Consider the following 46,080-nt stretch of genomic DNA (forward strand, 5'->3'; position numbering starts at 1 on the left):
TGGTAGGTGGAGACGACCAGCGCGGTCAGCCCGGCCTCCTCGTGCAGGGGCCGCAGCACCGGCATCGCCGCCATGGTGGTGCAGTTGGGGTTGGCGATGATCCCCTTGGGGCGGTTCGCCGCCGCGTGCGGGTTGACCTCGGAGACGACGAGCGGCACGTCCGGGTCCATCCGCCAGGCCGAGGAGTTGTCGACGACGACCGCGCCGGCCGCCGCCACCCGCGGCGCCAGCTCCTTGGAGGTGTGCTTGCCGGCGGAGAACAGGACGATGTCGAGCCCGGAGTAGTCGGCCGCGGCGGCGTCCTCGACCGTCACCTCGGTGCCCTGCCAGGTGATCGTGCGCCCGGCCGAACGGGCGGAGGCGAACAGCCGCAGCTGGCCCACCGGGAACCCGCGCTCGGCCAGGATCCTGAGCATGACGCCCCCGACCTGCCCGGTGGCACCGACGATCCCGATTCTCATGCCGCTCCCTCTGAAATAATCGCTTGACCTGCGGCAACGAGTCTGCCGACGAGGTCGTTCCAACGTCCAGTGAAAAACCCTTCGCGGTTCCCTTTAGCAGGGCTTCACCGACCCCGGTGTCGGCGGCGCGGGCACAATCGACCTTAACGCCCCCGCACGCGTGCCTCCTTCCCGCGCGGCCGCTCACGGGGAGACGGCCTGCGCCGCGCGGGCCGGGCGGAGCCGCAGCGGCAGCAGGGCCGCGAGCACCGCGAGGCATCCGGTCAGGACGAACGTGACGACCAGCGCGGTGTGCGTCCGCCCGCCGTGCGCGTGCGCGATCGCTATCGTCGCGCCGCCGATGCCGCTGACCACGGCGGTGGCGAGGGTCTGGGCGAGCTGCAGGGCGGCGCCGACCTCGCCCTGCCGGGAGGCGGGCGCGAGCTCGGTCGTCTCGGTGGTGGCCGCGTTGAACGCCACGCCCATGCCGAGCCCGCCGATCGCCCATCCCGCCACGGCCGTCAGCGGCGGGACGGCCTCGGCGAGCACGCCGAGCGCCATGACCGCCAGCCCGGCCAGCAGCAGCAGCGAGCCCAGCACCATGCTCGCCGTGCGGCCGCCGCGCCGGGCGCCGTCGCGTCCGGCCTGCAGCGCCGAGCCCGCCACCCAGGTGAGCGCCCCGGCCGACAGCCCGAGCCCGGCCTCGGCGGCGCCGACGCCGCGCAGTTCGGTGAGGCCGAGCGGCAGGAACGCCTCGCTGCCGAAGTACACCCCGCACAGCAGGAACCGCAGCGCGACGCCCGCGCCGACGCCGCGCCGCGCGGTGAGCGTCCCCGCCGGGGTGACCCGCACCAGCGCCGCCGCGGCGACGCCCAGGCCGAGGGCGGCCAGCACGACGAGCGGCACGATCCGGTCGAGCAGCAGCGCCTGGATGAACAGGCCCGTCCCGGCGGTGAGCAGGACGCTGGCGGCGACGGGCCCCTTCCACCACGGCCGGTCGGCCCCGCCCGCCGGGGGCTCGTCCGCCGGATCCGCTGAAGACGCGGCGGCGGGCCGCAGCGCGCGGGCGCCCGGCAGCGCCAGCACGGCGGCGGCGGCGACCAGCGGCGGCAGCAGCATGAACACGCCGCGCCAGCCGACGCCGCCGGCCACCACCGCGGCCAGCGTCGGCCCGATGAGCGACGGGACGGTCCAGGCCGAGGAGAGCAGGGCGAACATGCGGGCGCGCAGCCGCTCGGGGTACGCCAGCCCGATCATCGCGTAGGCCATGCCCATGACGGCGCCCACGCCGAGCCCCTGGGCGAACCTGCCCAGCAGGAACACCGGCCACGATGCGGCGGCCCCGGCCAGCGCGCATCCGGCCGCGAACACCAGCAGTCCGAGCGCCAGGGGCCGTCCGGGCCCGCGCCGGTCGGCGTCCTGCCCCGCGGCGACCGCGCCGAGGATCTGCGCGAGCATCAGCGCCGACAGCCCCCAGCCGTAGGCGTCGAGCCCGCCGAGCCTGCGCGCGATCTCGGGCAGCACCGTCGCCACGCCCAGGGACTCGAACGCCACAAGCCCCACCGAGAGCACGACGCCCGAGGTCAGCGCCCGGTAACGCGCCGAGAAGACGCCGTCGTCGGCCTGCCGGGCCATTCCGACCACCTCCAAAATACATTCCGTTCCGGATCGGAATGAAATATCCCTCTAGACTGGCGGCATGGTCAAGGGCTCGGGACACGGCACCGCCGCCGTCGCGGCGGCGGGCGCGGCGGACGGAGAGCGCACGCGGCGCGCGGGACGGCCGCGCGACACCCGCATCGACGATGCCGTCCGCCGGGCCACCCTGGACATGCTGCGCGAGTCGGGCTACAGCGGGCTCACCCTCGAAGGCGTCGCCGCCCGCGCCGGGACCACCAAGCCCGCCATCCGGCGCCGCTGGCCCACCCGCCGGCACCTGATCGTGGACGCCCTCGCCACGACGATGGGCACCGCGCCCACCCCCGACACCGGGTGCACGCACTGCGACCTGGTCGCGGGCATCGGCACGCTGACCGAGGCGTTCACCGGCGACCCCGTGGTCCGCCGCACCCTGCCCGGCCTGATCGCCGACCTCGGGGACGACCCCGAGCTGGCCGAGTCGTTCTTCGACCGGCTGTTCCATCCGCGCCGCGCCAGCACGGCCGCCGCCCTGCGGCGCGGCGTCGAACGCGGCGACATCCGCCCCGACGCCGACATCGACCTGCTGCTCGACATGCTGGCGTCCACCGCCTACTACCGGGCGCTGTTCGGCCACCTGCCGATCACGCCGCGGCTCGCCGAGGACGTCGTGGCGGTCGTCATGTCCGGGGTCGCCACCGAGCGGTGGCGCGGCGGCCACCGCTGACGCCCCGGGGAGGATTCAGGGACCAATCAGGGCAAATCCCTATGTAAGGGTCGCGGTGTGCTGGGCATGATCGAGGCATGGACACGGACAAGAAGCGGCTGCAGCGCACTCGCGACGGCCGGATGATCGCCGGAGTCTGCTCCGGCGCCGGCCGCTACCTGGGCGTCGATCCCAACATCCTCCGCCTGGGACTGGCGGTGTTCACCGTCTTCGGCGGCGCGGGGGTGCTCCTGTACGCGATCGCCTGGCTGCTCATCCCCGAGGAGGGCGAGTCCGCCTCCCTCGCCGAGGACCTCATCAAGAAGGGCCAGGAGTCCCCCGTCGTCCAGGACGCCGTCCAGAAGGCCAAGGACACCCTCACCAAGAAGACCCGCCCCGGCTCCTGAAACGCCCCGCCGCGGCGGTCAGGGGGCCCGGCGGGCGGCAGCGGCGCGGCCGCCCCCGGCGGCGTCCGGGCCGGGCGCCGCACGGCCGTTGGACGCCGCGCGCACGGGCACGGGGCGCTCCGCGTCGTCCCGCGAACCGGGGGACGGCTCGGCGCCCGCGGCGGACCCCTGCATCGACGCGATCACCTCGTGCCGCACCTGGTTCCACACCAGCGTCAGCATCGTGGCCGCCGACAGGCCGAGCGCGCCCGCCAGCGCGACCACCGTCTGCGGCCCCAGGAACTGCGCCGCCGCCCCGCCGATCAGGATCGCCAGGCCCTGCCCGGCCAGGATGCCCGACTGGGCGAGCCCGAACGCCTGGCCGCGCCCCGACGGCGGCACCGCCGCGACGAACGCCGCGTTGGCCGCCAGCTGGTAGGCGCTGCCCGCCCCCGCCAGCGCCCACAGCGCCACCACCGCCCACAGCGGCGGATGCAGGGCCGCCCCGATGAGCGGCGCGCACGCCAGCATCGACATCCAGCCCATGGCGCGGATGCGGTTGGACGGCCGCACGCACCGGCTGAACACGAACGCCCCCGCGACCATCCCCGTCGGCATGGCCGACATCAGCAGCCCCACCGTCACCGCACCGCCGCCGAACGTCGCCGCGTACGGGGCGGCCAGCCCCTCGGGGACGACGTAGAACGCGCACAGCCACGCGAACGACACCAGCGAACGCAGCGTCGTGTCGCCGAACACCAGCCGCGCCCCGTCCCGCGTCCCGCGCCACAGCGCCAGCGACTCGCTCTCGCGGCGGCGCGGCGCCGGACGCCGCCGCATCCCCGCCACCAGGATCACCGCGGACGCCCCGAACGTCACCGCGTTGATCATCAGCGCCTGGTAGGTCCCCACGGCCGCGACGATCGCGCCGCCCGCCAGGAACCCCAGCATCTGCGTGGCCTGGTGGGTCATGTTGTTGATCGCCGACCCGGCGACGTACCGGTCGCCGGACAGCACGTCCGGCAGCAGCGCCGCCCGCGCCGCGGTGAACGGCGCGCCCAGCAGCACCACCAGGCACACCAGCCCGCACAGCGACCAGAACGGCATCGACTGCAGCGCCATCAGCGCCACCAGCCCGGCGCGCAGCAGGTCGCACACCACCATGACGGTGCGACGCGGGAACAGGTCGGCCAGCCCCGACAGGACCGGCCCGCCCACGATGGGCGGCAGGTACGTCAACGCGTAGGTGACCGCCGTCAGCAACGCCGAGCCGGTGCGGTCGAACACGAGCACCGCCAGGGCCACCTGCGCCAGCTGGTCGCCGATGAACGACAACGCCTGCGCGAGCCACAGGGCGCGGAACTCGCCCACCGCGAAGACCTCACGATAGGTGGCCTGCACCTCCGGCGGACGCCGATGCCGGCCGCTCTGCCTTTCCGCCACACACGCTCCAGCAAGGTTCGAAGAACCCCCCTATTAACTCACGCTGCGTGGCAGTCGGGTGACCTTCCGTGCGCGATTGGGGAAAGAGTTCGCCCCGCGGACCCCTCCGGCCGCCTCAGTAGCCGAGCTCGTGCAGCCGCTCGTCGTCGATCCCGAAATGGTGGGCGATCTCGTGCACCACCGTGATGCGCACCTCGTCGACCACCTCGTCGGGCGTCTCGCAGATCGCCAGGATCTCGTTGCGGTAGATCGAAATGTGATCAGGCAGCACGCCGGCGTACCAGTCGCCCCGCTCCGTCAGGGGTACCCCCTGATACAGGCCGAGCAGGCCGGGTTCGGGCGCGTCGTCCTCGACGATGATGACGACGTTGCGCATGACCTCGGTGAGCTCGGCCGGGATGCTGTCGAGGGCCTCGGCCACCAGGTCCTCGAACGCCTCCCGCGACATCTCGATCACAGCCCCCATTGTGCTCGACGGAAGGGAGCCCCCGGTGCCGGACCGCCTCCGCGCCGTCGCGTCGGTATTCCGCTCCTGCCGGTCCCGCATCCGCTCGTCCCGCGCGCCGGCGGCGATCGCCGCGTCCCGCTGGACCCGCCTCCTCGCGGTGCTGCTGGTCGGGCTGGCCGGCGGCCTCATCGGCCTGCTGCTCGGCGGCCGGATCCAGACCGCCGTCGGCCCGACCGACGTGTCGCTGGCCCTGCGCCCCGCCTGGAGCGGCGGCACGATCGTCCGGATCCCGCCGCTGGGCGCGCTGCACCTGGACACCCACTGGGGCCCGATCGCGCTGGAGGCCCGCGTCACCGCCCTGCGCCCCGAGTCGGCCCGGTCGCTGATCGAGGGGAAGGGCGACCTGTCCGCCCTCACCGACCGGATCACCGAGCAGCTCCGGCACGGCGTCACCGTCCTGCTGCTGCGCGCCGCCGCCGGCGCCGTGGCCGCCGCCCTGTTCGCCGGCCTGCTGGTCTTCCGGTCCTGGCGGCGCGCCCTGCTCGGCACCGGCGCGGCCGCCGCCGGCCTGGTCTCCCTCGCCCTGCTGTTCTGGACGACGTTCAACCCGCAGGCCATCGCCGAACCCCGCTACACCGGCCTGCTGGCCAACGCCCCCCAGGTCGTCGGCGACGCCCGCAGCATCGTCGAACGCTTCTCGGCCTACCGCGCCCAGCTCGCCCGCCTGGTCGGCAACGTCTCCAAGCTCTACAGCGTCACCTCGACGCTGCCCACCTACGAGCCCGACCCGTCGACGATCCGCGTCCTGCACGTCTCCGACATCCACCTCAACCCCGCGGCCTGGTCGGTGATCCGCTCGGTCGGCACCCAGTTCAAGGTCAACATGATCATCGACAGCGGCGACCTGACCGACCACGGCAGCCGCCCCGAGGACCGCTTCGCCGAGGAGATCGAGTCGCTCAAGGTGCCGTACGTGTTCGTCCGCGGCAACCACGACTCGCGCGGCACCCAGCGCGCCGTCGGCCGCCAGAAGAACGCCGTCGTCCTGGACGACACCGTCAAGGAGATCGAGGGCCTGCGCGTCTACGGCGTCGGCGACCCCCGCTTCACCCCCGACAAGACCACCCGCGACGACGACGTGGGCGCCGAACAGCTGCGTGCCCGCGGCGCCCAGCTCGCCGCCGAGCTCCGCGCCTCCGGCACCGTCCCCGACCTGGCGGTCGTCCACGACCCCCGCGAGGCCGAGGGCTTCTCCGGGGCCACCCCGCTCGTCCTGTCCGGCCACAACCACGAGCGCTCCACCACGCTCCTGCCCACCGGCACCCGCCTGTTCGTCCAGGGCTCCACCGGAGGCGCCGGCCTGCGCGGCCTCGAGAAGGAGCAGCCCACCCCCATCGAGCTGTCCATCCTCTACTTCAGCCGCGCCGACCGCCGCCTCCAGGGCTGGGACGACATCCGCCTGGGCGGTCTCGGCCTCACCTCCGCCCAGATCGAGCGCCACCTGGAAACCCGCCCCGACCGCACCATCTCCCCCTCGCCGCCCGCCACGACGACCGTCTCCCCGTCCTTCCCGTCCCTCCCGCCCTCCGAGTGGCCCACCACGACGCCCCTGTCCCCGCGACCGTCCCGCGAAGGGGGATAACCCTTTGTGCGTGCCGGGAGGTTGTCCCCTATGCTGGAGCCGTCCAGTGGCACGGCCACGGAGGCCCCCTTCGTCTAGCGGCCTAGGACGCCGCCCTTTCAAGGCGGTAGCGCCGGTTCGAATCCGGTAGGGGGTACATCTCATTTGTCGGTATCTGCGGCATCTAGCGCCTTCTATACGGCCTTCCCGCCATGCGTCGGCGGCTGTCGGGGCCTCGCGGGCGCGGTCAGTCGGTCACGGTGAGGACGAGCTTGCCGCGGGTGCGGCCGGTCTCGCCGCGGGCATGGGCCTCGCGGACCCGGTCGAGCGCGAAGGTCTCCTCCACCGCGACGGCGACGTCGCCGGCGTCGATCAGACCCGCGATCTCGGTCAGCGCGGCGCCGTCCGGCTCGACCAGGAACGGGGTGACCCGCACGCCGCGCGCCTCCGCCGCCTCGGCCAGCTCCGGGGAGACGCCGCCCGGGACGGCCACCAGCAGGCCGCCGGGACGCAGGGCCCCGAGCGCGCGCGTGGAGGTCCGGTCGTGCGCGTCGCCCACCAGGTCGATGACGACGTCGACGTCCTTGGCGGCGTCCTCGAAGCGGGTGGCGGTGTAGTCGATGGTCTCGTCGGCGCCGATCTCCTTGAGCCAGGGGTGGCGGGCCGCGCGGGCGGTGGCGATCACCTGGGCGCCCCGGTGCCGGGCGAACTGGACCGCGAAGTGGCCCACCCCGCCGGCGGCGGCCGTGACCAGGACGCGCTGTCCGGCCTGGACGTCGGCGGTGTCCACCACGATCTGCCAGGCGGTCAGCGCCGCCAGCGGCACGGCGGCCGCGTGGACGTGGTCGAGGGCGGCCGGCTTGCGGGCCCACTGGCGGGCCGGTGCGGTCGCGTACTCGGCGTAGCCCCCGGCGGCGCGCGGGAACCAGGGCATGCCGTACACCTCGTCGCCGGGCGCGAGCGTGGTGACGCCGAAGCCGACCTCCTCCACGACCCCGGACACGTCCCAGCCCAGGATCAGCGGAAGCGTCTGCAGCCCCGCCATGCCCCGGCCCTCGCGGGTCTTCCAGTCCACCGGGTTGACGCCGGCGGCGTGCACGCGCACCAGCACCTCCGTCGGCAGCGGCTCGGGACGCGCGACCTCCTCGACGTTCAGCACGTCCGGCCCGCCGAACTCCTTGATGGTCACGGCCCGCATGGTGTTCTCGCTCATCCGTCTCACTCCTCCTGCGGCCGGGCTCTCGTCCCCGGCCGAGGAAAGAATCGCGCGGGCCGCGGAAGAGGAGTGAGTGGCCCGATGGCCATCTGTCGTACCATTCCGGCCATGCCGCATCGCGTCGCCGTCCTGGCCCTCGACGGAGTCCTGCCGCTGGACCTCGGCATTCCCGCCAGGGTGTTCAACGAGGCATGCGAACCGGACGGGACGCGCCTGTACTCCGTCACCACCTGCTCCCTCGGCGGCCGCCCCGTGCGCACCCACGAGGACTTCCGCATCGTCGTCGACCACGACGAGTCGGCGCTGGAGACGGCGGACACCGTCGTGATCGCCACCCAGGAGCCCAGCCGGGAGCTGCTCGCGACCGGGGAGCTGCCCGACGACGTGGCCGCGGCGCTGCACCGCATAGGACCGCAGGCCCGCATCGTCAGCCTGTGCACCTCGGCGTTCCTCCTCGCGGCGGCCGGTCTGCTGGACGGCCGCCGCGCCACCACGCACTGGGCGCTGTGCGACGCGATGGCGCGGCTGTTCCCCAAGGTCGAGGTGGATCCGAACGTGCTGTTCGTCGACAACGGACGCATCCTGACGTCGGCCGGCGGCGCCGCCGGGATCGACCTGTGCCTGCACCTGGTCCGGCGGGACCACGGGGCGGCGGTGGCCTCGGCCGCCGCGCGGCGCTGCGTGGTGGCGCCGTGGCGCGAGGGCGGGCAGGCGCAGTTCATCGAGCACCCCGTCCCGCCGGACACCGACCGCTCCACGTCGGCGACCCGCCAGTGGGCGCTGGACCGGCTGGCCGAGCCGCTCACGCTGGAGGACCTGGCCCGGCACGCGAACATGAGCGTGCGCACCTTCACCCGGCGGTTCCGCAACGAGGTGGGCACCAGCCCGCTGAAATGGCTGGCGCAGCGGCGTTTGGAGCACGCGCGCCTGCTGCTGGAGACCACCGACCTGCCCGTCTCCCGGATCGCCACCGCCTGCGGCTTCGGCGACCCCGTCGCCCTGCGCAAGCACTTCTCCGCCTACCTGGGCATGTCACCGCTGGCCTACCGCCGCGCCCACAACGCACCGGCGGCCACCCGGGGGTGACGACGCCTCATTCTCGGGAGGACGGTAGCCCGCGCGCTGATACCGTCCTTCCGGGCTTCGGCGGCTCCATGCCCCGGTATGACGAGTCCACGCAGCTCGGCGGCGAGAGAGAGGCGTGACCACCGCCGTCACACCCGCCGAGCCGCCCCAGACATCCGCAGTCGATCTTGAGCGCGGGTTGGGCGGAGCCGGGTCATCCGCCACGGTCTACAGGCCCGCGGCATCGCCACCGCCATGGGCGGACGTGCCGCTCAGCAGCCCAGGACGCCCACCCGCCTTCGATGCTCCGGCCCCGCCGACACCGCAACGCGCCCGAACCATGAGCGCGTAGACCTCCGGACGACGCTAGTTGCTCAGTTTGAGCAACTAGGGCGGGGTATTGACATCAACCATCCGCGCATCGGATGCTGACAGCACGTTAGTCGGAAGTTTCGAGCAGGTTGATTCTGCTCGGTTCATGCAACTAGGTGGGATTGGTGGCGGAGGTCCTGGTCGTCGCCGACGACCTCACCGGAAGCAATGCGACGGGCGCGCTGTTCGCGCGGCAGGGCATGCGCGCCGTCACGGTCAGCGACATCCGCCATGCGCGGCGGCACAGGGATGCGGCCGACGTGGTGGTGGTCAACACCGCAAGCAGGCACTGCCCGGCCGCACAGGCCCGCGCCCTGGTCGCCGAGGTCGCCGGGGCGCTCGGCAGCGACATGCGGCTCCTGGTCAAACGGGTCGACACCACCCTGCGCGGCAATGTCGGCGCCGAGCTGGCCGGGATGCTGGAGGGGTTGCGCGCCAGGATGCCGCACGCGCGGGCGCTGTGCGTGCCCGCCTTCCCCAGCGCGGGCCGCACCACGGTCGGCGGCGTCCACCTGGTGGACGGCGTTCCGCTCACCGAGACCGACGCCGCCCGCGACCCGCTCAGCCCGATCACCGCGTCGCGTGTCGCCACGCTGCTGCGCGCCCAGACCGAGCTCAGCGTGGGGGAGATCGTCCTCGATGTCGTCCAGGCCGGGCAGGAGGCCCTGGTGCGCGCGATGCGGGCCGACCGGTCCGACGTCCTGGTGTGCGACGCGGTCACCCCCGGGCACGTGTCCGTGCTGGCGCGCGCGGCGGCGGCCACCGGCGAGACCTGGCTGTCGGTCGACTCCGGGCCGTTCGGCGCCGCGCTCGCCGCCGAACTGGGCATCGGCGGCACGCCCAAGCCGATCCTGGTGGTCGCGGGCAGCGTCACCGCCCGCACCACCGAGCAGCTGCGGGAGGCCGGTCACATCCTCGGCGCCCGCCTGTGCGAGGTGACCGCGCTCGATGAGGACGCCCTGACCGCCGACGTCATCGGGCTGCTGGACGACGGCGCCACCGTGGCCGGGCTGCGCATGGTCCCCGCCGAGTTCGACCCGGCGCTGGCCGGACGCATCCCGCACGTGCTGGCCGCCGTCGCCCGCAACGTGGTGGAGTCCGGGCGCGTGGGCGGGGTGTACGCGACCGGCGGCGACGTGTCGGTCGCCGTGGTCGACGCCCTGGGCGCCGAGGGCTTCGAGGTGGACGCCGAGGTGCAGCCCCTGGCCGTCGCCGGACGGCTGGTCGGCGGCCCGCACGCCGGGTTCCCGTTCGCCGCCAAGGGCGGTCTCATCGGCGACCGGCAGGCGGCCGTCGACTGCGTCGAGCACCTCCGAATGATCACGATTCGCGACGAAAGGACGATGCATAGATGAGTGCGGACACCCGACCGCTGCTCGCCGTCACCCTCGGCGACCCGGCCGGCATCGGCCCCGAGATCACCGCGCGCACCCTGGCCGACCCCGCGTCGGTGCGCGCCGCCCGGGGGCTGGCCGTCGGCGACGCCGCCGTGCTGGAGCGCGCCGCCCGCATCTGCGGCCTGGACGTGGAGATCAACGCGGTCTCCGACCCCGGCCAGGCGCGCTTCACCGAGGGCGTGATCGACGTGCTCGACCTCGGCATCGCCGGCGCGGACCTGGAGTGGGGCAAGGTCGACCCGGTCGCGGGCCGCGCGGCGGTCGCCGCGATCGAGACGGCCACCCGGCTGGCCCTCGACGGCGTCGCCGACGCGGTCGTCACCGCCCCCATCAACAAGGAGGCGATCTGGGCCGCCGGGTCCAAGCACCTCGGCCACACCGAGATGCTCGGGGAGCTGACCGGCTCCACCCGGCACAACACGATGTTCGTCGTCCGCGGCCTGAAGATCTTCTTCACCACCCGGCACATGTCCCTGCGCGACGCGCTGGACAGGCTGAGCGAGCAGGTCGTCGAGGAGGCGATCCGCGAGGCCTACGCCGCGCTGCGCGTGTTCGGCGCGGACGGCCGGACGCCGCGGCTGGCGGTCGCGGCCGTCAACCCGCACGGCGGCGAGAACGGCAACTTCGGCGACGAGGAGATCGTGTCGATCGCCCCCGCGGTGGCGGCCGCCCGCGCCGCGGGCCTGGACGTCACCGGCCCCGTCCCCGCCGACTCGGTCTTCCACCAGGGCCTGGAGGGACGCTACGACGGCGTCCTGTCGCACTTCCACGACCAGGGCCACATCCCCGCCAAGACCGTCGACTTCCACGGCACCGTCTCGGTCACCGTCGGCCTGCCGATCCTGCGCACCTCCGTGGACCACGGCACCGCCTTCGACATCGCCGGCACCGGCACGGCCTCCCCCGGGACCATGGCCGCCGCGTTCCGCACCGCCGTCGAGTTCGCCCCCTACGCCGACCGCATCCGCGCCGAGTACGCCACCCGCTGACCGTCCGACCCCGCGAGCGGAAGGAACCCACCCCCGATGACCACCGCCGCCACCGCACCCGCACGCCGCTGGACGTACGTGATCCCCGTCGCCGCGATCATGTACATGCTGGCCTACCTGGACCGCAACAACGTCGCGATCATCCTGCCGTACATGGACGACGACTTCCCGCTGTCCGGCAGCGCCAAGGGCATGGCCAGCGGGATCTTCTTCGTCGGCTACATGGTCCTGCAGATCCCCGCCGCGGTCCTGGCGGCGCGGTGGAGCGCCCGCAAGACGGTGCTCCTCCTCATGATCGCGTGGGGTCTGGCCGCCATGGCCTGCGGCCTGGTGCGCAGCGAGGCGCAGCTGTACGCGGCCCGGCTCGTCCTCGGCCTGTTCGAGGGCGGGGTGTGGCCCGCGGTGCTCATCCTGCTGGCGTCCTGGTTCCCGCTGCGGGAACGGGCGCGGGCCAACGCGCTGTGGATGGCCTGCCTGCCGATCTCGTCCATCCTCATGGCGCCCCTGTCCGGCTGGATGCTCGACCACATGGACTGGCGCACGGTGTTCGTCGTGCAGGGGCTGCCGCCGCTGGTGTGGGCGGCGGTGTGGTGGTTCGCCATCGCCGACCGGCCGTCGCAGGCACGGTGGATCTCGCCCGAGGAGCGTGCCTACGTCGAGCGGGCGCTGGCCGAGGACGAGGCGGCCAAGCCGTCGACGGGGCAGGCCGGCTACGGGCAGACGCTGCGCGACCGCCGCGTCCAGCTGCTGGTGCTGGTGTACTTCTGCTGGATCACCGGGTTCTACGGTTTCAGCCTGTGGCTGCCCAGCGTGATCAAGACGATGACCGGGGACGCGTCCGCCACCGCCGTCGGGTGGCTGACGGCCGTCCCCTACACCGTCGCGCTGGCGGCCATGATCTACAACGCGGCCCGCTCGGACCGCACCGGCAACCGGCGCGCCGCCGTCGCGATCCCCCAGGTCGTGGCGATCGCCGGGCTGCTGGCCGGGCAGCTCGTGCACGGCGGCGTCGCGCAGATGGTGCTGCTGTGCGTGGTCGCCGCGGGCGTCTACGCGCCCTACGGGCCGTTCTGGGCGATGCCCGCGCAGGTGCTGCGGTTCGAGGTCATCGCCGTGGCCATGGGGCTGATCAACGCGCTGGGCAACCTGGGCGGCTTCATGGGGCCGTACCTGGTCGGCTGGCTGACCGACCTGACCGGCTCGCAGAACGCCGGGTTCGTCGCGCTGGCCGGATTCCTGGCCGCCGGGGCGGCGGTCTCCTGGTTCGGCCTGCGCCCGGTGCCCGCCGTCGGGGATCATGCGGTTGCCGCACAACGGACCGCCTGATGGGGGAGTGTTGACCGTACGACGCGGGCCGAGGGCCCAGACCGCCGAACGCCGGGCCCTGCTGGTGCGGGAGGTCCGGGCGGGCAACGGCAACATCCACGAGCTGGCCCGCCGGTTCGGGGTGTCCACCTCCACCGTCCGCCGCGACCTGCGCGAACTGGAACTGTCCGGCGAGATCACCCGCACCTACGGCGGCGCGGTGGGCGGTCCGCACCCGCACGAGCTGCCGCTGCGCGAGAAGGAGCACGGCCACCGGCGCGAGAAGGACGCCATCGCCGCCGTCGCCGCCGACCTGGTGGAGACCGGCGACGTGGTGCTGCTGGACGCCGGGTCGACCACCGCGCGGCTGGCCCGGCGGCTGCGCGACCGCACCGGCATCACCGTGATCGCCGCCGGGCTCAACGCCATCGCCCTGCTGGCCGAGGCCCCCGGCGTCGAACTGATCCTGCTCGGCGGGCGGGTCCGCCACCCCGGCGAGGGGGTGGTCGGCCCGTTCGCCGAGGAGCAGCTGCGCTGGCTTGGCCCCGACAAGGTCTTCCTGGGCGCGGACGGCGTGACCGCCCGCGGTTTGTGCTGCCCGTCGCCCGAGCAGGCCCGGATCAAGCATCTGATGCTGCACGCCGGACGCGCCACCTATGTGCTCGCCGACCACAGCAAGATCGGCGCGGAGCCGTTCGCGTACTGGGCTCCGCTCGACCGCCCGCACACCGTGATCGTCGACGCGGCCGTCCGGCCCGCCGACCTGGAGCCGCTGCCCGGCGACACCCTGATCGCCGCGGAGCCGGACCAGCCCGGCGCCCCGCGGCATCCCGGCTGAGCGCGTCCCGTCACCGCGACCGCGGTGGCGCACCTCTCAGCAGTGAGGCGGAGGCGGCCCGGCGGACGACGCACAGCGCGTGCGATGCGTCACCGGGCCGCCGCCCCGGTCGGTGTCGGGATGAGCCCGGCGCCCTCCTGGTGGTCTTGGTGACGACGGGGCGGACGAGGCGTGGGGTCGTCCCGGTGCCGATGGATTGCGGCAGGTCCCCGGAGAGCCGACTCGCCGTCAGGTGCGTTGGCCGCCCACGCACGGACAAACCGGTTCGCGCCGCCGCCCCTCGGGCGTGCCCGTCTCGCCCTCGATCTGCAACAGAGCATGCGCCACGCCCGAGCAGCCGAAAGGGGCGCGGCGTCCTACAGCGTCTCGCTCACCCAGTGCCAGCCGCGGTCGTCCTTGTGCGCGTAGACGAGGTGGGCGCCGCTGGAAGCCGCGAGTTCGGAGATCGTCCGAATCAGCTGACGGTGGAAGTCCCCGGGCGGCCGACCGGAAGCCGCCCCCTCCAGCAGAGTCACGGTGACCCGCGCCTCGTCCCGGAGCTGCGCGGTCAGCCGACCGGTGTCGTCAAAGCGAAACAAGACGATCGCATCGGCGCGGACCAGGTCGCGACCATCATTGGCCGCGATCCACACATCGGCCGCCATTCCACTCATGACCGTCATCTCCTAGGGTTCGGGGACCGCAATCCGCCAGGTCACGCGTCCGCGGCGACGCCGACGCCGCTACCGGCGGGCCGCTCGTCCAAAGGGCAGGGCCACCGGGTCGGCTGCGAAGCATCGCCAGGGCGGCGTGCCGCGGCGGCCGGCACCACCCGGCGGCGGCGCGCCGGGCCGAGCAGTCGCCGGCCGCCGCCAGTAGCGGGCCGCGCCAACCGGCCGCCGCCGGAAGGGTGCGGCCTACCGACCGCGCAGCCGCATACGACGGCCGCGCCGTTGCGGCGGCCGCGCCGTTCAGGTGGCCGACCCGCACCGCCGCCGCGTGGCCGTGGCCGACCTGCAGCAGGGGGTGTGCTGACCACGCGGCGCCCGGCACCGGGAGAGGGCCGTCGCGGTGGCGAGTGGCCGCGACGCGGTCGGTGTGCATGTGCAGAGGCGCGCAGTTCACCGCGTTCAGTCGAGGCGATCCGCACGCTGTGCGTGTTCAGGGCCAGGACCAGTCGGTTGCCTCCTCCCACCCGATCACTTGCCGCGGAAAGCATGGAGTGCCGTCGAGCCAAGTGCCGGGCTCCTGGCCGGTTCAGGCGGTGGAGATGTCACAGGTGGCCAGGATCTGCTCGGGCCAGGTGCCGGCCGCTCCGGCGGCCGATCCGCTCAGCGCGGCGTACGCGCGCGCCTGGGCCGCCTCGGGCGGAACCACCAGCAGCAGGAAGGTGTCCATCCGGCCCCGGATCACGACGACCACATGGCCGAGCCCCGGAAGGCCGCCCACCTTCACCTTCCGCCCGGCGACGGTGATGTCGCCCGGTACGTGCTCCCAGTGGTCGGTGTCGACGGCGAGATGGGTGACCCTGCCCAAGTGCCCGGCCAGCCCGGCGACCAGTTCCGGCAGTTCGGTACGGGCGTCATGTGAACGCGGCCACCAGCCGCCGTCCAGGGCTCCGCGATGCGCGGTGCCCGCCGCCAGACTCAGCCTCGCCCCACGGGGGTCGGACTGAGGATCCGTGGTGGATTCGTTGGTGTCGTGGGCCATGACGTCGGCCCCGTCCTCGGCTTCGCCAGCCGGATAGCCAATCACCGTGGGCGACGCCGGCATCGGTCACCAGCGTGCGAAGAACCCTTGGCACACCAACCCTACGTCGCACGACATCGGCAAGCGAACGCTGGGAGGTCTGCCTTGCTCCGGCCGGCGTCGGTGGGGGGCGTCGCCCCGTCTCGGCAGGTCCGGCGCGTGTTTCCAGGCGTAATGTCGGAGGTGAAGATGGATCTGCGCCGGCGCTGATCGCTGTTCGTCGCCTGGTGCGGGCCGGTATCAGCCGGCGCGGTCAGCTGACTGGGGGAACGGCATGGCGGAGCGTCCGGCCGGTGGACACGGTGACAGCCTGTTGTGGGCCGCGGAGCCCGAATTCTGGCGTGAGGTGTTCGACCACCTGGGCGCCGGGCTGGCGGTGGTGGACTCGACCGGCCGGATCGCGGCGGTCAACCCCGCCGCGGAGGAGCTGCTGGGGCGCACCGCGGCGGCGATGCTGGGCAGGGACTTCCACGACCTGCTGCACCAGGGCGCCGACGGAGCGACGCCGCACCGGGCGCCATGTCGCCTCCTGACGGCCCTGACCCACGGCACCGCCGCCCACGCCGAGACCGACAGCTTCACCCGCGGCGACGGGCGGCCGGTCCGGGTGACCTGGTCCGGAACTCCCGTGATCAAGGACGGCGCCGTGGTGGGCATGACCGTCCTGTTCGCCGACATCACCGCCACCGAGGCGGCGCACGCCGACCGGGCGGCGCATATGATCGCCCTGGAGAACCGCACCGGCCGACTGGCTCTGGTCGCGGAGATCAACGCGGTGCTGGCCCAGCCCCTGGACACCGAGGTGGCCCTGAGTCGGCTGGCCCGCCTGCTGGTGCCTCGCCTTGCCGACTGGGCCGCCGTGGACCTGTGCGTCGAATCCGGGCAGGTCCGCAGGGTGACGGTCACCGGTCCCGAAGGCCGGAACTTCGCCCAGGAGGCGTTGCGGTGCCCCCTGCCGCCGCTCGCCGCCCACTCCCGCTCCTCCCTGGTGCGGGTTCTGCACGGCGGCGAGCCCGCCGTGCTGGGGCCGCAGGAGATCGCCGCCCCGCCCGACTCCTCCCTGGCCGCCGTGCAGGCCGCGTTCCTGCAGGCGACGGGCGCCGTCTCCGCCGTCGTCGTACCCCTGGGCGCCGCCCGGCAGATCACCGGCGCCCTCACCCTGGTCCGCACCGATCCGTCCCGCCCCTTCGACACCGCGGAACTGGCGCTGGCCCGCGACATCGGCCGCCAGGTCGGCCTCGCCATCGACAACGCGCGCGCCTTCGGCCGCCAACGCGAGATCGCCGAGGCCATGCAGCGCAACCTGCTCGCGCGGCTGCCGCAGCCCGGCCCGTTGCGCCTGTCCGCCCGCTACCAGCCCGCCCCCGCCGGCTCCCAGGTCGGCGGCGACTGGTACGACGCCTTCCCGCTGCGCGACGGCGCCACCGCGCTGGTCATCGGCGACGTCGTCGGCCACGACCTGAACGCCGCCGCCGGCATGGCGCAACTGCACGGGACGCTGCGCTCGCTGGCCTGGGACCGCACCGGCCCGCCGAGCGCCATCATCGACCGCCTCGACGAAGCCATTCCCCGCATCACCGACGTCTCCATGGCCACCGCGATCCTCGCCCGCGTCGAAGGCCCTGAGGACGGCCCCTGGCGCCTGCACTGGACCAATGCGGGCCATCCCCCGCCCCTACTGGTCACCCGAGACGGACGCGCCGAGTACCTCGACCGGGGGCGGGGCCTGCTCCTGGGGACCGGTCTCAGCAGCGACGCCCGTCCGGACGCCGCCACCCCGCTGCCGCCCGGCTCCACGCTCCTGCTCTACACCGACGGCCTGATCGAAGTGCCCGGTACCGATCTGGACACCGGCCTGGAAGACCTGCGCCGCCACGCCGCCGCCTTCGCCCGCCACCCCCTGGAGGACTTCTGCGACCAGATCTTGAAGCGCGTCCCCGTCAGCAACACCGACGACATCGCCCTGCTGGCTCTGCGGATTCCCCGGTCCGCCTCATGACGGCGGATCGCCGGGAAAACCGCTTCGGGCGGTCGAGCACAGGGGCGTCGGCAACGCGGATCCGCAAGCGCTCCCCGGCGAAGTCACAGGGCGGGCGGCGCGGCATGGGCCGCGGTGTGTCACAGGATCTGCCGACCGGCTGCGCCGTTCTTCTCGGACACGCGGGCCGCGATCACGTTGGCCAGGTTGATGACGACCGCGCTGGTGTCGGGCTCGCGGCTGGACCGCGCCTGGGTCAGGACCAGGCTGCGGCGCTCGTTCAGCGCACGGGTGATGACCTCGACCGCCTGTCCCAGTCCCGCGAAGTCGGCGGTGACGAAGGAGACGTCGTCGCCTCCCACCGGATGGATGCGGATGATCAGTTCCGGATGACCTGATGTCTCGTCCGGCATGGTCGTCCTCCTCGGTAGACGCCGGGTCAGCGCTCGCACCCGGCGAACGCTTTACGGAGGGGCCTGGGCAAGCCGGTATCCGGCCGGTCTGGACCTCGCCGCACGGTGCCCCCTCTCTTAGAGCCTTGCCCCTTAAAGGACGTCGAAATCAGAGGCAGCACCCGCCCACCGGCTGTCGGCGCGGCTCAGCCGGCCCACCGGTGGCGCTGCGGGCCCGGCTCCGAAACGGCATGCACGTGACGGAGGCGTCCAAGTCGAAGGCGGCAAGGCCCCCTCCCACGCCCGGCGCCAACGGCGTTGTACGCGACCTGCGCCGCGAGCGCCCCCTGGCCCGCAGACGCAGCCTCACAAGCCGCCCCAAACCGGTCTGACCCCCCTCAAGGACGACCGCGGACCGTCCACTAACCGGCCCAACGCGCACCGCACGCTTCGGCCGCGCGGGAGGCACCGCCCTGTCCGCCACCGGATCGAGACGGCGCCCTATCGGTCGTGTGACCACAGGGTTAGAAGAGAGTTTTGATGATGAGTTTGCGTGAGCGAGTCATTACGCTTAGTTGCCTTCCGAGTGCGGGGTGCGTCGGTTAGGGGGTCTGCGGTGATCACTGCGGATCTGGCGGGACTGCTTGACGGGCATCTGCGCCGTCGACCGGAGGCGGTGGCCTGCCGAACGGCGGTGGCACTGACCTATGAGGAACTGGCGCGGCTGGTGGACGACACGGCGGCGGCCCTGAGACGAACCGGGGTGCGGGCGGGCACGCGCACGGTCGTGCTCGTACCGCCCGGCCCCGACCTGCTCGCCGTGGTGTTCGCCCTGCTGCGGCTGCGCGCGGTGCCCGTCATGGTCGATCCTGGGCTGCCGCCGGGGCAGCTGCGCTCGTGCCTGGCCGAGGCGGCGCCCGAGGTGTTCATCGGCATCCCCCTCGCCCAGTTCGCCCGGCTGGTGTTCGGCTGGGGGCGCGGCAGCGTGCGCACCAGCATCACCGTCGGGCCGCGGCGGCTGTGGCTGGGCACCAGGCCGCACCGCCCGCGCCCGCCGGGCCGCACCCCCGTGTACGAGGCCGGGCGGGGCGACGACATGGCGCTGCTCGCCTACACCTCGGGCTCCACCGGCCCGCCCAAAGGGGTGCCGCTGCGCCGTCGGCACCTGCTGCCGCTGCTGCGCATGCTCAGGGACAGCGCGGCGATCGGTCCGGGCACGCGGATGCTGTCGACGTTTCCGCCGTTCGCGATGGCGGCGCCCCTGCTGGGCGCGACGGTCGTGTGCCCCGACATCGATCCGCGGCGGCTCGACCGGGCCAGCCCGGCGGCCCTGGTCGACGACATCCGCCGGTACGGGGTGGGAGCACTGTTCACCGCTCCGGATCTGCTCGACCGGCTGGCACGGTACTGCCTGACCCGGGGGCTGATCCTGGATTCGCTGAACGTGGTGCTGGCATCGGGGGCGCCCCTGTCACCGACCGTGCTCGGCCGCGTGCGCGGCTTCCTGAAACCGCAGGCCGTCGCCTACTCGGTGTACGGGGCCACGGAATGCATGCCGGTCAGCGCCATCGCCTGCGGCGAACTGGCGGCCACCGCCGCCGCCACCAACGGCGGCGCCGGGACCTGCCTGGGCACCCCCCTGGCGGACGCCCAGGTCCGTGTCATCGCCATCTCCGACGAGCCGATCGGCCGGTGGAGCGACGACCTGCTCGTCGCCCCGGGCACCGTCGGCGAGATCACCGTGACATCGCCCGCGGTCAGCGACCCCTACCTGCACCGTCCGGACGCCACCGCGCTGGCCCGCATCGCCGACGGCGACCAGGTCGTGCACCGCATGGGCGACCTCGGAACCATCGACGCGCACGGGCGGCTGTGGTTCGCCGGCCGCAAGTCCGAACGCGTCCGCACCGAACACGGCGACTGGTACACCGACCATGTCGAGCCGATCTTCAACACGGTGCGCGGCGTGCACCGCACGGCCCTCGTCGGCGTCGGAGCGGCCCCCGCGCAGCGCCCCGTGCTCGTGGTCGAGCCCGAACACGGCACGTCCCGCCGCGAGCGCGCCCGCATCCGCGCCGACCTGCTGAGCCTGGCCCAGCGGCAACCGCACACCGCCGGGCTCGCCGACGTGCTGTTCCACCGGCACTTCCCGATGGACGTCCGCCACCACAGCAAGATCCGCAGGCACGTCCTGGCCGCCTGGGCCGCCCACCGCCTCAAATGCGGCGACCGCACCGGGGACGGCGGAGACTGGTGACCGGGTCAGCGTTCTCCTCTGGCAGGCCGTCCGCCCGGCCACCCGGGTGAGGCGGGACGGTCCAGGTGTCCTCCGGCGCGGGCTCGGCCCACACCCGCGGCGGCGCCGCCCCCGGGGCGGCCGCATCCTGCTCCCACCCCCGCGAAGGCGGCGGCTCACGCCGCTCCCGCCCGATAAGGAGTCGCCCCGGGCCCAGCACCTGGCCGAACGCAGCGCACCGTCCAAACAACACCACTCACCGCCCCTGAGACGGCGCGCTGAAAAGCCGGATTCCAAGGGGCTTCTGCTGCACGGCCATGCCGATGACCGTGAGAAGAGATCGACGCGAGGTCGACACGACCGTGCAGACGTCGGCAACGGGCAGCGGCTCTCCCCAGCAGAGACGGCACGCCGAACGGCCGGATTTCAGGGATTCTGCTGTACAGCCGCGTCTGTGGCAGTGGGGAAAGGATGGCGCGGCCTCTCAGGCATCGGCGACGGGGGGCACATCGGCAATGGGCGACGCCTCCGTGGTCGATGCGGCGGCGCGTTCAGGCGGCGTGCTGGAGGTTCTGTTTTCGAGGGGTTCCGGCCGAGTGGGCACGTCAGCGACGGTGGGGAGAGGTCGACGTGCCCATTCAGACGTCGGCGTCGGGAGCGCCTCGGTGATGGGCGGCGGCTCCGCGGTGGAGGCGGCACCGCGCTGAGGCGGCATGTCGGAGGGGTGTGTTTCGAGGGGTTCGTACTGGGGGGCCGTGTCCATGGCGGGGTGGGGTCGGCGTGAGCATTCAGACGTCAGCGGCGAGGGTGCGTCGGCGGACGGTGCCGGTGGCCGGCTATCGGGCACCGGGCGTGGGGCGGTGGGCAGGCCCAGGCGGAGGAGGATGGTCCGGGTGATGCCGTTCACCGTGCCGCCGCTGCGGACGAGTTCCATGGGCGGGATGTCGATGCCGTAGCGCTGCTGCACGGAGGTCAGCAGGTCGGCGGCCATGAGGGAGTCCATGCCGTACTCGGCGAGCTGCGTGTCGGCGGAGATCTGGTCGGCGGGGAGGGCAAGGACCGCCGCGAGCTGCTCGGCGACCTGCTCTGCGACGACCGCGTGGGCCTGCTCGGGGCTCATCTCCGCAAGGGCCGCAGGGGTGTCGGGGGCCTGCTGTTCGCTGCCCGGCGGCAGCACCAGCGACAGCAGCGGGCCCCGCAGGCCCGGCAGGATGCGGCGGAGCCGTCCCCAGTCGCAGCGGCCGACCATGGTGACGTCGCTGCCCTCGGCGAGCATGTCCTCCAGGGCGTGGAGGGCCTGGCCGGGCGGCATGGGCGCGATGCCGAGCCTGGTCGGCGCCCACTCCTGGGCGCCGGTGTCGGCCAGCGCCCCCAGGCTGATCGCCGCAGCGGGGCGGCCGTCACGGCGGCGGCGCCGGGCCAGGGCCTCCAGGAACAGGTTGGCGGCCACGTAGGGGGCCTGGCGGATGTTGCCTACGGTGGTGATGGACGAGCACAGCACGAACAGGTCCAGGGGCCGGTCGCGGGTCAGTTCGTCCAGCACCATCGCTCCGGCGGCCTTGGGGTGCAGGACGGCGGCGAAGCGGGTGTCGTCGAGGTCGGCGAGCGGCGCGTCGTCCAGGTGCGTCGCCGCGTGCACGACGCCGCGGAGCGGGTGGCCGGCGGCGTCCAGCGTGTCCAGGACCGCGCGCATGGCGTCACGGTCGGCGGCGTCGGCGGTATGGGCGTGGGCGGTGGCTCCCAGGCGTTCCAGCTCGGCGAGCAGGGCGGGCGCTCCGGGGGCGGCGGCGCCGCGGCGTCCGACGAGGGCCAGGTGACGGGCACCGTGCCGGGCGAGCCAGCGGGCGATCTCGGCGCCGAAGCCGCTCAGGCCGCCGGTGACCAGGTAGGTGCCGTCCGGGTCGAGGCGGGGCGGGCGGCGCGGCGGTTCGACGGCGGCGGGGGCGTCCGCCGGATCACAGGAGATGATGATCTTGCCGATGTGCCGGGAGCGGCGCGGCAGGATGAACGCGTCCGCGATCCGCGACGCCGGATACACGGTGTGCGGCATCGACCCGCCCCCGCCGAGCAGCAGGTCCATGTAGCCGGGGTCCACGGCCGCCAGTTCGGGGTCCTTCCGCATCAGCGTGCCGACGTCCAGGACGGACAGGGAGATGTTGTCGGCCAGAGCGCGCAGCAGCAGCGGCTTGTTCTGGAAGATGTCGCGTCTGCCCAGTTCGACGAACCGGCCGCCGTGCCGCAGGCACTCCAGGCCGCGCGTGATGGCCTCCCCCGCCAGCGTGTTGAGCACGACGTCGACGCCGCGGCCCCCGGTCAGGTCGCCGACCTGCTCGGCGAAGCGCAGGCTGCGCGAGTCCAGGACGTGCTCGACGCCCATGGCGCGCAGGAGGTCGCGTTCGGCCGGCGTCCCGGCTGTGGCGATCACGTGGGCGCCGCGCAGGCGGGCGTAGTGCAGCGCGGCGATTCCGACGCCGTCGGCGCCGCCGTGGACGAGCACGGTCTCGCCCGGTTGGAGGCGGGCCGGCCGCACCAGCGCGTGGTACACGGTGCCGAAGGCCAGCGGGACGGCGGCCGCCTCGGTGAACGGCATCCGCTGCGGGATGAGGCGGGTCGCCCACGCCTCGGCCACCGCGTGGCCGGCGAATCCGAGCGCGCCCGACGCCATGACCCGGTCGCCGGGGGCGAACTCCGAGACGTCCGGCCCGACGGCGGTGACGATGCCCGCGCACTCCTGCCCCAGTTCGTGGCCGCCGAAGACGGCCTCGCCGGGCAGCAGGTCGGCCGCGCGCATCACATCGCGGTGGTTCAGACCCAGCGCCCGCGTCTCGATCAGCACCTGCCCCGGCCCGGGCTCGGGCACCGGCGCACGCTCCCACACGAGGGTGGGCGACGGACCGGGTTCGCGAACTTTCAGCCGATACGCTCCATCGGTGCGGGGGACGGGCAGACGCTGGCCGATCTTCACCAGCCGCGGCACGAACCGCCCGTTGGGGGTCAGGACGACCTCGTCGTCCTCGCCGGAATCCAGCAGTTCGGCGGCCAGCCGGGCGGCGTCGCGGGCCGGGTCGCCCGTGCGGTGCAGGCAGAGCCGCCGCACGGCCAGGTGCGGGTGTTCGTTGCCGAGGGTGCGCGCCGTCCCCCAGGTCGCCGCGTCCTCCGGGTGGGCGGACGCGTCCGGCAGGTCCGGTTCCGGCAGCGCTCCGCAGGGGCGGGTCACCAGCCACAGCTGCACGTCCCGGTCGCCCGGCAGTTGCTCGGCGGCGAGCGCGATGGCGCGCAGCACGGCGGCGCGGCGGGTGACCAGGTCCACGGTGGCGTCCGGGCACAGGTCCGCGGGGCCGCCCAGGACGAGCGTGAAGCCGATGGACGAGGCGTCGGCCGGTATGTGGGCGAACCAGTGCTGCGGATCGTCCCGCAGTTCGACCCGGCAAACCTGCGCGCCGCGTTCGTCCAGCACCGCGCCGAGCGCCTCGGTGAGGGCCTGCCCGCCTTCCTCCGCCGCGACGAGCCAGGTCGTGTCCGGTGTCTCCGCGCCGACGGGGCCGCCGCGCGAGTCCGCCGCGTTTTCGCAGGTGGTGCGCGCCGTCGCCGGGGGTGCGGCGGCGAGCAGGACGGAGAAGTCGCCGCGGGCGGGTTCGCGGTCGTCGCCGGTCAGGACGGGCTCGGTGAACCCGGCCTCGGAGAGCAGCTTCGGCCACCGCTCGCGGGGCACCAGCGGCGAGCGGGGCCGGACGTCGCGGTCGGTGGCCGCCCAGAACTCGGGGAGCAGGCCGAGGAAGGGCAGCAGCGTGGCGGGGCGGTGCGGCTCGGCGGCCAGCAGCAGCCCGCCCGGGGACAGGACGCGGGCCAGGCGGCGCAGCGCGGCGGTCAGGTCCTCGGCCAGGTGCAGCACGTCGGCGGCCACGACCAGGTCGAAGCCGCCCGGGTCGCAGCCCTGCTCGACCAGGTCGCGGTTCAGGTCGAGGCCGCGGACGTCCGCGAAGTCGTGCCCGGCGGTGCGCTGCCGCAGCCGGGCCAGGGACGCGCCGGCGACGTCGGTGGCCAGGTAGCGGGTGCGGTCGGCGGGCAGCACCGGCAGCAGCGTGGCGGTGGTGCCGCCCGTCCCGGCGCCGACCTCCAGGACGCGCAGCGGGCGGTCGGCGGGCCACCGCCGGACGATCCGCCCGACCAGCGCGCGGATGATCCGGTTGGTGAACGAGCTGACCGGGCCGCTGTCGTGGACCTGGTCGAGCAGTTCCCGTGCCCCGCCGCGGGTGAGCACGTCGGCGGCGGTGCGGCGGCCGCCGAGCAGTTCGGTGAGGTGCCGCCCCGCGCGGACGGTCAGGGCGGTCTGGGCGGCGAAGGGGCCGCTTTCGGCGATCAGCTCGCGGTGCAGGTCCGCGGCGTCGCGCCGTGGCGGGGGCAGGTGCACGCCGTCGTCGTCGTGGCGCAGCAGGCCGTGGCGTTCCAGCAGCGGCACGGCCATGCGCAGCATGTCGCGGTGGTGCGGCTCCCGGCAGGTCCGCAGCAGGTCGGCCATGCCGACGGGGCCGGTGCGGCCGCCGGTCAACGCGGTGAGCGCGTCGGCGAGGGAGTGGGCGAACGCCTCCTCCAGCTTGGAGGTGTAGGAGGGGTAGTCCACCTCGTGCCAGGCCGTGCGCAGGGCGGCGATGTCGGCGGCCGCGTCCTCGACGAGTGCGCGGGGGCCGGGCAGCGGCCACGGGGCGGCGCCGGTTCGCGGTGCGGCCCGCAGCTCCAGCCGGTAGCGCGCCACGGCGGCGGCCTGGGAGACGGGCACGCGGCGCAACCGGCAGCGTTCGACCTCCACGGTCACATCGCCTTCGGTGTCGGTGATGGTGATGTCCCAGCACACCTCGTCAGCGCCTCTTGACCGTTCGCGTACGTGCAGCAGGCCCTCGGGTGCGGGCCTGCCCCACACGCGCACCGCGCCCATCGCTGCGGGCATGTAGGCCGTCCCCGCACGCAGGTCTTCCACCAGCCACCACAGCCCGGCCTGCAACGCGCCGTCGAACAGCACCGGGTGCACGTGGTAGGTGTCGTCCCGCTGGGCCGGGCAGGAGTAGGCGCCCAGGATCTCGCCGCCGTCCCCATGCCACAGCTCCGTCAGTACCTGGAAGCGGGGGCCCCACTCCATGCGCCCCTCGGCGGCCTTCGCGTAGTAGTCGGCCACGTCGACGCGGACGCCCGTGCGTTCGCGGATCGCGGCGACATCCAACCGCGGCGGCGCGGGCCGCAGCAGCGGCCTTACGCGGGCGCGGAAGTTCTCGCGGGGCTGCCTCCCCTGCCGGTCGGCGCCGGCCACGGTGAGCACGCCGGTGTCCGTGGACAGCGACGTCTGGACGCACGGCGGCTCGGCGTCGGCCGCCATCGGCACCACCACGGCCCGGCCGATGTCGATGTGGTCGACCTCCACCGCCTCGGCCGCCTGCGGCATCACCGACCGTCCGGCGGCGATCGCCATCTCCACGTACGCGGCGGCGGGCATGACGACCGCCCCGCCGAGGCGGTGGTCGGGCACCCACGGCATGACCGACGTCTCGACCCACCCGTACCAGGTGGGTTCCAGCACCGGCTGCCGTTCGCCCAGCAGCGGATGCCGGACGATCCCGTCGCCGATCCGGCGCTCCCACGTCTGCGGCCGCCCGATCCAGTGGCGTTCCCGCTGCCAGGGGTAGGCGGGCAGGTCGCACACCGTGCCGCGCACGGGGAAATGGCGGTCCCACTCCAGGCGCGCCCCCGCCGCGATCAGTTCCGCCGTGACGTGGCGCAGCCGGGCCGGGCCGGACTCGTTTCGCCGCAGCGTGCCCAGCACGGCCGCGCGTGTCCGCGACGCTGCGAGGCGGTGCAGGTAGGTGCGGAGCACGGGGTGCGGCCCCACTTCCAGCAGCACGTCGCACCCGTCGTCCAGCACCCGTTGAACGGCGGCGGCGAACCGGACCGGGTGCCGGACGTTGCGCCACCAGTACTCCGCGTTCAGCTCCGGCCCGTCCAGCGGCCCGCCCGTCACGGTGGACACCATCGGGACGCGTGCGCGACCGGGCGCGATGCCGTCCAGCCCCTCGCGCAACGGCTCCCGGATCTTCTCCATCGCGGAGCTGTGGAACGGATAGTCGAGGTCCAACTCCCAGAAGGAGACGTCCTGCTCACCCAGATGCCCCCCTAGGCGGCGGAGGGCGTCGGACGTGCCCGCCACCGTGACGTGTCGGTCGCTGTTGACCGCCGCGACCTCCACCCCGGGGAACAGCGGCAGCATCTGCCGGATCCGCTCCTCCGGCAGCCCGACCGACGCCAGCCGCCCCATGCCCCGCGTCGCCGACTGCGCCCGCCCCCGGGCGGCGACCACCTGTGCCGCCTGCCCCAGCGTCAGGGCGCCCGCGGTGTAGGCGGCGGCGGCCTCCCCCACGCTGTGCCCGAGCACCACGTTCGGCCGGACGCCCGCCGCCTGCAGCATCTTCACCACCCCGACCTGAACGGCGAACAGCAGCGGCTGGGCGACCTCCGTCTCCGCCAACCGCCACTGCTCCGGCGGCAGTTGCAGCTCCTCCAGTACGGACCAGCCCAGCAGCGGCGTCAGCTCGACGTCCACCACCTGGACCGCCGCCCGGAACACCTCGTCGTCCAGCAGGTCGGCGCCCATCCCCGCCCACTGCGACCCGTTGCCGGTGAACACGAACGCCACGCGCCCCGTCTCCACCGCCGTCCCCACGGCCGCGGGGACGGCGCCGGGCTCGCCCTGCGGTTCGGCCAGGGCGCGCAGCCCGCGGGCCGCCGTCGCGGGTGAGGAGGCGAATACGACGGCGCGATGGCGGTGCAGGCCGCGGCGGCGGGTCGCGGTGTAGGCGACGTCGTAGAAGTCGCGTTCGTCGACCGCGTCCAGATGGGCGGCGGCCCGGTCGAGCGCCTCACGCAACGCCTCACGGGTGCGGGCGGACACCACGAACGGGAGGTCCCGTGGAGGTCGGGCAGGCTGCTGCGGAGGCTCGTCCGGCGCGGGTGGAGGCGCGAGCACCACGTGCGCGTTGGCGCCGCCGAACCCGAACGAGTTGACGCCGACCACCGAACGTTCATCCACCGCGGGAAGCCGCATCGCGCGCGAGGCGACCCGCAGGTTCAGGCCGTCGAAGTCGATGTCGGGATGGGGACGCTCGGCGTGCAGCGAGGCCGGGACCGTCCGGTGCCGCAGCACCAGCAGCGCCTTGCACAGGCCCGCCATGCCCGAGGCGGGCTCCAGGTGCCCCAGGTTGGACTTCACCGACCCGATCGGCAACGGCTCGCCCGTACGCCGCCGCCCCAGCGCACGACCGATCGCCCGGCATTCGACCAGGTCGCCGGCGGGAGTGCCCGTGCCGTGCGCCTCCACGTACACCACGTCGTCGGGATCGACGCCGGCCTCGTCGTACACCCGCCGCAGCAGCTCCTCCTGGGCCTCCGCGCTCGGCGTCGTCAGCCCCGCGGTGCGGCCGTCGCAGTTGGTGCCCGCCCCGACGATCACCGCGTGGACCCGGTCGCCGTCGGCCAGGGCGTCGGCCAGCCGCTTGAGCACCACCACCCCGCCGCCCTCGGCCCGCACGTACCCGTCGCCGTCGGCGGAGAAGGCCCGGCAGCGCCCGGTCGGCGACAGCATCGACGCCTGGCTGAACCCCACATAGCCCCTCGGGCTCAGCAGCACGTTGACGCCCCCGGCCAGCATCACCCGGCCGGTGCCGTCCACGAGCGCCCGCCAGGCCCGCTCGACCGCCACCAGCGACGAGGAGCACGCCGTGTCCACGGCGATGCTTGGGCCGCGCAGATCGAACACGTGCGACAGCCGGTTCGCCGCGATCGACAGCGCGCCCCCGCTCATCGAGTACGGCCCCATGCCGCGCGGCTCCAGAGCCTGCTGCACGCCGTACGCGGGGTCGGAGACGCCGACGAACACCCCCGTGTCCGTCCCGGCCAGCCGCTGGGGATCGATGCCCGCGTCGTCCAGCGCCTCCACCGCCATCTCCAGCAGCAACCGCTGCTGCGGGTCCATCGCCGCCGCCTCCTCGGCGGAGATGCCGAAGTAAGCCGCGTCGAAACCGCTGACGTCTTCCAGGAAGCCGCCCGCCCGGGTGTAGCTGCGGTCGGCCCGCGGCCTGCTCTCGTCGACGAACCGTTCGGCCTGGAAGCGGTCCGGCGGCAGCTCCCCCACCAGGTCCGCCTCCCGCTCCAGGGCCGTCCACAGCCCGTGCAGGTCGGTGATGCCACCCGGCAACCGGCACCCGACCCCGACCACGGCCACCGCCCGCTCGGACCGCCTCAGCCCATCACCCATGCGCCGCCCTCCCGCCGCGGACAATCGATCACCACCGACAGCCGTGCTGCCCACCCCCACCCTTGATCACACTTGGTGACCAAGAGATTACAAACCGAAGGTAAGGCACCTCTGCCGCCCCAGCAGCACGTCTGACCTCACCCATTCAGGGTCCGGTGCCTGTTCGAGGGTGTGTTGGACGGCTCGGGGACGCCGAGCATTGGGTGCAGGTGTGGCGACGCCCCTCCAAGGCGGTGTCAGTTGAAGGTGCTAGGAAGGTCTCGACGGCGGCGGCGAAGCCGTCGGGGTCGGTGGTGTGGACGAGGTGGTCGCCGTCGAGCTCGACCACTTGCGTGTTGGCGCGCCGGGTGACGATCGCCCGGCGTCCTCGGCGGCGATGACCTGGCTGTTGCGAGCGAACACGAACAGGGCGGGGCAGGTGGTGGAGGTCCAGTCGGCCCAGTGGTCACCGCGCGTTCCCCGTTCCGACGCGACGGTGTCCTGAGGGTGGAACGGCAGGCGCCAGCCGCCGTCCGGGGTGGGGCGCAGCTTGTCGCCGAGCGTCGGGGCCATCGGGCCGATGGCGTCCAGAAGCGTTTGCCGATCGGGGGCGGTGCAGGGCATCGACAGCACGAACGACAGGGCGCTGGGGCCGTCGTCAAGGTCGCAGACCGGGCCCTCCACATTGACGATGGCCGACACGCGCTCAAGGTGGCGGGCGGCGATCTGGAAGGCGGTGATGCCGCCGCCGGAGTGGCCGAGCGTCACGGCCTGCTTGATCCCCAGGTGGTCCAGAAGCGCGATCGCGTCGTTCACATAATCGTCGCGGGTGTAGGAGGCGGCCCGCTCGGAGTCGCCATGCCCGCGCTGGTCAGGCGCGATGACCCGCCGCATCGGCGCCAGTGCTGCGGCCAGGTGCGCCCACGTCTGCCACTCGTAGAGGTGGCCGTGCAGGGCGAGCAGCGGCCGACCGGGCCCACCGAAGTCAAGATGAGAAAGCCGACGGCCATCGATGTGAAGCTCGCTGCGCATTCCGTTGACGCTGGTGCTGTCCATGATCGAACCTCCACAGGTTTCTGCGATGAACAGCACCCTGTCCACCCCCGCTGACCACCGACGCGCCAACCGCTGACAATCCCCCTCCTCATCGGTGCGTGGGGTGTTCGACGGCTTTACCTGGGCAATCGGGCGATCCCGGGAGTTATTCGACGGCTGAGCATCTGGGGGTCAGGCAGCAGGCCCCGCGCAAGGAGTGGCGCGGCGGAAACCCTCACCGCAAGCCCAGGGTGGATGGTGCGGAAGACCCAGAAGAGCACACTCAGATGAAGGGGTGTTGCAATACCTCCAGGATGATGATGCGGCCGGAGGGTAAGGCCGAAGGTTAGCGGCGTCGGGCGGGCGCCGTAGGGGCTTGGTTTTTCAGCGGACCGGCGGTTGTGCAGATGCCCAGGTCAGAAGCATCTGCGGCCGACTTCCTACGGTGAGGCGGCCGGATGGTTCGGTTTCACCGGATCTACAGGGGGACGGGAGCGAGACGGCTGGGCGCTTGGGGAGTTCTTGCGTTGGTCGCTCCTTGGCGGCGATGGTTGGCCAGCTGAGGGCTTCTGCTCTGCCTGTCGGCGTCTGGTTTTTTATTAGGGGCTTTGGCGGATCGCTAGGTTCGGGGGATGAGTACGGCTGATCGGTTCGCGATCGTTGAGGAGATGATCGCTCTCCCGTTTTCGGGGGAGGGTGATGCCTCCGGCGGGGCGGGTTATGGGCTTCGGGTGCTGCTGGCCAGTCGGGATTTTTGGGACGATCGCAGCGGTGAGACCGTCGAGGCGGCCGAGGAGGAGATTGACGCCGCTCTTCGGGAGTTGGTGGCCGCGTTGACGGCGCGGTGGGGCGAGCCGGAGTCGGTTGATCTGGAGCCTTATCTGCGGGCCGAGAGTCCGGTGCCGGAGCCGATACAGACGCTGCGGGCTCAGCGGCAAGATGCTCGTCTGGCAGCGCCCGGATGCCGGGCGGTGGCTTGCGCTCGCCGTCGGCCAGGCCGATCCGGAATTCCCCATTCAGTTGCTTGCGGCGGTTGGCGAGGTTCCGATTCCCGCTGTCGCTGACCTGTGACGGCAGCTGGCTCACGCGGGCTGCCCCTGGGCGGGGTGGGGTTCGTCCTCGCGAACCCCACCCCTTCACAGGGTCAGGACAGGTGGTGTACCTCCTGCAGGCCGTACACCGGGGTGGGGATGCCCTCGTACCTGGCCTTGAGCTGCAGCGCCAGGTACAGGGAGTAGTGCCGGGACTGGTGCAGGTTGCCGCCGTGGAACCACAGGCCCTCCTGCTGGGTGGGCTTCCACATGTTGCGCTGCTCGCCCTCCCACGGTCCCGGGTCCTTGGTGGTGTCCGAGCCGAGGCCCCAGCACTTGCCGACCTTGTCGGCCATCTCCTTCCCGACGAGGTCGGCGACCCAGCCGTTCATCGAGCCGTATCCGGTGGCGTAGACGACCAGGTCGGCGGGCAGTTCGGTGCCGTCCTCCAGGACGACGGCGTCGCGCGTCAGGTGGGAGACCTGGCCGCGGGCGAGCTTGATGTCGCCGTTGATGACCAGGTCGCACGCGCCCACGTCGATGTAGTAGCCGGAGCCGCGGCGCAGGTACTTCATGAACAGGCCGGAGCCGTCGTCGCCGAAGTCGAGGGCGAAGCCGGCCTTCTCCAGGCGCGCGTAGAAGTCGGCGTCGCGTTCTTTGATCTTCTCGTACAGCGGGATCTGCCACCGGTGCATGATCCGGTACGGCATGGACGCGAAGATCATGTCGGCCTTGTCGGTGGTGATGCCGTTGCGGACGGCCTCCTCCGAGTACAGGGCGCCCAGGCCGATCTCCATGAGCGAGTCGGACTTGACGACGTGCGTCGAGGAGCGCTGCACCATGGTGACGTCGGCGCCGTGCTCCCACAGTGCCGCGCAGATGTCGTGGGCCGAGTTGTTGGAGCCGATCACCACGGCGCGTTTGCCCGCGTAGCCGTCCGGGCCGGGGTGCTGGGACGAGTGGTGCTGCTCACCCTCGAACACGTCCATGCCGGGGAAAGACGGGATGTTGGGCTTGCCGGACATGCCGGTGGCGAACACCAGGTGCCGCGGCGTGAGGACGACCGGTTCGCCATCGCGGTCGACGTTGACGGTCCACCGCTTGGCGTCGTCGTCCCAGGACGCGGAGGTGACGTTCGCCCGGGTCCAGTACGGCACCTCCATGACCCGTACGTACATCTCCAGCCAGTCGGCGATCTTGTCCTTGGGCGCGAACACCGGCCAGTTGTCGGGAAACGGCAGGTAGGGCAGGTGGTCGTACCAGACCGGGTCGTGCAGGCACAGGCTCTTGTACCGCTTGCGCCAGGAGTCGCCGGGACGGTCGTTGCGCTCCAGGACGAGCGCGGGCACGCCGAGCTGCCGCAGCCGCGCGCCGAGTGCGATGCCGCCCTGGCCGCCCCCGATGATGGCCACGTACGGCTGCTCCTCCACGCCGAGCCGCGCCGCCTCCAGCCGCCGCTCCTCCAGCCAGGTCCTGCGTCCTTTGACGACTCCGTGCCGGACGCCCTTGGGCCGCCGCTCCCGCAGGGGCTCCTCGTGGCCTTTGAGTTCGCGCAGGCTGGTGAGCAGCGTCCACGCGCCCTCGCCGGTCAGCCGCAGGTGGCCGATGCCGCGTCCGGTGGCGGTCTCGAACGCCAGCCACGCCTCCACGACGCCGTCGGTCTCCACCGGGTCCTCGGTGAGCCGGAAGCCGGACGGGTCGGTGCCGTCGAGGCAGGCGGCGAGCATGTCGGCGACGCCGTCGCGGCCCTCCACGGTCTTGATGTTCCAGGTGAAGGCCACCAGGTCGCGCCAGTAGCTCTCGGGCGCGAACATCGCGGCGGCCCGGGCCGGGTCGCGGGCGGCCAGGGCGGCCTCGAAGTCGGCCAGCCAGGACTGCACGCGCGTCCGCAACTCGGCGGCGGCCGTGGCGTCGCTCATCTGCGCCTTCCCTTCTCCGAAGGTTCTCCGGGTCTTCTCCGGGGTGGGTCCGGGTGCCTCTCCGGATCGATGGTGTAACGCCGATCACATTCGGGGGGCGGGGTGGGCGGCAAGGGTTGCATCGGATTGCACGACCTGTGGCGGGGATCACAGGCCGGATCTATGCTTCGGGGGCATCGCGGGACGTCGCCGGCCTGGGGAGGTGAGGTCGTGCGCGTGCATGCGGCGGTCCGTCCGGGGACCAGCCTGCCCGACTACGCGCGGGAGCTGGTCCGCGTCCACCACGCCGTGATCGGAGGTGAGCGGGCCGCGGTGCCGCTGCGGCCGCGGGCGCTGGTCGCCCGGTCGTGGTCGCGGGTGATGCGGCTCGGTCTGGCGCCGGACGGCGACAACGGGCGCGATCCGCTCGGCGCCGACGAGGTCGCCCGGCGGCGGCTCGACTCGCCGCTCGGCGAGGTGATCGACGAGCTGGGGCAGCTGATCGGTTCGCTGGCCGACGCCGCGCAGTTCCTGCTGGTGGTCACCGACGCCGACGGGGTGATCCTGTGGCGGCAGGGCGCCCCGGCGATCCGCCGCCGCGCCGACGACCTGGGCTTCTGCGAGGGGGCGACGTGGACCGAGGCCAAGGTCGGCACCAACGCGATCGGCACCGCGCTCGCCGAGGCGGCACCGGTGGAGCTGTTCTCGGCCGAGCATTTCGAGCAGGCGCAGCATCCGTGGTTCTGCACCGCGTCGCCCGTGCACGATCCGCGCACCGGGGAGCTGCTGGGCGTCGTGGACGTGAGCGGCCCCGCGCTGACGCTGCATCCGGCCATCGGCGCGCTGGTGGAGACCGGGACGCGGCTGGCCGAGTCGCGGCTGTGGCAGCGTCACCTGCGCCGCCTGGAGCGGCTGCGGCGGTCGGCGGCGCCGCTGGTGGGCACGTCCGGCGGGCCGCTGCTGCTGGTGGACGACGACGGATGGGTCGCGCACAGCTCGGGGGTGGCCGCCACCCAGCGCGTCGCCGCACCGGCGGAGGGGCGTGCGATGGCCGTCCCGGGTCTGGGGCTGTGCCTGCCGGAGCGGCTGCCGGAGGGCTGGCTGATCCGTCCCACGTCCCCGGCCCGGCCGATGACGCTCGTGCTCGACCTGGCGGAAGCGCCGATCTTGGAGGTGCGGTCGGGGGACGCGCGCTGGCGGTGCGCGCTGACCACCAGGCACGCCGAGATCCTGCTGCTGTTGCACGCCGCCGGGCCGGACGGGCTGTCGGCGCCGGCGTTGAGCCGGGCGCTGTTCGGCGACGCCGAGCATGTCGTCACCGTGCGGGCGGAGGTGTCGCGGCTGCGGCGCTCGCTCGGCGCGTTCGTGGAGTCCCGCCCGTACCGGCTGACGGGCGGGGTGCGGATGACCGTGCGGCCCGAGCCGACGGCGTGCGGGTTCGTCCGGGAGTCCACCACGCCCGGGATCCGCGCGCTCCTCTCCCGCGCCGCGCCGCGGTGACGATCGTGGACCGGGCGGACCACACGGTGTAACAATCGGGCCTGTCGGGCTTGTCCGGCCAGGAGGATTCCAGATGGCGGCACACGGTGCTCTGCGGGACCGGCGGACGCGGCTCGTCCGGGAGTGGTCACGGCTCGTTGCCCAGCGTGCTCCGAACGCCTCCTCCCACGACCCCGCCCTGCGCGAGGAGATCGCGGCGTCGTGGAACCGTTCGCGCACCGCGGTGGACCCGCACCGCGACAGCGCGCCGGCCGTCCCGGACGTGGCGGACCGCTGGCGCATGTCGCCGCTGGCCGGGCCGGTCGCCGAGATCGCCGGCGAGCTGCGGTCGATCGCCGACGAGGCGGGGTTCGTCGCCGCCGTCACCGACGCCGACGGCACCATCCTGTGGACCTACGGCGGACGCGTCATGCGGCACCGCGCCGAACGCGTCAACTTCGCCCCCGGCGGCCGCTGGGACGAGTCGGCGATGGGCACCAACGCCCCCGCGCTCGCCCTGCGCGAACGCCGCCCCGCCACCGTCTTCTCCGCCGAGCACCTGGTCGAGGCGCTGCACGGCTGGGTGTGCTACGCCGCGCCGCTGCGCGCCCCCGGCGGGCGGCTGCTGGGCGTCCTCGACCTGTCCAGCACCTGGGACCGCTCGCACCCGATGGTCATGCCGACCGTCCGCACCCTCGCCGCCGCCATCGAGGACCGGCTGGCCCGCCTGCCCGCCGCCGCGCTGCCGCCCGTCACCGAGCCGCGGGTCAGGCTGGACTGCCTGGGCGACGGCGCCCGGGCGCTGCGGGACGGCGTGCCTCTCTCCCTGCGCCCCCGGCAGCTGGAGATCCTCACCCTGCTGGCGCTGGAACCGGACGGCTTCACCCCCGAACGGCTGCGCGAGGCCCTGTACGGGGACCGCCCGGTCACCATGACGTCCCTGAAGGCGCAGGTGTCGCACCTGCGGGCCGCGCTCGGCGGCGCCGTCGCCCAGCGCCACTACGTGCTGACCGATCCGGTCGTTTGCGACGCGTCCGCCGTGCTGGACGCGCTGGCCTCCGGCGACACCGCCGCCGCCGTCCGGCGTTACACCGGTCCGCTGCTGCCGGAGTCCGAGGCGCCGGGGATCGTGCGCTGGCGCGACTACCTGGAAGTCGCGGTCCGCAAGGCGGTGCTGGCCTCGCCCGTCCCCGAGCACGCCCTGGTCTACGGCGAACGCCACCGCTACGACCTGGAGGTGCACCAGCACGCGCACATGCTGCTGGACCCGTCCGACGGCCGCCGCGGCATCACCGCCGCCCGCATCAACGCCGCCCTCCACGACTGACGCCCGCCCCCCGGGGGGGGGCCGCGGCAACCTTCTGACAACCTTCGCAGCGCATCGTGTCCTGCATCACATCGGTTCACACCGTGTGCGAGGAGGACATCCATGGTCTACGCCAAGCCGGGCGCCGAGGGCAGCGTCGTCTCGTTCGCCGACCACTACGACAACTTCATCGGCGGCGAATGGGTACCGCCCGTCGAGGGGGAGTACTTCGACAACCCGTCGCCCGTGGACGGGCAGGTGTTCACGCGGGTCGCGCGGTCGCAGGCCGCTGACATCGAGAAGGCGCTGGACGCCGCGCACGCCGCCGCCGACAAGTGGGGCGCGACGTCGGTGGCGGAGCGGTCGCTGATCCTGCACCGGATCGCCGACCGCATCGAGGAGAACCTGGAGAAGCTGGCCGTCGCGGAGACCTGGGAGAACGGCAAGCCCGTCCGGGAGACCCTGGCCGCCGACCTGCCGCTGGCCGTGGACCACTTCCGCTACTTCGCCGGGGTGATCCGCGCCCAGGAGGGCGGTATCAGCCAGATCGACGAGGACACCGTCGCCTACCACTTCCACGAGCCGCTCGGTGTCGTCGGGCAGATCATCCCGTGGAACTTCCCGCTGCTGATGGCCACCTGGAAGCTGGCCCCCGCGCTGGCCGCCGGGAACTGCGTGGTGATCAAGCCGGCCGAGCAGACGCCCGCCAGCATCATGCTGCTCATCGAGCTGATCGCCGACCTGCTGCCGCCCGGCGTGGTGAACGTGGTGAACGGGTTCGGCGTCGAGGCGGGTAAGCCGCTGGCCTCCAGCCCCCGCATCGCCAAGATCGCCTTCACCGGGGAGACCACCACCGGCCGGCTGATCATGCAGTACGCGTCGCAGAACATCATCCCGGTGACGCTGGAGCTGGGCGGCAAGAGCCCCAACATCTTCCTGCCCGACGTGCTGGCCGCCGACGACGAGTTCCTCGACAAGGCCGTCGAGGGCTTTGTGATGTTCGCGCTCAACCAGGGCGAGGTCTGCACCTGTCCGTCCCGTGCGCTGATCGCCTCGTCCATCTACGACGAGTTCATGTCCCGCGCGCTGGCCCGCACCGAGGCGATCAAGACCGGGAACCCGCTGGACCCGGAGACCATGATCGGCGCGCAGGCGTCCAACGACCAGTACGAGAAGATCCTGTCCTACATCGACATCGGCCGGAAGGAGGGCGCCGAGGTGCTGACCGGCGGCGGCCCCCGCACCGTGCCGGGCCTGGAGGGCGGCTACTACATCGAGCCGACCGTCTTCAAGGGCACCAACGACATGCGGATCTTCCAGGAGGAGATCTTCGGCCCGGTGGTGTCGGTGACCACCTTCGACTCCGTGGACGAGGCCCTGAAGATCGCCAACGAGACGCTGTACGGGCTCGGCGCCGGCGTGTGGACCCGCGACGGCTCCACCGCCTACCGGATGGGCCGCGCCATCAAGGCCGGCCGGGTGTGGACGAACTGCTACCACGCCTACCCGGCGCACGCGGCGTTCGGCGGCTACAAGCAGTCCGGCATCGGCCGCGAGACCCACCGCGCCATGCTCGCCCACTACCAGCAGACCAAGAACCTGCTGGTCAGCTACTCGCCGAAGCGCCTGGGCTTCTTCTGATGGTGGAACGGGTCCGGCTCACCGAGGCCGCCGCGCGGGTGCTGGCCGGTCTCGTCGCCCGGCACGGCCCGGTGATGTTCCACCAGTCGGGCGGGTGCTGCGACGGCAGCTCCCCCATGTGCTATCCGCGGGACGAGTTCATGGTCGGCGCCTCCGACGTCCTCCTGGGGCACGTCGGCGGCGGCACGCCCTTCTGGATGAGCGCCGCCCAGTACGAGTACTGGAAGCACACCCACCTGACCGTGGACGTCGTGCCGGGCCGGGGCAGCGGGTTCTCGCTGGAGGCCCCCGAGGGGGTCCGCTTCCTCATCCGGTCCCGTCTGTTCACGGACGAGGAGGTGGAAGCGCTGGAGGCCGAGCCGCCGCTCCCCACCGGCGCCACCGTCAGATAGGCCGCGCGCTCCCGGGCCTGGCTTCCTGCCGGGCCAGGCCCGGGTTCGCGGTCAGGCGGCCCCGCGGCGGGGGCGGGCCGCCTGCGGTGGCGCTCCAGCCGGATCGCCATGCCGACCGCGGCGTCGCGGTCCGTCTGGGTTTCCCGCTGACGATCTGGCTGGTGCTGCGTGCCGGGTCGTGCTCGAACACGACCCCGCGCTCGTAACCCAGCTCCGCCCTCGGTGCATAGCGGCTGGCACCGGGGGCGGTTCCCGGCCGCCTTGTCCCGGCGGCCGCACCTTGCCCGATCCGTGCCGCGGCGGCTCCAACAACCGGGCGCCTCGACGCCGCCGCGGCGCGGATCGACCACCGGGACGGTGCACCGCCCGCGCAGGGCCCGCCCGCATCCGCCCCACCTGAAACAAGCGCCAGACGACACCGCCGACGCCCAAGCCGACAGACACCAACGTCGGCCCGCAGACACCAGGACGCGCGGCCCCACCAGGTCGTGACTCGAAGTAGGTGGAGCCATTCCGTTGATGGCGGCAATCACGAGGGCGGCCTGGTAGCGGACGGAAAACGTGTCGTAGCGGGGGGACGGCCGCCGCGGCTGCCCCGCCGTCGCCGGTGCCGGGTCTGGCCACCCGGGGGCCGGGACCGCGGCGGCGCTCACTTCACTTGGAAGCTCGCTCAAGCCGCCCGCTTTCCGCCCCGACCGGGCGGCCGCGCCTCGGCGCGCCCGCATCCGATCCCCCGGAACGTGCCGCAAGCGACACGATCGACTTCCCAGAGCAGCAGACACCGGAACGCGCGGCTCCGGCGCCGGGCGGTTCGGGCTCAGCGGACGGTTCGGGCGGCGAGCAGCATCTTGATGAATTCGCGGCTCTCCTCTGCGCAGAGGGCCGAGTTCTGCTCGATGTGGGTCCAGACGTCGGTGAGATCGGTGTAGGCGAAGCCGATGCCGAGCATGGTGTGGCACAGGCTGATGCGGTCGCTGACACCGGGGAACTCCAGCACGTCGAACGGGTGGGCCCGGTCCTCGTAGAACGGCGCCGCGGACGGGACGACCCGGACGCTGGCATCCGGGTCGTCGCCGAGTTCCAGCAGGCGGCGCAGCTGCGGGACCATCACCTCGTCGGCGAGCCGCGGTGTCAGCGCCATCTCGTCCACGATCACGTCGAGGAAGCGGCGCCGCCCGCCCGGCCGGTAGGTCTGCCGGTTGCGCAGCATCTCCCAGTGCACGTCCGGGTCGGGCTCGCGCAGCGACACCGACGCGATGAACCGGGCGTACGGCTCCGCCTGCGCCAGTTCGGGGATCTGCTGGACGCCGTAGGTGCGGATGACCGACGCCTCGGACTCGGAGATGAGCGCGTCGCGTTCCTCCGCCTTCATCCCGTCCAGATGCGGCGCCAGCCATCCGGGGCCGCGCGGCCGCGACGCCAGGTCGATCATCAGGTCGGCGACCTTGGCCCCGCGGACCCCGTAGCGCTCCAGCAGCAGCTCCACCTCGCGGGGCGTCGGTTCGCAGAACCCGGTCTCCACACGGACGAGCCAGTCGGAGTTGCATCCGGCGCAGGCCGCGGCCTCGTCGTAGGACAACTGGAGAAGTTCCCTGGTCCGCCGCAGGTAGAGCCCGAGGCGCCGGGCGTTGATGTTCGGGGCGCGATAGTCCGTGGGCATCCGAACCTCCCGCCGTCATCATCCCTGGACGGGCCGGATGACATGCCCTTTTCACGGAAGGCGACGCGAATCTAACGCTCCGGCATGTCCCACGCGGGCGGGGTCAGGTCGGACGGGGTGCGAAGCGGCCCGCCAACGGGACGATCACCAGAACCAGAACGGCCGCCACCAGGTAGCACGCCCAGTACCCGGACAGCGGGGCCAGCACGGCGACCAGCCCCGTCCCGGCCACGGCGCCGAGGTAGTTGAAGACGCCGACCCGCGCGACCGCGACGCCCTGCCCGATCGGGTCGTGGCGGGCCGCGGCGGCGTACGCTCCGGGCGCGACCGAGCACAGCCCGATTCCGGCGCCCGCGAACCCGGCGATGGCGACCCACGGGGACGGCGCGAGGACGGCGGCGACCAGGCCGACCGCGGCCAGCACGGCGCCGCCGCGGATGAGCCAGGCCGCGCCCCGGCGGCGCACCACCAGGTCGGCGACCGCCCGTCCCGTGACCGTCGCGGCCGCGAACGCCGTGATGGCCAGGGGGGCGACGGTGTCGGCGCCGCCCAGTTCGTCCCGCACGTACTTGACGGCGAATCCCGCGATCGCCCCCTCGGCGACGTACGCGCATGCCAGCGCCGCGCCGAGGACGAGCAGCGGCCGCCACGGCACGCTCACCGCGGGCCCGCCCGCCGCGCGGAGGCGCCGCGCCGCGCGCTGCTCGGCCGCCTGCGCGATCGCGCGTTCGGCGTCCTTGCGCAGCGGCAGCCGGACGGTCGCCACGGCGATCAGCAGGCCGATCGCCGCCGGCACCGCGAAGCCGACCGCCAGCGACAGGTCTGCGCCGTTGGCGAAGGAGACCCACAGGGAGCCGGCGATGCTCGCACCGCTCCACACCGCGAAGAACCCGTTGACCAGCGACCGTCCGGCGTGCCGTTCGATCGCCACGGCCTGGGCGTTCATCGCCGCCTCCACGACGCCCATCGCCACGCCGTACAGCGCGACGGAGGCGACCAGCGCGCCCGTCCCGGGGACGGCGCCCAGCAGGACGACCGCGGCGAAGAAGACCGGCTGGGCGCACCGCAGCACCAGGCCCGAGCCCGCCCGCCCGTTCAGCCGGGCCGCGAGCAGCCCCCCGGCGACCGCCAGCACCGGCACCAGCGCCACCAGCACGTTGATGGCCTGGTCGCTCAACCCGTGCGAACGCTGCACGTGCGGGATCCGCGCCATCACGGCGGAGAACGCCAGCGCCTCGCCCGCGTAGCACAGGTAGATCGCGCCCCGCACCCGCCGGATCGGCGGCGCGCCCACGAGCGCGCGTTCCGTCACCGTACCCGGGGGATCGTCCTCCGCCGAGGTTGAGCCGACCGCGCCGCGCATCGCGTCCGTCCCGCTCCTGACTCGTGAGTGGAATTCGAGTCATGTTATACCTGGTAGCGGTATTAGCGAGGAGTGCCGTGGTCGCTCACCGGCCGAACGGTCCGGGCCGGTTCAACGACGGAGGCGGCGGGTGAACAGTGCCAGGCTGCGGTTCGGCGTGCTCGGTCCGCTGCTCATCGAGGCGGACGGCGCCCCGGTGCGGTCGCCCCGCTCACCGATCCTGCGGGGCCTGCTCGGCGTCCTGCTGGTCGCCGCCGGCCGCGCCGTGCCCGCCGACCGGCTCGTCGAACTGGTCTGGCGGGAGCGTCCCGACGAGGTGAACCCGGGCTCGGTCCAGGTGGCGGTCTCCCGGCTGCGGCAGTGGCTGCGCCGGATCGATCCGACGCCCGACCCGTCCTGGAGCCTCGACCACTACGGCTCCGGCTACCGCCTCACGTTTCCGGACGGACGCTTCGACCAGGCCGTCGACCTCGGCGGATTCCGCACGTTGACGGCCCGGGCCAAGGCCGCCGACGACGCCCGGGAACGCTCCGAACTGCTGGAGGCGGCGCTCGCCCTGTGGCGCGGGCCGCTGCTGGCCGACCTGCCGGCGCTGGACGCGCACGACCCGCTGCTGCGGTCGGTGACGGAGGAGATCACCACGGCGGCCGCGGACCTGGCCACGGCGGCCGCGGCGGCGGGCCGCGCCGGCGCCGCGCTCGACCGCCTCGCCGCGCTCGCCGAGGCGCACCCGCTGGACGAACGGCTCGAAGCGGGCATGGTCGAACTGCTGGCGGCCGACGGACGCACCGCCGAGGCGCTCCGCCGCTACCAGACCTACCGGGAGAGCGTCGCCGAAGAGCTGGGCGTGGACCCGGGTGAACGCATGCAGGCCGCCTACCTGGCCGCGCTCGCCCAGGACGGCCGCACCCCCGAGGCCCTCGGCGTCTCCCGCGCCCCGCCGCCCGTACCGGCGCAACTTCCGCCGCCCGTCCCCGACTTCACCGGCCGCGACGACCAGGTGCGGACGCTCACCGACCTGCTGACCGCCCGGGAGTACTCGCCGGTCACGGTGATCACCGGACTGGGCGGAGTCGGGAAGACCACGCTGGCCCTGCACGTCGCGCACCGGCTGGCCGCGCGGTTCCCCGACGGACAGCTGTACGCCAGGCTGCGCCGCCCGGACGGCGCCCCGGTCGATCCGGCGGAGGTCCTCGGCGGGTTCCTGCGGGCGTTCGGCGTCAGCGGACAGGACGTCCCGGCGTCCCTGGACGACCGGTCCGCGCTGCTGCGGACCGTCCTCAACGGCCGCCGGGTGCTGATCCTGCTGGACGACGCGACCGACGAGGGCGAGGTGCGTCCGCTGCTGCCCGGCGCCCCCGGCTGCGCGGTCGTGGTCACCAGCCGCGTCCCGCTCGCCGGTCTGGAAGGCGCGGGCCGGATCGACCTGGACGTCTTCGACCAGCGGCAGGCCGTCGCGCTGCTGGCCCGCATCATCGGCCCCGAGCGCGTCGCCGCCGAACCGCGGGCCGCCGCCGACGTCGTCCGCCTGTGCGCGCACATGCCGCTCGCGGTCCGCATCGCCGGGACGCGCCTGGCCCGCCGGCGGCACCGCACGCTGGCCTGGCTGGCCGACCGCCTCGGCGACGCCCGCCACCGCCTCGACGAGCTGACCGCGGGCGACCTGGCGGTCCGCGCCTCCTTCCGGCTCAGCTACCTGCGGCTGCCCGACCGGACGCGCCGCCTGTTCCGCCTGCTCGGCCTGCTCGAAGCCCCCGACTTCGCCGAATGGGTCGCGGCGGCGCTGCTCGGCGGCTCCTACCGGGACGCCCAGACGCACCTGGAGGCCCTGGTCGACGCCCAGTTGCTCGTCGTCTCCGGAACCGACGCCAACGGCTGGACCCGGCTCCGCTACCACGACCTCGTCCGCATCTACGCCCGCGAACGCGCCCTCGAAGAAGAAAGCGAGGACGCCCGGCTGGCGGCCGTGCGACGCGCGCTCGGCGCCTGGCTGGCCCTGGCCGAACGCGCCGCGGAACGCGTCCCCGGCCCCTGCTACGCCCCCATCCACGGCGACGCGCCCCGCCACGAACTCCCGGCGGACGTGACCGACCGGCTGCTCGCCGACCCCATGGCCTGGTTCGACTCCGAACGCGCCGCGATGGCCGCGGCCGTCGAGCACGCCTGCGCGCTCGGCCTCGACGACTACGCCTGGGACCTGGCCGCGTCGATGGAGAAGTACCTCGACGTCCGGAGCCTGGCGCAGGACTGGATCCCCCTGCACGAGAAGGCCATGGCGCTGTGCGCGGCCAAGGGCAACCGCCTCGGCGAGGCCGTGCTGCTCCGCGGCCTCAACGACATGACGACCTGGCTGTCCATGGACCGTCCGGGCGACGCCATGGGCACCTCCTACGACGAGTCCACCCGCCTGTACCGCCTGTTCGCCGAGGTGGGCGAACGACGCGGAATGGCCGACGCCCTGGTGGCCCAGTGCTGGGGCCTGACCGCCCGCGGCGACTCCGAACTGGCCCTCGACACGGCCCGCCGCGCCCTCCGCCTGGCCCAGGCGACCGACCACCTCGGCGGCGAGGCCCGCGCCCACCACGTCATGGGCGTCGCCTACGGGGAGGCCCGGCCCGAACAGGCCGCCGAACACCTCGAACGCTGCCTGGAACTCGCCCGCCTGCACGGCAACCCGCGTTTCGAGGCGACGGCCATGCAGTTCCTCGGCGCCGCCTACTGCCTGACGGGCCGCATCGAAAGCGGCCACGCCCTGCTCGTCGGGTCGCTGCGCATCACCCACCAGCTCAAGGACCACTACGCCGAGGCGTTCTCGCTGCTCTACCTCGCCAAGCTGTACACCGCCCTCGGCGACGAGCGCGCCCTCCCGACCGTCAACTCGGTCGTCTACCTCAGCCGCCGCCACAAACTGGAGCATCATCTCGCCGACGCCATGACGGTCCTGGGCCAACTGGACCTCGCCGCCGGCCGGTACGCCGACGCCGTCACCAACCTGGAGGAGTCCGTGCGCCTGTGGCGCGCCCGCGGCTGGCACTCCTTCCTGGCGTCCACGCTTCGCCTCCTAGGGCAGGCCCACCGCGAGAACGGCGACGAGGGAGCGGCCCGGAAGGCCTGGAGCGAGGCCCTCAGCGTTTACGAACGCCTAGGGGACACGGCGGCGGCCAATGAAACTGCCGCCCTGCTCAACGAACGATGAACGCCGACCCCGCTTCGGCGTCCACCGTCCGCCCCCGCCCCGGGCCTGGCCCGCGCACACTCGCTACGTTCCCCAGGTGATCGAGTACGTCCCCGTAGCACTCGACCACCTCCGACACCCCTCATCCTGCCAACCGGCCCTTACCAATCGCTTACCGAAACTGCTGTGGGGACGGCCCGGCGCGTACACGGCGTCACTTCCCCCGGGTGCGCAGCAGCATGACGCCCCCGCGGGCTACGCAGCGTTCAGCGCGGTGAGCCGCGCACTACCGGACTTGGCGTCGTGGCGCCTCCGCCGAAACGCCTTACGAACCGTCCTGCCCTGCTGGAGGAGCCGGCGGAACGTACGGCATCGGCGGCGCGTATCCCTGCACCGGGTCGTAGGACGGTTGCGGCGGCGGCAGGGCCTGGGCGGGGTTGGCGGCATGGAGCGGCGGCGCCTCCTCGCCCGCCCGCCCGGAGCGAAGCCCCTTGATCCGGCCGCCGAGCCGCTTGCCCATGTCCTGGACCTGCTGCGCGCGCTCGGACTGTCCGAGGTTCTGGCGGGCGGCGTCCCGGACGGCCCGTCCGGCCGCCTGGGTGCCGTCCCATGCCCGCCCGGCGCCCTGCACCGCGGCGGCCACGGCGCGCTGATACACCCCGGCGCGGACGACGGCCGTCCCGGCCAGCATGTCGGCCAGCGTCCGGCGGCGTCCGCCGAACAGCGCGGGCAGGCTGTTGGCGACGAAGACCACGACGGCGAACAGCCAGACCAGCACCGCGGCGAAGAACATGCCCTCCAGGAGAACGACCCAGGCCAGGCAGTAGAGCCCCGTCCCGCCCGCGGTGGTCACCAGGGCACGGCGGAAGGCCCCCGCCTTGCCGGGTTTCCGTGCGTCCCCTGTGGCGGCGGCGCGCACGCGGATGTCCATGACCGCTTTGCCGAGCGTGCGCCCCGCCCAGGTCTGCGCCACGAACTGATACAGCAACTCGACCAGGACGAGTAGGGCCAGTGCCTGATAGACGGCGCTGGTGAACGTCCCCCAGACCCCGGCGCCGAAGTCGGTGGCGGCCTTCTCCACGTCCCCGCCGGAGAACAGCAGGCCACCGGTCGCCGCCAGCGCCTTCTGCGGTAGGTCCTCCGCCACGTAGGACTGCAGCCGCCCCCACGTCATCATGCCGAGCAGAACGGCGACGACCCACAGCAGCGCGGTGTCGATGCCCCAGGCCATCAACCGCCGGAAACGCGGCGCGGCTCTCTCCCCGTCGGTCGGCTCGACGTCAAACCCTGGCGGCACGGGGGGCGGCGGATGACCATGCACGAGGCGCGAGTCTAGAGACACACACCCTCGCCTGCTACGCCCTTCCTCCGAAACCCCCAGAATCCACACGTCCCGGCGACGCCACCGCCCCGGCCGATCCCCTTTGACAGCGACAACGATCAGCGCCCTCACCCACGGCCGAGCCCGCACAGAGTCCAGATGTGGCCATCCCCCCGCCGCAACAGAGTCGCCACCGCGGCCCGACAGCCCTCGCGTCGCGAAGACAGGCCATGCTTCCGAACGACTTGGACATTTTCACCGCCAACGCTTCAACTTGATTCGCTCCAAAATCTCAACATCGGGGACTGCGCGCGCCTCTGCGTTGCGCAGTCGTCCGCAACCGGCCACCAGCACCACCGCCATTGCGCGGGCGACTTGAACAATCATGGGCGGCGACGAAAGGACCCGACCGTGGCCGATCCTGTCCGCCCTCCCCGCACCACCCTGCAGGTCCGGTACAACCCGCCCGTCGCATGGTTGTTCCTCGTCCTCGGCATCGCCAACTTCGTGCTGGGGCTGCTGGTCCCCGGCCTGATCAACCTGGCGCTCGGTGCGCTGTTCATCGTGTACGGCGCGGTCCTGCTGACCCGCCCGTACTTCACCTACACCACGCACACACGGACACTGGAGGTCATCGCACCGATCGGCACCCGGCGCTCATTCCGGGCGACGGGCGGTGACACCCTCATCGTGGCGGGAAACCGCATCGTCCTGGTGAAGGCAGACGGCAAACGCAAGAAAATCCCGGTCAACCGCTGGATGTCCCGCGCCAACGAATGGGAGACCGTCACCGAAGCAATCGGCCACCACCCCGAAACCACCTGACTCAACAAAGGTCACCACATCACCCACCCGCGACGAACCAGCAAAGCCCCGTGCCCGCTCACCCCGGCCCCCGACCACTGCCTCATTCGAACAACAGCCAACACCGCAGCAGTGCCGTCTCAGGCCCGCCAGTCAACCGCGGTAACCGTACGCAGCACCGGGCGTGTCCTTAGAGGTGATCTCATTTGGCGAGGCGGCGGTAGCAGATGAGGGCGGCGGCGATGCCGACGAAGGCCAGGAAGTGCTGGGCTTTGCGTTCGCAGCGGCGGTGCAGGCGGCGGAAGCCGTTGAGCCAGGCGATGGTGCGTTCAATGGTCCAGCGGTGGCGGCCCAGCCGCTGGGAGGAATCGACGCCTCCGCGGGCCAGGCGCAGGGCGATGTTCCTGCCGCGGAGCCATCGGCGCAGGTGGTCGCAGTCGTAGCCCCTGTCGCCGTGGAGCTTGGCCGGGCGGCGCCGGCGGGGCCCGCGGCGCGAGCGGAT

31 protein-coding genes and 1 tRNA gene (1 of these 32 cut by a window edge) are annotated in these 46,080 nt (G+C 73.2%); 17 read left to right on the top strand and 15 right to left on the bottom strand.

Annotated features, from left to right (window positions below; all coding sequences use genetic code 11):
* Positions 1–461: the 5' end (the start) of an aspartate-semialdehyde dehydrogenase gene (locus ABD879_RS01990; protein WP_345016776.1), read on the bottom strand. The gene continues 559 nt to the left of window position 1, outside the view; 461 of the gene's 1,020 nt are visible here — the first part of the coding sequence; the start codon lies at positions 459–461; the stop codon falls past the left edge of the window.
* A gap of 183 nt (positions 462–644) precedes the next feature.
* A complete protein-coding gene (locus ABD879_RS01995; protein WP_345016778.1) occupies positions 645–2,075 on the bottom strand; it encodes an MFS transporter in 1,431 nt (476 codons plus the stop codon).
* A 64-nt stretch (positions 2,076–2,139) separates the two neighbouring features.
* Between ABD879_RS01995 and ABD879_RS02000 the strand changes: the two genes are divergently transcribed.
* Both ABD879_RS02000 and ABD879_RS02005 read left to right on the top strand, forming a co-directional pair.
* Positions 2,140–2,805, top strand: coding sequence for a TetR/AcrR family transcriptional regulator (locus tag ABD879_RS02000; protein WP_345016781.1), 666 nt, complete (start codon positions 2,140–2,142; stop codon positions 2,803–2,805).
* Between the two features lie 77 nt (positions 2,806–2,882).
* Entirely contained in the window at positions 2,883–3,191 is a 309-nt protein-coding gene (locus ABD879_RS02005) for a PspC domain-containing protein (protein ID WP_345016784.1), read from the top strand.
* A gap of 18 nt (positions 3,192–3,209) precedes the next feature.
* Here ABD879_RS02005 and ABD879_RS02010 read toward each other — a convergent pair whose 3' ends face one another.
* The gene (locus tag ABD879_RS02010; protein ID WP_345016785.1) at positions 3,210–4,613 is read right to left on the bottom strand and encodes an MFS transporter; all 1,404 of its coding nucleotides are present in this window, start codon (positions 4,611–4,613) and stop codon (positions 3,210–3,212) included.
* A 115-nt stretch (positions 4,614–4,728) separates the two neighbouring features.
* Positions 4,729–5,070 carry a metallopeptidase family protein gene (locus ABD879_RS02015; RefSeq protein ID WP_345016787.1) on the bottom strand — a complete coding sequence of 114 codons (342 nt, stop codon included), beginning with the start codon at positions 5,068–5,070 and terminating at the stop codon, positions 4,729–4,731.
* A 34-nt stretch (positions 5,071–5,104) separates the two neighbouring features.
* Between ABD879_RS02015 and ABD879_RS02020 the strand changes: the two genes are divergently transcribed.
* A complete protein-coding gene (locus ABD879_RS02020) occupies positions 5,105–6,703 on the top strand; it encodes a metallophosphoesterase family protein (RefSeq protein WP_345016789.1) in 1,599 nt (532 codons plus the stop codon).
* A gap of 63 nt (positions 6,704–6,766) precedes the next feature.
* Positions 6,767–6,839, top strand: a tRNA-Glu gene (locus tag ABD879_RS02025).
* 90 nt (positions 6,840–6,929) lie between these two features.
* Here ABD879_RS02025 and ABD879_RS02030 read toward each other — a convergent pair.
* Positions 6,930–7,895, bottom strand: a complete 966-nt coding sequence (locus ABD879_RS02030; RefSeq protein WP_345016791.1) for an NADP-dependent oxidoreductase — start codon at positions 7,893–7,895, stop codon at positions 6,930–6,932.
* Between the two features lie 111 nt (positions 7,896–8,006).
* On the opposite strand from ABD879_RS02030, the gene ABD879_RS02035 reads away from it, so the two are divergent.
* The 5 genes from ABD879_RS02035 to ABD879_RS02055 all read left to right on the top strand — a co-directional run bounded on the left by ABD879_RS02035 (position 8,007) and on the right by ABD879_RS02055 (position 13,864).
* Positions 8,007–8,984 carry a GlxA family transcriptional regulator gene (locus ABD879_RS02035; protein WP_345016793.1) on the top strand — a complete coding sequence of 326 codons (978 nt, stop codon included), beginning with the start codon at positions 8,007–8,009 and terminating at the stop codon, positions 8,982–8,984.
* 476 nt (positions 8,985–9,460) lie between these two features.
* Positions 9,461–10,690 carry a four-carbon acid sugar kinase family protein gene (locus ABD879_RS02040; protein ID WP_345016795.1) on the top strand — a complete coding sequence of 410 codons (1,230 nt, stop codon included), beginning with the start codon at positions 9,461–9,463 and terminating at the stop codon, positions 10,688–10,690.
* On the top strand, positions 10,687–11,721 hold the full coding sequence (gene pdxA / locus ABD879_RS02045; RefSeq protein WP_345016797.1) for a 4-hydroxythreonine-4-phosphate dehydrogenase PdxA: 1,035 nt from the start codon (positions 10,687–10,689) through the stop codon (positions 11,719–11,721). The genes ABD879_RS02040 and pdxA overlap by 4 nt, the downstream gene beginning before the upstream one ends.
* A gap of 36 nt (positions 11,722–11,757) precedes the next feature.
* The gene (locus ABD879_RS02050) at positions 11,758–13,047 is read left to right on the top strand and encodes an MFS transporter (RefSeq protein WP_345016799.1); all 1,290 of its coding nucleotides are present in this window, start codon (positions 11,758–11,760) and stop codon (positions 13,045–13,047) included.
* A 10-nt stretch (positions 13,048–13,057) separates the two neighbouring features.
* A complete protein-coding gene (locus ABD879_RS02055; protein WP_345016801.1) occupies positions 13,058–13,864 on the top strand; it encodes a DeoR/GlpR family DNA-binding transcription regulator in 807 nt (268 codons plus the stop codon).
* Between the two features lie 356 nt (positions 13,865–14,220).
* On the opposite strand, the gene ABD879_RS02060 is transcribed toward ABD879_RS02055, so the two are convergent.
* Both ABD879_RS02060 and ABD879_RS02065 read right to left on the bottom strand, forming a co-directional pair.
* The gene (locus ABD879_RS02060) at positions 14,221–14,517 is read right to left on the bottom strand and encodes a hypothetical protein (RefSeq protein ID WP_345016803.1); all 297 of its coding nucleotides are present in this window, start codon (positions 14,515–14,517) and stop codon (positions 14,221–14,223) included.
* A 583-nt stretch (positions 14,518–15,100) separates the two neighbouring features.
* Positions 15,101–15,616 carry a DUF5994 family protein gene (locus ABD879_RS02065; RefSeq protein WP_345016805.1) on the bottom strand — a complete coding sequence of 172 codons (516 nt, stop codon included), beginning with the start codon at positions 15,614–15,616 and terminating at the stop codon, positions 15,101–15,103.
* 250 nt (positions 15,617–15,866) lie between these two features.
* Here ABD879_RS02065 and ABD879_RS02070 point away from each other — a divergent pair, with 250 nt between their 5' ends.
* Positions 15,867–17,591 carry a SpoIIE family protein phosphatase gene (locus tag ABD879_RS02070; protein ID WP_345016807.1) on the top strand — a complete coding sequence of 575 codons (1,725 nt, stop codon included), beginning with the start codon at positions 15,867–15,869 and terminating at the stop codon, positions 17,589–17,591.
* A gap of 119 nt (positions 17,592–17,710) precedes the next feature.
* On the opposite strand, the gene ABD879_RS02075 is transcribed toward ABD879_RS02070, so the two are convergent.
* Positions 17,711–17,983 carry a hypothetical protein gene (locus ABD879_RS02075; protein WP_345016809.1) on the bottom strand — a complete coding sequence of 91 codons (273 nt, stop codon included), beginning with the start codon at positions 17,981–17,983 and terminating at the stop codon, positions 17,711–17,713.
* 595 nt (positions 17,984–18,578) lie between these two features.
* On the opposite strand from ABD879_RS02075, the gene ABD879_RS02080 reads away from it, so the two are divergent.
* The gene (locus tag ABD879_RS02080; protein WP_345016812.1) at positions 18,579–20,219 is read left to right on the top strand and encodes a fatty acid CoA ligase family protein; all 1,641 of its coding nucleotides are present in this window, start codon (positions 18,579–18,581) and stop codon (positions 20,217–20,219) included.
* A 463-nt stretch (positions 20,220–20,682) separates the two neighbouring features.
* On the opposite strand, the gene ABD879_RS02085 is transcribed toward ABD879_RS02080, so the two are convergent.
* From ABD879_RS02085 to ABD879_RS02095, 3 genes are all read right to left on the bottom strand, one after another.
* A complete protein-coding gene (locus ABD879_RS02085) occupies positions 20,683–28,494 on the bottom strand; it encodes an SDR family NAD(P)-dependent oxidoreductase (protein ID WP_345016815.1) in 7,812 nt (2,603 codons plus the stop codon).
* A 249-nt stretch (positions 28,495–28,743) separates the two neighbouring features.
* Positions 28,744–29,565 (bottom strand): alpha/beta fold hydrolase, encoded by an 822-nt coding sequence (locus ABD879_RS02090; protein WP_345016817.1) that lies wholly within the window; start codon positions 29,563–29,565, stop codon positions 28,744–28,746.
* 1,087 nt (positions 29,566–30,652) lie between these two features.
* A complete protein-coding gene (locus tag ABD879_RS02095; protein WP_345016819.1) occupies positions 30,653–32,458 on the bottom strand; it encodes a flavin-containing monooxygenase in 1,806 nt (601 codons plus the stop codon).
* Between the two features lie 210 nt (positions 32,459–32,668).
* On the opposite strand from ABD879_RS02095, the gene ABD879_RS02100 reads away from it, so the two are divergent.
* The 4 genes from ABD879_RS02100 to ABD879_RS02115 all read left to right on the top strand — a co-directional run bounded on the left by ABD879_RS02100 (position 32,669) and on the right by ABD879_RS02115 (position 37,255).
* Positions 32,669–33,937, top strand: coding sequence for a GAF domain-containing protein (locus ABD879_RS02100; RefSeq protein ID WP_345016821.1), 1,269 nt, complete (start codon positions 32,669–32,671; stop codon positions 33,935–33,937).
* A gap of 73 nt (positions 33,938–34,010) precedes the next feature.
* Positions 34,011–35,243, top strand: coding sequence for a GAF domain-containing protein (locus ABD879_RS02105; protein ID WP_345016823.1), 1,233 nt, complete (start codon positions 34,011–34,013; stop codon positions 35,241–35,243).
* A gap of 102 nt (positions 35,244–35,345) precedes the next feature.
* A complete protein-coding gene (gene adh, locus ABD879_RS02110; protein WP_345016826.1) occupies positions 35,346–36,863 on the top strand; it encodes an aldehyde dehydrogenase in 1,518 nt (505 codons plus the stop codon).
* Positions 36,863–37,255 carry a DUF779 domain-containing protein gene (locus ABD879_RS02115; RefSeq protein ID WP_345016828.1) on the top strand — a complete coding sequence of 131 codons (393 nt, stop codon included), beginning with the start codon at positions 36,863–36,865 and terminating at the stop codon, positions 37,253–37,255. The genes adh and ABD879_RS02115 overlap by 1 nt, the downstream gene beginning before the upstream one ends.
* 817 nt (positions 37,256–38,072) lie before the next feature.
* Here the strand turns inward: ABD879_RS02115 and ABD879_RS02120 are convergent.
* Together ABD879_RS02120 and ABD879_RS02125 are read right to left on the bottom strand one after the other, a co-directional pair.
* Positions 38,073–38,915 carry a helix-turn-helix domain-containing protein gene (locus tag ABD879_RS02120; protein ID WP_345016830.1) on the bottom strand — a complete coding sequence of 281 codons (843 nt, stop codon included), beginning with the start codon at positions 38,913–38,915 and terminating at the stop codon, positions 38,073–38,075.
* A 103-nt stretch (positions 38,916–39,018) separates the two neighbouring features.
* A complete protein-coding gene (locus ABD879_RS02125) occupies positions 39,019–40,227 on the bottom strand; it encodes an MFS transporter (RefSeq protein WP_345016832.1) in 1,209 nt (402 codons plus the stop codon).
* A 181-nt stretch (positions 40,228–40,408) separates the two neighbouring features.
* Between ABD879_RS02125 and ABD879_RS02130 the strand changes: the two genes are divergently transcribed.
* Complete coding sequence (locus ABD879_RS02130) at positions 40,409–43,474, top strand: AfsR/SARP family transcriptional regulator (RefSeq protein ID WP_345016834.1); 3,066 nt, start codon at positions 40,409–40,411, stop codon at positions 43,472–43,474.
* Positions 43,475–43,778: 304 nt separating this feature from the next.
* Here ABD879_RS02130 and ABD879_RS02135 read toward each other — a convergent pair whose 3' ends face one another.
* Positions 43,779–44,924: an RDD family protein gene (locus ABD879_RS02135; RefSeq protein WP_345016836.1), complete on the bottom strand. Its 1,146-nt coding sequence runs from the start codon at positions 44,922–44,924 to the stop codon at positions 43,779–43,781.
* Between the two features lie 261 nt (positions 44,925–45,185).
* Here ABD879_RS02135 and ABD879_RS02140 point away from each other — a divergent pair, with 261 nt between their 5' ends.
* Positions 45,186–45,599, top strand: coding sequence for a hypothetical protein (locus ABD879_RS02140; protein ID WP_345016838.1), 414 nt, complete (start codon positions 45,186–45,188; stop codon positions 45,597–45,599).
* A gap of 181 nt (positions 45,600–45,780) precedes the next feature.
* On the opposite strand, the gene ABD879_RS02145 is transcribed toward ABD879_RS02140, so the two are convergent.
* A partial coding sequence (locus tag ABD879_RS02145; protein WP_345016840.1) for a transposase occupies positions 45,781–46,080 on the bottom strand: 300 nt, incomplete at its 5' end.

Source organism: Actinomadura keratinilytica, from assembly GCF_039539665.1.
Taxonomy (GTDB): Bacteria; Actinomycetota; Actinomycetes; order Streptosporangiales; family Streptosporangiaceae; genus Spirillospora; species Spirillospora keratinilytica.

Excerpts from the sequence above, each read along its gene's own strand:
- ABD879_RS02095 (WP_345016819.1), bottom strand. The coding sequence starts at position 32,458 with ATGAGCGACGCCACGGCCGCCGCCGAGTTGCGGACGCGCGTGCAGTCC.
- ABD879_RS02070 (WP_345016807.1), top strand. The coding sequence starts at position 15,867 with ATGGCGGAGCGTCCGGCCGGTGGACACGGTGACAGCCTGTTGTGGGCC.
- ABD879_RS02115 (WP_345016828.1), top strand. The coding sequence starts at position 36,863 with ATGGTGGAACGGGTCCGGCTCACCGAGGCCGCCGCGCGGGTGCTGGCC.
- ABD879_RS02085 (WP_345016815.1), bottom strand. The coding sequence starts at position 28,494 with ATGGGTGATGGGCTGAGGCGGTCCGAGCGGGCGGTGGCCGTGGTCGGG.
- ABD879_RS02000 (WP_345016781.1), top strand. The coding sequence starts at position 2,140 with ATGGTCAAGGGCTCGGGACACGGCACCGCCGCCGTCGCGGCGGCGGGC.
- ABD879_RS02030 (WP_345016791.1), bottom strand. The coding sequence starts at position 7,895 with ATGAGCGAGAACACCATGCGGGCCGTGACCATCAAGGAGTTCGGCGGG.
- ABD879_RS02120 (WP_345016830.1), bottom strand. The coding sequence starts at position 38,915 with ATGCCCACGGACTATCGCGCCCCGAACATCAACGCCCGGCGCCTCGGG.
- ABD879_RS02075 (WP_345016809.1), bottom strand. The coding sequence starts at position 17,983 with ATGCCGGACGAGACATCAGGTCATCCGGAACTGATCATCCGCATCCAT.
- ABD879_RS02035 (WP_345016793.1), top strand. The coding sequence starts at position 8,007 with ATGCCGCATCGCGTCGCCGTCCTGGCCCTCGACGGAGTCCTGCCGCTG.
- ABD879_RS02060 (WP_345016803.1), bottom strand. The coding sequence starts at position 14,517 with ATGAGTGGAATGGCGGCCGATGTGTGGATCGCGGCCAATGATGGTCGC.
- ABD879_RS02065 (WP_345016805.1), bottom strand. The coding sequence starts at position 15,616 with ATGCCGGCGTCGCCCACGGTGATTGGCTATCCGGCTGGCGAAGCCGAG.
- ABD879_RS02050 (WP_345016799.1), top strand. The coding sequence starts at position 11,758 with ATGACCACCGCCGCCACCGCACCCGCACGCCGCTGGACGTACGTGATC.
- ABD879_RS02105 (WP_345016823.1), top strand. The coding sequence starts at position 34,011 with ATGGCGGCACACGGTGCTCTGCGGGACCGGCGGACGCGGCTCGTCCGG.
- ABD879_RS02005 (WP_345016784.1), top strand. The coding sequence starts at position 2,883 with ATGGACACGGACAAGAAGCGGCTGCAGCGCACTCGCGACGGCCGGATG.
- ABD879_RS01995 (WP_345016778.1), bottom strand. The coding sequence starts at position 2,075 with ATGGCCCGGCAGGCCGACGACGGCGTCTTCTCGGCGCGTTACCGGGCG.
- adh (WP_345016826.1), top strand. The coding sequence starts at position 35,346 with ATGGTCTACGCCAAGCCGGGCGCCGAGGGCAGCGTCGTCTCGTTCGCC.
- pdxA (WP_345016797.1), top strand. The coding sequence starts at position 10,687 with ATGAGTGCGGACACCCGACCGCTGCTCGCCGTCACCCTCGGCGACCCG.